Annotated in this window: 53 protein-coding genes and 1 pseudogene (1 of these 54 only partly in view); 25 read left to right on the top strand and 29 right to left on the bottom strand. The window is 68.3% G+C overall.

Annotation, left to right across the window (positions count from 1 at the left end; genetic code table 11):
- On the bottom strand, positions 1–550 hold the 5' portion of the coding sequence (locus V5A19_RS07315; RefSeq protein WP_332318442.1) for an ABC transporter ATP-binding protein. It extends 251 nt beyond the left edge of the window; 550 of the gene's 801 nt are visible here — the first part of the coding sequence; it begins with the start codon at positions 548–550; its stop codon lies off the left edge, out of view.
- Entirely contained in the window at positions 550–1,668 is a 1,119-nt protein-coding gene (locus V5A19_RS07310; protein WP_332318443.1) for an MlaE family ABC transporter permease, read from the bottom strand. The genes V5A19_RS07315 and V5A19_RS07310 overlap by 1 nt, the downstream gene beginning before the upstream one ends.
- Positions 1,669–1,859: 191 nt before the next feature.
- On the opposite strand from V5A19_RS07310, the gene V5A19_RS07305 reads away from it, so the two are divergent.
- The 5 genes from V5A19_RS07305 to V5A19_RS07285 all read left to right on the top strand — a co-directional run bounded on the left by V5A19_RS07305 (position 1,860) and on the right by V5A19_RS07285 (position 6,452).
- A complete protein-coding gene (locus V5A19_RS07305; protein WP_332318444.1) occupies positions 1,860–2,561 on the top strand; it encodes a polysaccharide deacetylase family protein in 702 nt (233 codons plus the stop codon).
- A gap of 25 nt (positions 2,562–2,586) precedes the next feature.
- Positions 2,587–3,351, top strand: coding sequence for a TMEM164-related integral membrane acyltransferase (locus tag V5A19_RS07300; protein WP_332318445.1), 765 nt, complete (start codon positions 2,587–2,589; stop codon positions 3,349–3,351).
- A gap of 45 nt (positions 3,352–3,396) precedes the next feature.
- Entirely contained in the window at positions 3,397–3,531 is a 135-nt protein-coding gene (locus V5A19_RS07295; RefSeq protein WP_332318446.1) for a hypothetical protein, read from the top strand.
- A gap of 146 nt (positions 3,532–3,677) precedes the next feature.
- Complete coding sequence (locus V5A19_RS07290) at positions 3,678–5,825, top strand: VTT domain-containing protein (RefSeq protein WP_332318447.1); 2,148 nt, start codon at positions 3,678–3,680, stop codon at positions 5,823–5,825.
- 24 nt (positions 5,826–5,849) lie between these two features.
- Positions 5,850–6,452 (top strand): endonuclease/exonuclease/phosphatase family protein, encoded by a 603-nt coding sequence (locus V5A19_RS07285; RefSeq protein WP_332327749.1) that lies wholly within the window; start codon positions 5,850–5,852, stop codon positions 6,450–6,452.
- 314 nt (positions 6,453–6,766) lie between these two features.
- Here V5A19_RS07285 and nhaC read toward each other — a convergent pair whose 3' ends face one another.
- On the bottom strand, positions 6,767–8,311 hold the full coding sequence (gene nhaC / locus V5A19_RS07280; RefSeq protein ID WP_332318448.1) for a Na+/H+ antiporter NhaC: 1,545 nt from the start codon (positions 8,309–8,311) through the stop codon (positions 6,767–6,769).
- Between the two features lie 182 nt (positions 8,312–8,493).
- Here nhaC and V5A19_RS07275 point away from each other — a divergent pair, with 182 nt between their 5' ends.
- From V5A19_RS07275 to V5A19_RS07265, 3 genes are all read left to right on the top strand, one after another.
- Positions 8,494–9,612 (top strand): efflux RND transporter periplasmic adaptor subunit, encoded by a 1,119-nt coding sequence (locus V5A19_RS07275; RefSeq protein WP_332318449.1) that lies wholly within the window; start codon positions 8,494–8,496, stop codon positions 9,610–9,612.
- Between the two features lie 9 nt (positions 9,613–9,621).
- Entirely contained in the window at positions 9,622–12,678 is a 3,057-nt protein-coding gene (locus tag V5A19_RS07270) for an efflux RND transporter permease subunit (protein WP_332318450.1), read from the top strand.
- Between the two features lie 93 nt (positions 12,679–12,771).
- Positions 12,772–13,311: a THUMP domain-containing protein gene (locus tag V5A19_RS07265; RefSeq protein ID WP_332318451.1), complete on the top strand. Its 540-nt coding sequence runs from the start codon at positions 12,772–12,774 to the stop codon at positions 13,309–13,311.
- Between the two features lie 23 nt (positions 13,312–13,334).
- Here V5A19_RS07265 and V5A19_RS07260 read toward each other — a convergent pair whose 3' ends face one another.
- The 3 genes from V5A19_RS07260 to V5A19_RS07250 form a co-directional block, all read right to left on the bottom strand.
- Positions 13,335–13,790: a CBS domain-containing protein gene (locus V5A19_RS07260; RefSeq protein WP_332318452.1), complete on the bottom strand. Its 456-nt coding sequence runs from the start codon at positions 13,788–13,790 to the stop codon at positions 13,335–13,337.
- Positions 13,791–14,034: 244 nt separating this feature from the next.
- Complete coding sequence (locus V5A19_RS07255) at positions 14,035–14,166, bottom strand: hypothetical protein (RefSeq protein ID WP_332318453.1); 132 nt, start codon at positions 14,164–14,166, stop codon at positions 14,035–14,037.
- Positions 14,163–14,336: a hypothetical protein gene (locus tag V5A19_RS07250; protein ID WP_332318454.1), complete on the bottom strand. Its 174-nt coding sequence runs from the start codon at positions 14,334–14,336 to the stop codon at positions 14,163–14,165. Before V5A19_RS07250 ends, V5A19_RS07255 begins: the two co-directional genes overlap by 4 nt.
- 300 nt (positions 14,337–14,636) lie before the next feature.
- On the opposite strand from V5A19_RS07250, the gene V5A19_RS07245 reads away from it, so the two are divergent.
- Both V5A19_RS07245 and V5A19_RS07240 read left to right on the top strand, forming a co-directional pair.
- Positions 14,637–15,278: a response regulator transcription factor gene (locus V5A19_RS07245; protein WP_332318455.1), complete on the top strand. Its 642-nt coding sequence runs from the start codon at positions 14,637–14,639 to the stop codon at positions 15,276–15,278.
- Between the two features lie 83 nt (positions 15,279–15,361).
- Positions 15,362–16,381, top strand: coding sequence for an AIR synthase family protein (locus V5A19_RS07240; protein WP_332318456.1), 1,020 nt, complete (start codon positions 15,362–15,364; stop codon positions 16,379–16,381).
- A 317-nt stretch (positions 16,382–16,698) separates the two neighbouring features.
- On the opposite strand, the gene def is transcribed toward V5A19_RS07240, so the two are convergent.
- The 4 genes from def to V5A19_RS07220 form a co-directional block, all read right to left on the bottom strand.
- Positions 16,699–17,229, bottom strand: a complete 531-nt coding sequence (gene def / locus V5A19_RS07235) for a peptide deformylase (protein ID WP_332318457.1) — start codon at positions 17,227–17,229, stop codon at positions 16,699–16,701.
- A 77-nt stretch (positions 17,230–17,306) separates the two neighbouring features.
- A complete protein-coding gene (locus tag V5A19_RS07230) occupies positions 17,307–17,855 on the bottom strand; it encodes a c-type cytochrome (RefSeq protein ID WP_332318458.1) in 549 nt (182 codons plus the stop codon).
- A 120-nt stretch (positions 17,856–17,975) separates the two neighbouring features.
- A complete protein-coding gene (locus V5A19_RS07225; protein ID WP_332318459.1) occupies positions 17,976–18,323 on the bottom strand; it encodes a c-type cytochrome in 348 nt (115 codons plus the stop codon).
- 88 nt (positions 18,324–18,411) lie between these two features.
- A complete protein-coding gene (locus V5A19_RS07220) occupies positions 18,412–22,683 on the bottom strand; it encodes a DEAD/DEAH box helicase (RefSeq protein WP_332318460.1) in 4,272 nt (1,423 codons plus the stop codon).
- A gap of 237 nt (positions 22,684–22,920) precedes the next feature.
- Here V5A19_RS07220 and V5A19_RS07215 point away from each other — a divergent pair, with 237 nt between their 5' ends.
- Together V5A19_RS07215 and V5A19_RS07210 are read left to right on the top strand one after the other, a co-directional pair.
- Positions 22,921–23,229: a hypothetical protein gene (locus tag V5A19_RS07215; protein ID WP_332327748.1), complete on the top strand. Its 309-nt coding sequence runs from the start codon at positions 22,921–22,923 to the stop codon at positions 23,227–23,229.
- Entirely contained in the window at positions 23,205–23,423 is a 219-nt protein-coding gene (locus V5A19_RS07210; protein WP_332318462.1) for a hypothetical protein, read from the top strand. Before V5A19_RS07215 ends, V5A19_RS07210 begins: the two co-directional genes overlap by 25 nt.
- Before the next feature lie 3 nt (positions 23,424–23,426).
- Here V5A19_RS07210 and V5A19_RS07205 read toward each other — a convergent pair whose 3' ends face one another.
- The 5 genes and pseudogenes from V5A19_RS07205 to V5A19_RS14345 all read right to left on the bottom strand — a co-directional run bounded on the left by V5A19_RS07205 (position 23,427) and on the right by V5A19_RS14345 (position 27,090).
- Positions 23,427–24,080, bottom strand: coding sequence for a hypothetical protein (locus tag V5A19_RS07205; RefSeq protein ID WP_332318463.1), 654 nt, complete (start codon positions 24,078–24,080; stop codon positions 23,427–23,429).
- Complete coding sequence (locus V5A19_RS07200; protein ID WP_332318464.1) at positions 24,077–24,778, bottom strand: SDR family oxidoreductase; 702 nt, start codon at positions 24,776–24,778, stop codon at positions 24,077–24,079. The genes V5A19_RS07205 and V5A19_RS07200 overlap by 4 nt, the downstream gene beginning before the upstream one ends.
- On the bottom strand, positions 24,771–25,487 hold the full coding sequence (locus V5A19_RS07195; RefSeq protein WP_332318465.1) for a hypothetical protein: 717 nt from the start codon (positions 25,485–25,487) through the stop codon (positions 24,771–24,773). The genes V5A19_RS07200 and V5A19_RS07195 overlap by 8 nt, the downstream gene beginning before the upstream one ends.
- A 96-nt stretch (positions 25,488–25,583) precedes the next feature.
- A complete protein-coding gene (locus V5A19_RS07190; RefSeq protein WP_332318466.1) occupies positions 25,584–25,760 on the bottom strand; it encodes a hypothetical protein in 177 nt (58 codons plus the stop codon).
- Positions 25,757–27,090: pseudogene (locus V5A19_RS14345) on the bottom strand (sodium:solute symporter family transporter). The gene V5A19_RS07190 and the pseudogene V5A19_RS14345 overlap by 4 nt, the downstream one beginning before the upstream one ends.
- Before the next feature lie 564 nt (positions 27,091–27,654).
- Between V5A19_RS14345 and V5A19_RS07170 the strand changes: the two are divergent.
- Positions 27,655–27,933: an acyloxyacyl hydrolase gene (locus V5A19_RS07170; RefSeq protein WP_332318470.1), complete on the top strand. Its 279-nt coding sequence runs from the start codon at positions 27,655–27,657 to the stop codon at positions 27,931–27,933.
- Between the two features lie 107 nt (positions 27,934–28,040).
- On the top strand, positions 28,041–28,877 hold the full coding sequence (dsbG, locus tag V5A19_RS07165; RefSeq protein WP_332318471.1) for a thiol:disulfide interchange protein DsbG: 837 nt from the start codon (positions 28,041–28,043) through the stop codon (positions 28,875–28,877).
- Positions 28,878–28,884: 7 nt separating this feature from the next.
- On the opposite strand, the gene V5A19_RS07160 is transcribed toward dsbG, so the two are convergent.
- Positions 28,885–30,591, bottom strand: coding sequence for a potassium channel family protein (locus V5A19_RS07160; protein ID WP_332318472.1), 1,707 nt, complete (start codon positions 30,589–30,591; stop codon positions 28,885–28,887).
- A 12-nt stretch (positions 30,592–30,603) separates the two neighbouring features.
- The gene (locus V5A19_RS07155) at positions 30,604–30,987 is read right to left on the bottom strand and encodes a DUF6394 family protein (protein WP_332318473.1); all 384 of its coding nucleotides are present in this window, start codon (positions 30,985–30,987) and stop codon (positions 30,604–30,606) included.
- A gap of 476 nt (positions 30,988–31,463) precedes the next feature.
- Here V5A19_RS07155 and V5A19_RS07150 point away from each other — a divergent pair, with 476 nt between their 5' ends.
- A complete protein-coding gene (locus V5A19_RS07150) occupies positions 31,464–31,964 on the top strand; it encodes a phosphate-starvation-inducible PsiE family protein (RefSeq protein ID WP_332318474.1) in 501 nt (166 codons plus the stop codon).
- 15 nt (positions 31,965–31,979) lie between these two features.
- Here V5A19_RS07150 and V5A19_RS07145 read toward each other — a convergent pair whose 3' ends face one another.
- Positions 31,980–32,876 carry a pirin family protein gene (locus V5A19_RS07145; protein ID WP_332318475.1) on the bottom strand — a complete coding sequence of 299 codons (897 nt, stop codon included), beginning with the start codon at positions 32,874–32,876 and terminating at the stop codon, positions 31,980–31,982.
- 19 nt (positions 32,877–32,895) lie between these two features.
- Positions 32,896–33,504, bottom strand: a complete 609-nt coding sequence (gene wrbA, locus V5A19_RS07140; protein ID WP_332318476.1) for an NAD(P)H:quinone oxidoreductase — start codon at positions 33,502–33,504, stop codon at positions 32,896–32,898.
- A gap of 94 nt (positions 33,505–33,598) precedes the next feature.
- Between wrbA and V5A19_RS07135 the strand changes: the two genes are divergently transcribed.
- Entirely contained in the window at positions 33,599–34,531 is a 933-nt protein-coding gene (locus V5A19_RS07135; protein ID WP_332318477.1) for a LysR family transcriptional regulator, read from the top strand.
- A gap of 203 nt (positions 34,532–34,734) precedes the next feature.
- On the opposite strand, the gene V5A19_RS07130 is transcribed toward V5A19_RS07135, so the two are convergent.
- Both V5A19_RS07130 and hspQ read right to left on the bottom strand, forming a co-directional pair.
- Positions 34,735–36,573 carry a cation:proton antiporter gene (locus tag V5A19_RS07130; protein ID WP_332318478.1) on the bottom strand — a complete coding sequence of 613 codons (1,839 nt, stop codon included), beginning with the start codon at positions 36,571–36,573 and terminating at the stop codon, positions 34,735–34,737.
- A gap of 93 nt (positions 36,574–36,666) precedes the next feature.
- The gene (gene hspQ, locus V5A19_RS07125; RefSeq protein ID WP_332318479.1) at positions 36,667–36,984 is read right to left on the bottom strand and encodes a heat shock protein HspQ; all 318 of its coding nucleotides are present in this window, start codon (positions 36,982–36,984) and stop codon (positions 36,667–36,669) included.
- A 165-nt stretch (positions 36,985–37,149) separates the two neighbouring features.
- Here hspQ and fnr point away from each other — a divergent pair, with 165 nt between their 5' ends.
- Positions 37,150–37,893, top strand: a complete 744-nt coding sequence (gene fnr / locus V5A19_RS07120) for a fumarate/nitrate reduction transcriptional regulator Fnr (protein WP_332318480.1) — start codon at positions 37,150–37,152, stop codon at positions 37,891–37,893.
- A gap of 100 nt (positions 37,894–37,993) precedes the next feature.
- The gene (locus tag V5A19_RS07115; protein ID WP_332318481.1) at positions 37,994–39,064 is read left to right on the top strand and encodes a DsbA family protein; all 1,071 of its coding nucleotides are present in this window, start codon (positions 37,994–37,996) and stop codon (positions 39,062–39,064) included.
- Positions 39,065–39,144: 80 nt separating this feature from the next.
- Here the strand turns inward: V5A19_RS07115 and V5A19_RS07110 are convergent, their stop codons facing one another.
- The 3 genes from V5A19_RS07110 to V5A19_RS07100 form a co-directional block, all read right to left on the bottom strand.
- Entirely contained in the window at positions 39,145–39,894 is a 750-nt protein-coding gene (locus V5A19_RS07110; RefSeq protein WP_332318482.1) for an SPOR domain-containing protein, read from the bottom strand.
- Positions 39,895–39,898: 4 nt separating this feature from the next.
- A complete protein-coding gene (gene argS / locus V5A19_RS07105; protein WP_332318483.1) occupies positions 39,899–41,644 on the bottom strand; it encodes an arginine--tRNA ligase in 1,746 nt (581 codons plus the stop codon).
- Positions 41,645–41,824: 180 nt separating this feature from the next.
- A complete protein-coding gene (locus V5A19_RS07100) occupies positions 41,825–42,253 on the bottom strand; it encodes a hypothetical protein (RefSeq protein ID WP_332318484.1) in 429 nt (142 codons plus the stop codon).
- Positions 42,254–42,358: 105 nt separating this feature from the next.
- Here V5A19_RS07100 and V5A19_RS07095 point away from each other — a divergent pair, with 105 nt between their 5' ends.
- The 3 genes from V5A19_RS07095 to V5A19_RS07085 all read left to right on the top strand — a co-directional run bounded on the left by V5A19_RS07095 (position 42,359) and on the right by V5A19_RS07085 (position 45,459).
- Positions 42,359–43,339, top strand: coding sequence for a calcium/sodium antiporter (locus V5A19_RS07095; RefSeq protein ID WP_332318485.1), 981 nt, complete (start codon positions 42,359–42,361; stop codon positions 43,337–43,339).
- A gap of 268 nt (positions 43,340–43,607) precedes the next feature.
- Positions 43,608–44,390 (top strand): HAD-IA family hydrolase, encoded by a 783-nt coding sequence (locus V5A19_RS07090; protein WP_332318486.1) that lies wholly within the window; start codon positions 43,608–43,610, stop codon positions 44,388–44,390.
- A 1-nt stretch (position 44,391) separates the two neighbouring features.
- Positions 44,392–45,459 (top strand): hypothetical protein, encoded by a 1,068-nt coding sequence (locus V5A19_RS07085; protein WP_332318487.1) that lies wholly within the window; start codon positions 44,392–44,394, stop codon positions 45,457–45,459.
- Between the two features lie 113 nt (positions 45,460–45,572).
- Here the strand turns inward: V5A19_RS07085 and V5A19_RS07080 are convergent, their stop codons facing one another.
- Entirely contained in the window at positions 45,573–46,628 is a 1,056-nt protein-coding gene (locus V5A19_RS07080; RefSeq protein WP_332318488.1) for an NADP(H)-dependent aldo-keto reductase, read from the bottom strand.
- 325 nt (positions 46,629–46,953) lie between these two features.
- Here V5A19_RS07080 and V5A19_RS07075 point away from each other — a divergent pair, with 325 nt between their 5' ends.
- Positions 46,954–47,313: a DUF3579 domain-containing protein gene (locus V5A19_RS07075; RefSeq protein ID WP_332327747.1), complete on the top strand. Its 360-nt coding sequence runs from the start codon at positions 46,954–46,956 to the stop codon at positions 47,311–47,313.
- A gap of 22 nt (positions 47,314–47,335) precedes the next feature.
- Here the strand turns inward: V5A19_RS07075 and V5A19_RS07070 are convergent, their stop codons facing one another.
- Entirely contained in the window at positions 47,336–47,611 is a 276-nt protein-coding gene (locus V5A19_RS07070; RefSeq protein WP_332318490.1) for a cupin domain-containing protein, read from the bottom strand.
- Positions 47,612–48,128: 517 nt separating this feature from the next.
- Here V5A19_RS07070 and hisC point away from each other — a divergent pair.
- Positions 48,129–49,196 carry a histidinol-phosphate transaminase gene (gene hisC / locus V5A19_RS07065; protein ID WP_332318491.1) on the top strand — a complete coding sequence of 356 codons (1,068 nt, stop codon included), beginning with the start codon at positions 48,129–48,131 and terminating at the stop codon, positions 49,194–49,196.
- A gap of 14 nt (positions 49,197–49,210) precedes the next feature.
- Here the strand turns inward: hisC and V5A19_RS07060 are convergent, their stop codons facing one another.
- Positions 49,211–50,707 carry an FMN-binding glutamate synthase family protein gene (locus tag V5A19_RS07060; protein WP_332318492.1) on the bottom strand — a complete coding sequence of 499 codons (1,497 nt, stop codon included), beginning with the start codon at positions 50,705–50,707 and terminating at the stop codon, positions 49,211–49,213.
- A 177-nt stretch (positions 50,708–50,884) separates the two neighbouring features.
- Here V5A19_RS07060 and V5A19_RS07055 point away from each other — a divergent pair, with 177 nt between their 5' ends.
- Complete coding sequence (locus V5A19_RS07055; protein WP_332318493.1) at positions 50,885–51,394, top strand: outer membrane beta-barrel protein; 510 nt, start codon at positions 50,885–50,887, stop codon at positions 51,392–51,394.
- Here the strand turns inward: V5A19_RS07055 and V5A19_RS07050 are convergent.
- Complete coding sequence (locus tag V5A19_RS07050) at positions 51,391–52,092, bottom strand: hypothetical protein (protein ID WP_332318494.1); 702 nt, start codon at positions 52,090–52,092, stop codon at positions 51,391–51,393. The two genes, V5A19_RS07055 and V5A19_RS07050, sit on opposite strands and share 4 nt — an antisense overlap.
- A complete protein-coding gene (locus tag V5A19_RS07045) occupies positions 52,089–52,559 on the bottom strand; it encodes an SCO family protein (RefSeq protein ID WP_332318495.1) in 471 nt (156 codons plus the stop codon). The genes V5A19_RS07050 and V5A19_RS07045 overlap by 4 nt, the downstream gene beginning before the upstream one ends.
- A 72-nt stretch (positions 52,560–52,631) precedes the next feature.
- Here V5A19_RS07045 and V5A19_RS07040 point away from each other — a divergent pair.
- The coding region (locus V5A19_RS07040; RefSeq protein ID WP_332327746.1) for an efflux RND transporter permease subunit at positions 52,632–55,434 on the top strand (2,803 nt) is incomplete at its 3' end.

Raw genomic sequence — 55,434 nt, 5'->3', positions numbered from 1 at the left:
GGGCCGGATCCAGCCCGGCGGTGGGCTCGTCGAGCAGGATCAGGGCGGGATCCAGGATCAGGGCCCGGGCCAGGGCAGCCCGTTTCACCATGCCCTCGGACAGCTCCTGGGGGCGCTTGCGGGCATCCTCCGGCTCGAGCTGGACGCTCTCCAGCCGGAGCCAGGTCAGCTCTCGGATCAGATCCTCTTCCAGGGCCTCTCCGAATCGGGCCATCTCCCGCAAGGGGAAGGCCACGTTGTCGAAGACGGTGAAGGCGCTGAACAGGGCCCCGGTCTGGAACAGGATGCCCCATTCCTTGCGCAGGCGCTGGTATTCGTCAGGGGTCGCTCGGTGGATGTCCACGCCGCGCACCCGGACCCGCCCCTCGGGGGCGGGGAGCATGCCCAGGATCTGGTGCAGCAGCAGCGACTTGCCGCTGCCGCTGGCCCCAACCACCCCCAAAAGCTCCCCGGTATAGGCCGTCAGATTGAGGTGGCGGTGAATCCAACGGTCCCCCATTCGGGTCCCCAGGTCCTCCACCTGGATCATGGTGGCCGGCTCGCTCGTCATCAAAGCAGGCCCTGGCCCACGAAAAAGGCCCCCAGGGAGGCATCCAGGATGAGCACCGAGGCGAGGCTGACCACCACCGAAGCGGTGGTCATGCGGCTCAGGCTGTCGGTGTTGGGCTCGCTGTGGAGGCCGAAGAAGGTGGCCACCAGGCCGATGATGGCCCCGTTGGTCAGGCCCTTGAGGAGCGCGATCCAGCTGTTCACCAGCGGGACGTCGTGGGGCAGGCGCTCCAGGAACCGGCCCGGGGCCACCCCCAGAGTGGGCTCGGCGATGACGATGCCGCCCAATATGGCGAAGAAGCTGCCCAGCACCACCAGCAGGGGAACGGTTACCGACAGGGCGGCGACCCGCGGCAGGGCCAGCCGCAGCACCGGGGAGATGCCCAGGGTGCGCAGGGCCAGCATCTCGCGGGTGATGTGCATGGCCCCGATCTCGGCGGTGATGGCGGAGCCGGTGCGGCCGGCGACGATGATGGCCGTGACCCAGGGGGCGATCTCGCGCAGGACGGCGGTGCCGAAGACCCCCACGATGGCGGAATTGGCGCCGTACTGGCTGATGGCTAGGCCGATCTGGTAGGCCATCACCAGCCCCACCAGGAAGTTGACCAGCGCCACCAGGGGCATCGCCCGGAAGCCGGCTTTGTAAACGGTGGCGCTCAGCTCCGTCCCGGGGAGGGCTCGGGGCCGCCCCAGGGCGTAGAGCCCGGCGAGGAGAACCTGCCCGGTGTGGACGACGAGCTCGGCCAGGATCCCCAGGACGTAGGCGATCCGGCCGCCCAGGCGGTCCAGCGCGTGGAGGGGGTGGCCGGCTTGGCGGGGGCGGCTCGACGGCGATCGGCTTAGGCGCTGGAAGATGCTGCGCTGATAGGTATGGAGACGGACCTCGGGGGGAAACCGCCGCCCCCAGGCGCGCCAGATTTCCAGGGCGCCGACGCTGTCCATGCGGTCGATGCCGCGCAAATCCCAGATCACGGACTCCGAAGCTACCAGGGCCGCCAGCTGGCTGCGGGCCTGGGAGCGGTGCTCGGGCGTGGCCAGCAGATCCCACTGGCCGCTGACCTCGACCCGGACATGGCCGTCTTCGGTCTGCTGCTGGACAGTGGGCGGCGATGGCGCCATGAAGGTCCGAGCCTCCTGGACGAGGGATGCCTTGGGGGGTGATACCCCACTCGCCGAAGCGAGCGAATGGGGTCCAGCATAAGGGACGGTGGTAGCGGGGCAAAACCGGCCAACCAGTCGGGATCCGCTTTGAGGCCGGCGCAGCGGTACCAGGGTCTCCGCAGAGGGTCAGTGCCCAGGGAGCATAAGACATGCGCAGGCTTTTGCTCGCGTTGGCCGTCCTGATACCCGTCGTCGTGGTCCTGGCCTACCTGGCCGCGCCGCGGCTGTTGGTTGGACCCTTGGCCTGGTTGGCCCCCGAGGTCACCTTCTATGAGCCCACCGACCGGCCGGTGGTGGCCTTAACCATCGACGATGGCCCCCAACCCGGGACCACCCCGGCCCTGCTGGATGTGCTCGACCGCTATGGGGCCCGGGCCACTTTCTTCCTGATCGGATCCCGGGCCGCCGAGCATCCGCATTTGTTGCGGCGTATGAGCGCGGCGGGCCACGAGCTGGCCAGCCACGATTTCCGGGACCGATTAAGCGCCGGGGTGGGACGCCGTTCCTTGGAACAGGATCTGGCCCGGACCCGCTCCGTGCTCGCTGCCCATGGCGACGCCGGCTGGTTCCGCCCCGGCGGCGGGGTGGTCACCGGCAAGGTGGTGGGGGCGGCCCAGGCCCAGGGGCACGATGTCGCCTTGGGCGATGTCTTCCCTCTGGATGTCAGTCTGCCCTGGCCGCGGTTCCATGCCTGGTACGTGCTAGCCAACGCCCGCCCGGGGTCGATCATCGTTCTCCACGATCGGCCCGACCTGGTGGAGCCCCCGGCGCGCAAGCTGGCCCGCATCCTGCCGGAGCTGACCCGGCGCTTCCGGGTGGTGACCCTCTCCCGGCTGGTGGCTGAGGAATGAGGGCAGAGCGTCTTGCCGGTGACGGATGCCTGGCCCAGAGTGGCGGGTAGCTCCCAGTCACCAGGTTGCCATGGCCTCCGGCGGCAGCTTTTCCCTCTTCGGCATCAGTCACTTCGCGGCGCTAGCCGTGGTGGGGGTGGTGGTCCTCGCCGCAGCCATGGGGCGTCGCAACCTGCTGGCCCAGGCGCCGCCGGCGTTGCGCTGGCCGCTGGGGGCGCTGGTGCTCGCTCAGTTCGCTGCCTGGTACGCCGTGTACCGGATTCCCCAGGGCTTCAGCCCTGCCCGGGACCTGCCCCTCCAGTTATGCGACATCAATCAGCTGCTCCTGGTCGCCTACCTGTGGCGGCCCCGAGCGGGATTGTTCGATCTGCTCTATTACTGGGTCCTTTCGGCCTCCTCCCTGGCCCTGCTCCTGCCCGACCTGGAGCAGGATTTTCCCTCGGTGGCCTATGCGTCCCTGTTCGGATCCCACGGGCTCACCCTGGCGATCTTGGTGCACTTAGCCTTCGGCCGGGGGCGGGGGCCCGTCCCCGCCAGTGCCGGGCGGGCGTGGGCCTGGCTGCTTGGCTACGGGATCGTCCTGGTGCCGGTTGACCTGCTCCTGGGCGCCAACTATCTGTATCTGTTGGAGCTGCCGGCTCTGCCGGGCCCACTGGCCGCCTTGGTGCCACCGGCGCCGTGGCACTGGCTCCTGGTGGCGGCATTCATGTACCTGCTGTTCCGGGGCATGCAAGCCATTGCCCCACCGGCTCCCTTGGACCCGGACCCCGATGAAAAACGCCAGGCTTAGGCCGGGGCATCACCTGACCCACCCCGGTGGCTGGAGCCCCATGACTTGTCTGTATCGACAACGCCGGAATGGCTCATGCTACCCATAACCGATGGCATCCAGATCGAGCCCTGGCTGGCCCTGTTGGTGCCCGTTCTGGTAATAGGCGCCCTGTACCTAGTGAGTCGCCTGGACCGCTGATTCGTCCTTCCCAACGGGCTCCCGGCGCCATCTGTCCTGGAGTCGGGCCGGAAGGACGCTAATGTGCTGCGAGGAGGGTATGGCATCCCAAAGGATACACCGGTGTCCCGAGGGGACAGGCCCGCTTTTGGGATCGGGGAGCGGTTGTGGCTGATACCCCTCTCCTGCGCCCGGGCGATACCTGCTGGCGCCTGGCCCGGGCCGATCGGGTGGCCCTCCTGGTGGACGGCAGCCGTTACTACCCGGCGGTGGGCCGGGCACTGAGCCGGGCGGAGCGCGCCGTTTGGATCCTGGCCTGGGACCTTGATCGGCGCATGCGGTTGTTCCGCGACGGCCCTCGCCCGGAAAATCTCCCCGAGCAGCTGGGCCCGTTCCTGGACGGCCTGTGTCGGCGGCGGCGTGGTCTGCATGTGCATGTCCTGCTCTGGGACTACGCCATGATCTACGCCCTTGAGCGCGAGCCCTTTCCCGTGCTCAACCTGGGCTGGCGCAGTCACCCGCGGGTCCACTTCCGCATGGACAATCAGCACCCGGTGGGGGCCTCCCACCACCAAAAGGTTGTGGTGGTAGACGATGCGGTGGCCTTCGCCGGCGGTTTCGACCTGAGCAAGTGGCGTTGGGACGGGCCCGAGCACGCCCCCGGGGACCCCCGCCGCCGGGGCCCGGATGGGCATGCCTACCAGCCCTTCCACGACGCCGCCATGGCGGTGGACGGTGAGGCCGCCGCTGCCCTGGGGGAGCTGGCCCGGCAACGCTGGGCGGCAGGCGGTGCCGGGCCGGCCGATCCCCCGCTGGCGCCGTCTGCCGATCCCTGGCCGACGGAGCTGGTCCCCGACCTGCGCGATGTCGAGGTGGGCATCGCCCGCACCCGGCCCGCCTACGGCGAGTGGCAGGAGGTGCGGGAGGTGGCGCGCCTCTACCTGGCAGCCATCGCCGCCGCCCGGCATTGGCTCTATCTGGAAAACCAGTACCTCACCAGCAACGCCGTGGGTTCTGCTCTGGCCGAGCGTTTGGCGGAGGACCACGGGCCCGAGGTGGTCATCGTTCTGCCTCTGCGCAAGGACGGCTGGCTGGAGGCCAACACCATGGATGTCCTGCGCAGCCGGCTGCTGCGGCGCCTGCGCGCCGCCGACCGCTACGGCCGGTTGCGGGTCTGCTACCCCTATGTCCCCGGCCTGGGGGACAGCTGGGTCAGTGTCCACGCAAAGGTGCTGATCATGGATGACGAGCTGCTACGGGTGGGCTCGGCCAATACCAGCAACCGGTCCATGGGTCTGGATACCGAGTGCGACCTGGCTGTCGAGGCCCGCGGCAGGGAGCGGATCCGGAAGGGGGTTGCGGCCTTCCGTAACGGGCTGCTGGCGGAGCACCTGGGGAAAGAGACGGAGGACGTGACGGCGGCGCTACAACGACAGGGCTCGCTGGTGGCGGCGGTGGACGCCCTGAGCTCGTCCAGCGGCCGCAGCGTGTTGCCGCTGGACGGAACCGTGTCCTCCCAGGTGGACCGGCTGGTGCCGGGCTCCGCCGTGATCGACCCCGAGGGCCCGGTGGACCCGGAGGTCATGCTGCGCGATCAGGTCCCCAGGGAGGCCCGCATTGCCGGCCGCCGCTGGACGCTGCGCTTCGCGGGGCTGGTGGCGATGCTGGCTCTTCTCGCCGCGGGGTGGCAATGGACGCCGCTGGATCCGTGGCTCGAGGCGGAGGAGCTGGCGCGGTGGATCCAAGGGGTTCGGGGCAGCCCCTGGTCCTTTCCGGTGGTGGCGGCCCTGTTCGTTGTGGCCACTTTGCTGGCGGTACCGGTGACCGTGCTGATCGTGGCTACTTCCCTGACCTTCGGGCCCGGGCAGGGCTTTGCATATGCCTATGGGGCCACCCTGATAGCCCTGTCGGCAGCCTACGTCGCTGGGGCGCTGCTCGGCCGGCGGGCCGTGCGCAACCTGGCGGGGACACGCCTGAACCGGGTCAGCCAGTGGCTGGCCCGCCGCGGCTTGCCCGCCATCGCCGTGGTGCGCATCGTACCCGTGGCCCCGTTCACGATCATCAACCTGGTGGCGGGGGCGGTCCGTCTGCCTTTCCGGGTCTTTTTCACCGGGTCGGCGCTGGGGCTTATCCCGGGAACACTGGCCATCGCGGTATTCGCCGACAGCCTGCTGGCGGTGGTGCTCCGGCCGGACTGGGAGAACCTGGCCATCTTGGGCGGCGTGAGTGCGGCCATGGTTACCGGGGCCCTCCTGCTGCGCCGGTGGCTCCGGGTCCGTCTGCCCGGGAAAGGGGGCCGGTCCGATGCCGGCTGACCCTGTTTCGGTATCGCTGCGGGTGTGGTGGCACTCCAGGAGGTGGATGCCAGCCCGCTGGGCCGGGGAACCTTCCAAATGGACTACCTCGCCGAGGCCACCGGCTACACTGCTATCCCCGGCACCACCATTTACGCCGGCTCCGGCGGCGACTGCGATTTCGGCAATGTCCTGCTATCCGCCTATCCGGTGACCGCCGTCCGGCACATCGACCTCAGCATCGACGGTTACGAGCCACGCGGTGCCATCGATGCCGACGTTCGGGTAGCCGGTGGGCTCCTGCGTGTGGTGGCTACCCACCTGGGACTGCGGCACCGCGAACGCGCCGCCCAGGTCCGGCGCCTTCTTGGAGCCCTGGAAGAAGCCTACCCCCGGCCCCTGGTTTTGTTGGGGGATATCAACGAGTGGTGGCCTTGGAGCCGCAGTTTGCGCCGGCTCCGGGAGCGCTTCGGTCCGAGTCCGGCGCCACCCGCGTTTCCGGCTGCCAGCCCGGTGCTAGCGCTGGACCGCATCTGGGCCCGGCCGCGCGGTGTCCTTCGCAAGATATGGGCGGTGCGGAGCCCCGCCACTCGCCCTGCTTCCGATCATTTGCCCGTTATGGGGTGCCTGGACCTGCCTGGGGGCTAGTGGCCCGCCTCAGAAGTGCGTAGGGATTCTGCGAGCCGGGATAGCGGGCGCCGCAAGGAAGCGCGACGCCGTCGGGCTGCCTGCCCGTCCAGGAGCGCCGACGCCGCGCCGCCCGCTATCCCGGCTCGCCCGAAGGGAGCCTCTGAGTCCGCCCAGCGCCGCAAGCGCCTCCTCGACGTGGGTTATCCATCCCGCCCCTGAGCTCCTTCCTTACTGGGGCTACCGGCACCACCCATAGAGGTTCAGGGGCGGAACGCCTTGCTCTGGACCGGCTCAGAACGCCCAGAACCCCTACGCACTTCTGGGGCGGGCCACTAGGAGGTGGCCCCGGCCTGCCGATAGGCATCGAAGGACCGCCCAAGACGTTCGGGTTCGAGCTCGGCGGCATTAACCAGTTCGCCGTCTACCATTACGGGCTCGCGGTCGGCCCGCCAGCGGCGGCGCTCTTCGGCGTCGGCCACGGGCATGAACCGGCCGGCGGCGGCGTAGAGAAGCCCGATCAGCGGCGACAGCCAGCAGGCGATGGCGAATGGGGCGTAGACCAGGGTGGGGATGCCGAGGGCCCCGGCGGTGAAGGCACCCCCCGCGCTCCACGGCACCAGCGGGTTGATCAGGGTGCCGCCTTCCTCCACCGAGCGCGACAGGTTGAGGGTGGACAGGCCCTGGCCGCGGAAGGCGGGGGCGAACATGCGGCCGGGCAGGGCAATGGCCAGGTAGGGGTCGCCGGTGATCAGGTTGGTGCTCACAGCCCCGCCGGTGCTGGCCGATACCAACGATAAGGGGCCTCGCACCCGGGCCATGACCGCGTGCAGGATGACCTCTAGACAGCGGGTCTGTTCCACGATGCCGCCGAAGGCCAGGGCGATAAGCACCAGTGAGATGGTCCACATCATGGACTGGATGCCGCCGTTGGACAGCAAGTCGTCCACCGCCTCGATCCCCGTGCGGCTTTCGAAGCCGTTCTGCATGGCCTCGAACACCTGATGGAGGGAGGCGTCCTGGGCCACCATGGCCGTTGCGGCGCCCGCCACCACGCCCAGGAACAGGGTCGGCAGGGCGGGGTAGCGGCGCACCGCCAGCACCACCACCAGCACCGCCGGCAATAGAAGCCACGGGCTGAGAGCGAACTGGCCCTCCAGCCCGGCGAGGATGGTGGCCACCCGCTCGCCGTGGAGCTCGGTGCCGGCGTGGCGCCATCCCAGCACCCAGAAGGCTGCCCCCGCCACTGCGATGGCCGGGATGGCGGTGGCCATCATGTTGCGGATGTGGCTGAACAGATGGGTGGAGGTGACCGCCGGCGCCAGGTTGGTGGTGTCCGACAGCGGCGACATCTTGTCGCCGAAGAAGGCCCCGGAGACAATGGCGCCGCCGGTGAGTCCCATGGGAATGCCCAGGCCGTCGCCGACACCGACCAGGGCCAGGCCCACCGTGCCCACGGTGCCCCAGGAGGTGCCGATGGCCACCGACACCACGGCCGTCAGGGCCATGGCCGCCAGCAGGAAATACTGCGGGGTGATCCAGGTCAGCCCGTAATGGATCATCAAGGGTACCGTCCCGGCCAGGATCCAGGTACCGATGATCATGCCCACGGTCATGAGGATGGCCACCGAGGGCAGGCCGATGTGGACGACGTGGAAAAGCCCCGTTTCCATCTGCCGCCAACGGTAGCCGATGGCCCAACCCACCGCCGCGGTGAAGGCAATGCCCAGGGCCAACGGGATATGGGGGGCGAAGTTGTCCGCCCCGAAGTAGGCGATCTGGAACAGGATCAGGGCCATGGTGACGGCGATGGGCAGGATGGCCAGGGGCAGGCTGGGCTTGGGCAGGTCTTTTGCCGGGGCCTCGCTGGATGCGGGCATGGGCATGCTTCCTAGGCTGCCGGGTCGAAGGGTCAGGACCCCGGTGATTATACCGATCAAGCAGTGACTTCAAGGCCGCGGCCCGGGTTTTTAGTTGACGCGACTGACCCTTTTGGTCACCCTTCTTCCCCTTCCTGACCAATCGGTCAGCCCCGCGATCCCCTGCAGAGGAAACGCGATCCATGATCAAGCGCATGGTCCTGATGCTTCTGGCCCTCGCCGTCATCATCGGCGGCCTGTTCGGCTGGAAGTACTACCAAGGCATGCTCAAGATGCAGCAGATGGCTGCCCGTGAGCAGCCGGCTACCGCGGTAACCACCACCGTCGCCGAGGGCAAGACCTGGCAGCCCACGCTGAAGGCCGTGGGGGGTCTGCGGGCGGTGGATACGGTTGCGGTAAGTCCCGCGATCGCCGGGCGGGTTATGCAGATCCGCTTCCAGTCAGGCCAGAGGGTAAGTGCCGGTAAACTGCTAGTGGCGCTCAATACCGCCACGGAGCAGGCAGAGGTGGACCGCTTGCAGGCCCAGCGGGACCTGGCCGAGAGCCGCCTCCAGCGTCGCCGACGCCTGCTTCGCCAGGACCAGACCTCGCAGGAAGCGGTGGATGAGGCCGCTGCCGAGGTCGAGAGCCTCAAGGCCCAGCTGCGGCGGGAGCGAAGCCTGATCGAGAAGAAGCGGATCCGTGCCCCCTTTGACGGCGTGCTGGGCATCCGTCAGGTGGATCAGGGCCAGTACGTTTCCCCCGGCGATCGGTTGGTCACCCTCCAGAACCTGGACCCCTTGTATGTGGATTTCGATCTGCCCCAGGAACGGCTCGCCCAGGTGAGCGAGGGCACGACCGTGACCCTGGCGGTGGACAGCCATCCCGACCGCAGCTTCGAAGGCACGATCAGCGCCATCGATCCCCAGGTCGCCCAGGAGACCCGGAACTTCGCTGTGCGGGCGACCGTGCCCAACGACCACGGCCTGCTACGGCCGGGCATGTTCGCCCAGACCGCCGTGCGCCTTCCCGAGCGCCGAGACGTGGTGACGCTGCCGAAGACGGCCATCACCAGTAATCCCTACGGCGACTCCATTTTCGTGGTGGAGGAGCCGGAAGGCAAAGGTGCCCTCACCGTCACCAAGCGCTTCGTCACCACCGGCGATCGGCGGGGCGATCAGGTGGCCGTGACTGAGGGGCTGGCGGCCGGCGAGACCGTGGTGACCTCGGGCCAGCTCAAGCTCAGCGAGGGCGCCCGCATTGAGGCGAACAACGAGGTCCAGCCGGCCAATGACCCCGATCCTCGGCCGGTCAACAAGTAGGCGCCGGCCATGAACGTCACCGATATCTTCGTCCGCCGGCCGGTGCTGGCCTCCGTCATCAGCCTGCTGATCCTGCTGCTGGGGGTGCGTTCCTTCCAGCTGCTCAATCTGCGCGAGTATCCCGAGACCACCAACGCCGTGGTCTCCGTGCGTACGGCCTACCCGGGGGCGGACGCCGAGCTCATCAAGGGCTTCATCACTTCCCCCTTGGAGGAAGCCATCGCCACCGCCGACGGCATCGATTACCTGGATTCCACTTCCATCCAGGGCACCAGCCTCATCCAGGCCCACATCGAGCTCGACTACGATCCCTATCAGGCCCTGACCCAGATATCGTCCAAGGTGGACCAGGTCCGTTCGGATCTCCCGGAGTCGGCGGAGGAGCCCATCTTGAACGTGGAGGTGGGGGAGACCACCGCCACCATGTACATCAACTTCCACAGTGAGGATCTGGCTCCCAACCAAATCACCGACTACCTCAACCGGGTGGTGCAGTCGGAGCTGAATACCGTGACCGGGGTTCAGGAGGCCCAGGTGCTGGGCGGGCGGCCCTTCGCCCTGCGCGCCTGGCTCAAACCGGACAAGATGGCCGCGGTGGGCGTGACCCCGGCCCAGGTCCGCCGGGTTCTCGCCGCCAACAACCACGTCGCCGGAGTGGGGCGCACCAAAGGCAGCGAAGTGACTGTCCGGCTCAAGGCAGAAACCGATGTCAGCTCGGTGGAGGGGTTCCGGGGACTGGTAATCAGGCGCAGTGAGGCGGGCACCATCCGCCTTCGCGACATCGCTGACGTCGAGCTCGGTGCCGAAACCTATGCCAGCTCGGTGATTTTTAAGGGCAAGCCGGGGACCTTTATCGGTATCGATGTTACGCCCAACGCCAATCCCCTGGAGGTGGTGCCGCGGGTCCGCGACACCCTTGCGGATCTGGAGCCCCAGTATCCCGCCAGCCTGAAGCATACGGTAGTCTACGACGCCACGGACTTCATCGAGGAATCCATCACCGAGGTCCAGAAGACCCTCCTCGAGGCTTTCCTCATTGTGGTGGTGGTGATCTTTTTGTTCCTGGGCTCGCTGCGGGCGGTGTCCATACCCGTGGTGGCGGTGCCCCTGTCGCTTATCGGCGCCGCCTTCCTGATGTGGACGCTGGGCTACTCCATCAACATCCTTACCCTGCTGGCCATGGTGCTTGCCATCGGCCTGGTGGTGGACGACGCCATCATCGTGGTGGAGAACATACACCGCCACATCGAGGAGGGCCAAACGCCCTTCGATGCTTCCCTGTACGGGGCGCGCGAGCTTGCTGGGCCCATCGTGGCCATGAGCCTGACCCTGGTGGCGGTATTTGCCCCCATCGGCTTCGTGGGCGGGGTCACCGGGACCTTGTTCGCCCAGTTCGCCTATTCCCTGGCCGGGGCGGTGGTGATCTCCGGCATCGTGGCGCTGACCCTGTCGCCCATGATGGCCTCGCGCATGCTCAAGGCCGGTGCGGGGGGCGGGCGGCTGGAGCATTTTCTGGATCGGGTCTTCAACCAACTTCGCTGGGCCTACGAGGGCCTACTCCACCGCACCCTGAACTACACGCCGGTGGGCGTGGTGTTCGCCGTGGTGGTCCTGGCCGCCAGCTACTTCCTGTTCGCCGGCTCCCAGAGCGAGCTGGCACCCAAGGAAGACGAGGGCACCCTGTTCGCCATGACCACGGGCGCCCCCTCCGCGACGCTGGACCAGACCCGCAAGTTCACGGACATGTACAACCCCATCTTCGCCTCTTTCGAGGAGGCGGAGGTCTACTTCAACGCCAACGGCATTAGTCCCCAGGGGGCAGCCCTGCCCAACAGCGCCTTCTCCATCATGCGGCTGAAGCCATGGAGCGAGCGCGAGCGTACCGCCATGGCCATCAAGCCGGAGCTGCAAGCCAAGCTGAGCCGGGTTCCGGGTGTCGATCCGGCGGTTTTCGTGCCCCCACCCCTGCCGGGCTCCGGCAGCGGCCTGCCGGTACAGTTCGTGCTCGGTACGACCGACGAGCCCGAGGCCCTCCACGAGGTTTCCCAGCGCATGCTGGAGGCGGTGGCGGGGTCCCCGCTGTTCATGTTCGGCGACACCAACCTCAAATACGACCTGCCCCAGGCGCGCATCCGGGTGGATCGGGACAAGGTCGCCGACCTGGGCCTCACCATGCGCGATGTCGGCACCGAGCTGGGGGCCATGCTCGGCGGCGGCCGCGTCAACTGGTTCAGCATGCAGGGCCGCTCCTACGAGGTGATCCCCCAGGTGCAGCGCCGGGATCGGCTCAACCCGGGCCAGCTCGAGGATTACCACATCCGGACGCCTTCCGGGGACATGGTGCCTCTGGCCACGGTGGCTTCGGTGGAGCGGACGGTGCAGCCCCAAAAGCTCAAGCGCTTCAACCAGCTCAACAGTGCTACCATCTCGGCGGTGCCGGCACCGGGTGTGTCCATGGGGCAGGCCCTGGGCTTTTTGAACGATCAGGCCGAGGGCATCCTTCCGGACGGCTATCGGGTGGATTATAAGGGCCCGTCGCGCAAGTTCGTGGAGGAGGGCGGCCAGATGGTGACCACCTTCTTCCTGGCCCTGATCCTGATCTTCCTCATGCTAGCCGCCCTCTACGAGAGCTGGCGCGATCCGGTGGTGATGCTGGTATCGGTGCCCATGTCCGTTGCCGGGGCCCTGGCCTTCCTGTTTTTGGGCTTTGCCACCATCAACATCTATACCCAAATCGGGCTGGTGACCCTCATCGGCATCATCAGCAAGCACGGCATCCTGATCGTTGCCTTCGCCAACCAGCTCCAAGCCCGGGGCTACAGCAAGCGTCAGGCCATCGAGGAAGCCAGCGGCATCCGCCTGCGGCCCATCCTGATGACCACCGCGGCCCTGGTTTTCGCCATGGTGCCGCTGATCGTGGCCACCGGAGCCGGTGCCGAGAGCCGGTACGCCCTGGGGCTCGTGGTCGCCACCGGGTTGACCATCGGCACCCTGTTCACCCTATTCGTGGTACCTACCCTGTATCTGGTGATCGGCAAGGACTATGGCCACGCCGCGACCGCCTAGCGGGATCCCCGGTTCCCTGCCGGGGAAAGGCCGGGTAAAAAGGAATGGAGGGCCCCTTAGGGCCCTCCTTTTTTATCCGGCCGGAGGTGACCCTTGCGGGACTGGAATGTGGTGGCGAGGGTAGGGGACCGGGCGTACCAGGAAGCCCACCGGGCCGTGGGCGAGCTGGCCCCGGTGGCCTGGACGGACTATTTCAATGGCCTCGTCATGCGGGTCCCCGAGGTACGGGCGTTCGCCGAGGATCTGCTGGTTCTCTGGGAGGCCGACCCCAACCTGAGCCGGGTCCTTGGGCGCGTGACACCGCTGGAGCGGTTGTTCCATTTCCAGTCGCCGGCCGAGCTGGAGGCCCGGGCCAAGGGGGCGGTGACACCCTGGCTGGAGACCCTGGCGGGCACCCGCTTCTACGTGCGCATGCACCGGCGGGGGTTCAAGGCGCGGATTGCCAGCCCGGAGGTTGAGCGCCTGCTGGACCGCTGGATCCAGGAGCGTGTGGCGGAAGGGGGGCCTTCGGCCGAGGTGGATTTCGCCGATCCCGATTGGATCGTGGACCTGGAAACGGTGGCCCAGCGCGGCTGGGTGGCCTGTTGGGGGCGGATCGAACGGGCCCGTTATCCCTTCCTCAACCTCGATTGAAAGGGGCGCAGCCCGAGGGAGGGTCAATCGCTGCGGCGTTCCGTTTCCCGCTCCTGCTCCCTGGTTACCACCTTCACCAGGTCGTTGAGGTGCTCCGTGAATACCTCCAGCAGGTCGTCCACGGTTACGATTCCCTGAAGGATGTCCTCGCCATTGACCACTGGCAGGCGGCGGACCCCACGGCTCCGCATGCGCACCAGGGTCTCCCAGAGGTCATCGCCCGCGTGTGCCAGGGCGGGGTCGGCGCTCATGACGTCGCCCACGGTCACTTCGTTCAGGCCAACATCTTGGGCCAGAACCTCCAGTACCAGGTCGCGGTCGGTGACGATGCCCACCGGTTTCCGTTTGGCTTCAGAGATTTCCTCGACAACCACCAGATCGCCCACGTGGTGGTCCCGCATGAGCTTGGCCGCCTCCCGGATGGAGTGGCTGCGGTCGGTAATGACGACTTCGCGGTTGCAATATTCGCCGATGGCCATGGGGGTGCCGCCTCTATGCTGGCAGGAAGGAGCGACAGGACACTAGCCGCCGCGATGCCGAATCCATCCAGGCACGGTACCACCGAAACTCCCTCCGGGTGGCGAAGGCGGCGGCGAGGGACCAGAGGATCGGAGCCTCTCAGGGGGAAATTCCTGCGGGGCTTTGAGCCCCCAGGCCGGTTCCCCTGGCGTAGGCCCCTTGGCCCCCAGGGGGCGGCTAGGCGCAAGCAGCACGCCGTCAGGGTTAGGTAGTCGTTTCCGGGGGTGCCTTGGCCCGCCGGATCCGGAACTGGAACCGGTCCATGGGGAGGTTCCGGGTGACCTCCAGGTTGATGCTGTAGCCCTGGACGGAATGGATGATCAGGGCCCCAGTCACCTCATCGGCTCGGGGGTGCGGCCCTTGAGGGCGAAGTCGCCGTAGACGCGCGAATGGCCCCAGGAATCCGCCTCCTCGTCCAGTCGGAAGCTAACCATCCCGATCAGCTGGTTGCCCTCCATGAGATAGCCCAGGTTGCGATTTTCCGAATTGCTTATACGGGATGCCATGATCGTTCCCTCATCTGGAGTCTTGGAAAGCAGGGCCGGTTGCCGGGCGATTAACCCGGGCCCGATGGATCATTTTTAGGCCACGACTTTCCCCTGGCCAATAAGGAGGATAGCCTAGGCGTGTAAGGTAGATTCCTGATGGGAATCGCCGGGAAAGGAGCCAGGGAGTGCCTAAGGGCCATTGGGTGGGCCTTTCAGTCCGGCGGGGGGCTTTAGGACCCGGCCGGGTCCGGGCCTGGAGTTTCCCCTCGTTGCCGGTCCCCGGTTGCGTGAAGCGGGGAAAGAACTTCGGGAGGTGGTATGGCTGGGGCGAAGGAATCGGCAGCCACCGTGTACGTCGTCGACGACGATCCAGGTGTTTTGGAATCGGTCCGCTGGCTGCTGGAGTCGGTGGATCTTTCGGTCCGTACCTTCGAGGACCCGCACGCGTTTCTGGCCGCTTTCGACGACCACAAGCCCGCCTGCCTGCTGCTGGACATCCGCATGCCGGGAATGAGTGGCCTCGACCTGCAGGATTGGCTGCAGGAGGTGGGGGCAACGGTGCCCGTGGTGTTCCTGACCGCTCATGGCGATGTTCCCCTGGCGGTGCGGGCCATGAAATCGGGGGCCCTGGAGTTCATCGAGAAGCCCTATAACGCCCATCAGCTTATCGAGACGGTCCAGCACGCCATCGATATCCATCGCCAGCAGCAGGTCGCCGGGGCCTGGCGGGACCGGCTGCGGCGCCGGATGGAACGGCTCACGCCTCGGGAGTGGGAAGTGGCCCGGCTCGTGGTGGACGGGCTTTCCAGCAAGGCCATCGCGGCCAAGCTGGGTCTGTCGCCAAAGACGGTGGAGGTCCACCGCGGCCGGGTCATGACCAAGATGGGGGCCAAGTCGTCCCCGGAGCTGGTGCAGATGATCTACGAGGCCGGAAGCGACGTCCTGAACGGGAGCTCCTAGGACCGGCAGGAGCGGTTGCCGCGCCGGTCGCCTCCGCCTGGGAGCGGGTAGGCTTCCCCGTTGGCCCTACGCAGGAGCTGACCATGAGCGAATCCCTCCCCGTGGGTAAGCTCCCTTACCAGCTCATGGCCTCCCTGCTCGCTCGTGCCCCGTGCGAAGATCCTCGCGTCCTGGTTGGCCCGGGCCCAGGCATGGACTGCGGGGTTGTGGATACCGGAGGCGACCGGTTGCTGGTCTTCAAGTCCGACCCCATCACTTTCGTCGCCGACGACGTCGGCGAGTACCTGGTTCGGATCAACACCAACGATATCGCCACCACGGCTGCGGAGCCCAGTTGGCTACTGCTGACCCTACTGCTTCCGGAGGGAGGAACCCCGCCAGAACGGGCCCAGGCCATCAACGACCCGATCTTCGAGGCCTGCCGGAAGGCCGGAATCGCTGTCATCGGGGGGCATACCGAGGTCACCCATGGGCTGGACCGGCCCATCGCCGTGGGCGCCTTGGTGGGCGAGGTTTCCCGGGACCGGTTGGTAACCCCGAGGGGCGCCATGCCGGGAGACCGCATCCTGCTTACCAAGGGGGTGCCCATCGAGGGCACGGCCATTCTTGCCGGGGAGCTCGGCGACCGACTAACCGGGGTGCTGTCGGGGGAGGAGCTTGCCCGCGCCCGGGATTTCCCGACCGACCCCGGCATCGACGTCCTGGAAGACGCTCGGGTCGCTACCGGTGCCGGTCGGGTAACCGCCATGCATGACCCTACGGAGGGCGGCCTGGCGACCGCCCTTTGGGAGCTGGCCGAGGCGAGCGGCCGGTCTCTGGAAGTAGACACGGAGCGGGTCCCGGTGCCTGATTTGGCCCGGCGCGTGTGCCGGTACTTCGGGCTGGCCCCCCTAGCCACCATCGCCTCCGGTGCCCTACTGCTTACCTCCCCCGCTTCGGAGGCGGAAGGAATAGGTCAGGCCCTGGCGGAGGCTGGCATCCCTTGCAGCGACCTCGGTGAAGTAAAGGCCGATCCCACAGCCGTGAGTCGGGCCGGGGAAGCCGGCGGCGGGCCGTTGGATCGGCCCGATCGGGACGAGATTGGCAAGGTCTATGAGGGGTAGACGGTGTTGCGGCGAAGGTCGGGAGCGGTGGCAGGACAGACGGGCTAACCGCTGGCCCGGTGCTGGTGGGAACCCGGACCTGGCTATCCAGAACAGGCTGGCGCTCGTGTCGAACTCCTTCAGGGGCACTCGCGCTTCTACCTGTAAGGCCGGCCCGATGGTTACCGGTCTCATTGGGCCGGATGGGACCGGCGGCGTTGCGGCTGGGGTTGGTTGCCTTATGCCACCCCCTGGTTCCGTCCGCCCGATCACGGATCGTGCGCCCATCTCTGCGGGAGAATTCCCGGCGACAGGTGGGCTTTTCAAGGGGGTTTAGGCTAAAGCTCCTGGCTGCGTTGTTCGGCCAGTTCCTCGGTAAAGCCGAATCGACTCAGGTCCGGCATGCGCATGGGGTAGAGGACGCCGTCGATGTGGTCGCATTCGTGCTGGACCACCCGTGCGTGGAAGTCGGTAACCTCCCGGTCAAGGGGCTCGCCCTCGGGGGTGAAGCCGGTGTAGCGCAGCCGGGGGTAGCGGGGGACCACTCCGCCTAGGCCGGGAAGGCTGAGGCAGCCTTCCCAGTCCTCGGCCCGGGCCTCCGAGAGGGGGTGGAGGTTGGGATTGACCAGGGCGGTGGGCGGGATCGGTTCGGCTTGGGGGTAACGCGGGTTAGCGCTCACGGCAAACACCACCACGCGGAGGCCGATCCCGATCTGGGGCGCTGCCAGGCCCACGCCCTGATTGGCCGCCATGGTCTCCCACAGATCGCCCACGAGCTTGTGCAGCTCAGGGGTGTCCAGATCGGCGACCGGCTCCGCCGGAGCCAGCAGGCGCGGATCACCCATCCGAAGCACCGTGCGAACGGTCATGCCACCCTATCTCCCTGGTCGCTAATGGGCCTAGAAGCGACGCGCTCGGTGGCTTCTTAGACCCGGTGGAAGTGGAATTAATCCCCCATACCGGCGATCCAGCCGGCTATGGCGTCGAGCTGGTCCGGCTTGTCGGCGGCCTGGGGCTGAGCCGGCATGGGCGTGCCCCCGGTGACATCGCTCCAGTTGCCCGAGGCGCCGTCTTCAACCGCCATTTTCATGCGCTCGGCGATCTTAGCCTTGTCACCGTTGTACCGTTGGGCCACCGCCTGGTAAGAGGGTCCCACCAGTTGGGTGGTTGCGGTATGGCAAGCCGTGCAGCCAAGATCTTGGGCGGCCTTCTTGCCATTGTCGGATGCGGCCACCGTGGTCGGCTCGGAGGGTTCCGACTCCGGTTCGGGTTCGGATTCGGCCACCTGCCCATTGTCGCCGGAAGCCGCCGGCTCCTCGTCCCCCTCGGCCTTGGCCGTCGTTTTCTCCGGCTGGTTGGCCGAGGTGGATTCCTCGGCGGGAGCGGCCTTCTTTTCCGGAGCCTGTTGGGAAGCCTGCTCGCCACTGTCGCAGGCAACGAGCCCCAAAAGGGCCAAGGGGAGGGTTAGCAATAGGGCCTTGTGAGCGACGTTCATACGGATCTCCTGAGGCAAGGGGGTATGGGTGGGTAAATAGGGGGTGGTCCCTTAACTATTACGACATATTCGGTTCTTCCCGCAACAAGCCTGCCCGGGCGGAGATCTTAGGGATCGGGGCTAGTCGGCCATGGCGGCGATCCAGGCGGCGATGGTCTCCAGCTTGTCGGTCTTGCCTGCGGCCTGGGGCTGGGGCGGCATGGGTGTGCCGCCGGTGGTGGCGCTCCAGGTCCCCGAGGCGCCGTTCTCTACCGCCATTTTAATGCGCTCGAGAATGCTGCCCTGGTCGGCGCCGTATTTTTCGGAGACGGCTTGGTAGGAGGGACCCACCAGCTTGGTTTGGGCGGCGTGGCAAGCGGTGCAGCCCAAATCCTGAGCCGCGGCCTTGCCGTCGCCGGCGCCGGCGGCCGAGGCGCTGAGTAGGGCGGCACCGAGACCGATGGCCCCGATCGCGACGGCTTTGCGCATGGCTCTCCCCCTGTCCCTAGATTGGAAGCATGCAGAGGGTCCTTTCTACGGGAACACCTCAGAGGGTGCAATCCCTTATCCGAGAACCCTACAGGCCGCCGGACCCGGACCGGGCGACGGCTTCCTGCGGTACGCCGTCACGGAAGGGGATACGTGCCCCTGCCCGGGCCGCTACCCGCTCACCCGGGGTCAGGATGCCGACCAGGTTGAGGGGGTCGGTGGCGGCCACCTGCACCGTCCGGCCCTCCTCGCCGTGCCGGCGCTGGTCGCGCAGAGCGGAAACGGCCTGGGGCAGGGCGAACTGCTCGCCCCAGAAACCGGCCACGAAGCGCCCGCCGCGCACCTCACCCCGGTCCTCCAGGCGGTGATAGACCGCCAGAAGCTCGCGCCAGGGCGGCAGCCAGGCCGGCTCGCGGGCCAGTAGGGTGCGAAAGACCACGCCGTAGCGCTCGAGCAGGGTCCAGGCGGCGGCTTCCACGGCGGCCGGGTCCCGCTTTTCCCCTGCAATCGGTGGCGGCGCCAAGGGAGCCCAGCGCCCGGCCTCCTCAACCTGCCGCGTCGGGTTGCCGGTTATCCGGCGGCGCCGACCCCGTCGCCCGGATTGGTGGTTGTCGGTGGGGGCAAGCAGGGCGCGCAGGCCAGCGAAGCTGTCGCTGGTGGCCCGGCCCCAGGCCACCAGCTCCCCTAGGGCCCCCTCTACTTCGGTGCGCAGCATGCCGGCGCAGCTCACTAGCTCGTCGAAGAACTGGGCGCCGCGCTCCTCTAAGCATGCCCCCACCTTGGCCGCCTTGCCGGACAGTGCCTCGTTACTCCCCTGAAATCCTGCTGCCAGGGCCTTCCAGTCGGGCAGGTTCTTGCGCTGCAGCAGGGCCACCGGCGTGGTGCGTATGGCCCCGGCCCGCCGGGCCCGGCCGTGGGCCGCGGCGGGCGGGGTCAGGCGGGCCCAAACCACCCGCCCGGACAGGCAAAGTTGATCCAGCCATTGGGGATCGTAGCCCGGTAGCCGGGCTGGCAGGATCTCCGACTCCCATGTCGCCGCCGGGGCTTCGAAGCCCTCCAGCTGCTCGATCAACGCCAGCAGTGCCTCGGGCCCTTCGGGGGCGGTCTCGTCATCGGTCTTGGTCAGTCCCTGCCACTCGATCAGAAAGCGGATGTAGTCGGCCGGTTCCGCCGGCTCGATGGCCTGGCGCAGGCGGTCGAGGGTGTTCTTGTGGATACGGGCCAGCAGGCGACGCTCGCACCATTGCTCGTTGGCCGCTTCGGGTGTGAAACGGCCACGGAAGACGCTTCCCTCGGTCTCCAGGGCGGTCAGGGCTGCCTCTACCGCATGGGTGGCAACGCCCAGGGCCTGCGCCTGGGCCGCGGCGGTGGTGGGCCCCAGGCCCTCCAGCCGGCCGCGCACCAGCTCGCGCAGGGCGCTGTCCCGGTACCAGCCCTTTGCCTCATCCGGATGCGTCCATCCCGCCGGCGCCAGCGGCGCCTCCGGGTGCACCGCGCGTAGCTGGGGCAGGCGCTCCACCGCCAGCCAAAGGGTCTGGCCGTCCGCCGGAGTCAGGGTGCCGGCCCGCCCTTCCTCTTGCAGGGCGCGGAGCCAGCCCTCCCAGCCCGAAGCCGTTCCCTCCTCGGCGGTAACCGTGCCCAGCACGGCCAGGGCGTCGTGGAGCTCGTCGCGGTCGCGCACCTCGGGCCAAGCCTCCTCCTGGACCCGGGTGATGGCCTCGGCATCCAGCTGGCCCAGCTCGGCGGCATCGGCGGGGGCCAGGAAGCGCCGTGCCTGGACCATGCGGGTGCGGCGCTCCTCCGCTGGGGCGTCGTCCAGGAAGGCGTAGGGCCGGGCATTCAATATCTCGTGGGCAAGGGGGCTGGGCTCGGTAAGGTCCGCGGTCACCAGACGGATGGTCCCCGTCCGCAGCCCGCCCAGGACCCGCTGAAGCCCATCCAGGTCCATGGCATCGCCAAGGCAGTCGTGGAGGGTCTGGTTCACCAGCGGGTGGTCAGGAACCTCGCGGTCGCCGCCGAGGTTCTCGACGCAGGCGATCTGGTCGGGGAACACCGCCGCCATGAGGTCCTCGGCCTCCATGCGCTGGAGCTGGGGCGGGGTGCGACCGCCGTTGCGGAAGCGCCGGATGGCAAGGGCGGTGTTGGCGTTCCATCGCCAGCGGGTGGGAAACAGCGGCGCCCCGAGCAGGGCCTGGACCAGCACCTCGCGCACGGTCTCCGGCGACAGGTAGCGGGCCACCTCCTCCAGCGGGAAGCTGTGGGCCGTGGCCAGGGACAGGATGACGGTGTCCTCCAGGGCCGCCGCCTGCAGCTCGAAATTGAACTTGCGACAGAAGCGCTTGCGCAGGGCCAGACCCCAGGCCTTGTTGACCCGGCTGCCGAAGGGTGAGTGCACCAGCAGCTGCATGCCGCCGGACTCGTCGAAGAAGCGCTCGAAAATCACGGTGTCCAGGGTGGGCAGGGCGCCCAGGGCGTTACGAGCGGCGGCAAGGTAGGTCACTGCCTGCTCCGCGGCGGCGCGGGGGACGCCATCGGTTTCGGTGAGCCAGGCGATGGCCGGCTCCAGGGCGGTGCCCTGGGGGCCAATCCGTTCTTCCACCCCGCGGCGAAGCTCGGAGACGTAGCCGGTGAGCTCCTCCGACCGGCCCGGGGCGTCGCCGAACCAGAAAGGCAGCGACGGCGGCTGGCCGGCGGCGTCCTCCACTCGGACCCGGCCGGCCTGAACGCGCAGGAAGCGGTAGGAGTGATTGCCGAGCTGGAAGATGTCGCCGCCCACTGCCTCCAGTGCAAAGTCCTCGTTCACCGAGCCGATGACCTGGCCCTCCGGCTCCAGCACTACATCGAAATCGCCCTGATCGGGGATGGTGCCGGCGCAGGTCATGGCGGTTAGGCGGGTGCCGCGGCGGGGCCGGAGGATGCCGTTGATCGGGTCGTGATGGACCATGGCGCCGCGCCGGCCGCGGCCGGTGGCGAAGCCCTCGGTTAGCATGGCCGCGGTGGCGTCGAAGTCGGCCCGGGTCAGGGCGCGGTAAGCGTAGGCCCCGCGCGCCAGCTCGAACAGGGCATCCGTGGACCACTCACCGGCGGCGGCTACCTCGGCGGCGATCTGCTGGGCCAGGACTTCCAAAGGCGCCTCGGGAAGCTCCAGGCGATCCAGTTCGCCGTCGCGGGCGGCGCGGACCAGGGCCAGGCACTCCACCAGGTCGTCGCGGGATATCGGAAACAGCCGGCCCTTGGGCACGGCGTCAACATGGTGGCCGGAGCGACCCACCCGCTGCAGGAAATTGGCGATGGTGCGGGTGGAGCCGAGCTGGATTACTAGCTCCACCTCGCCGATGTCGATGCCCAGCTCCAGCGAGGCCGTGGCCACCAATACCCGGATCTCGCCGTGCTTGAGCGCCCGCTCGGCCTCCAGGCGGCGCTGCCGGGAGAGGCTGCCGTGGTGGGCCATGACCTGGTCCTCGCCCAGGCGCTCGCCCACGTGGCGGGCCACGCGCTCGGTCATGCGCCGGGTGTTGGCGAACACCAGGGTGGTGCGATGCGCGCCGGCCAGGGTCTGGAGGCGGTTATAGACTTCTTCCCACACCTCGTTGGCCATCACCGCCTCGAGGGGAGAGTCGGGGACCTCCACGGCCAGGTCGGCGGTGCGGAAATGGCCGGCGTCGATGATGCGGCAGTCCGGCTCCGCAAAGCCGTCCACATGGCGGCTGCCCACCAGGAAGCGGGCTACCTCATGGATGGGCTTCTGGGTGGCGGACAGGCCGATCCGGGTCAAGGGTCGATCGGTGAGGGTCTCCAGGCGCTCCAGGGAAAGGGCCAAGTGGCTGCCACGCTTGGAGGCGGCGAGGGCGTGGATCTCGTCGACGATGGCCGTGCGCGTCGAGCCCAGCATGGCCCGCCCCGACTCCGAAGTCAGCATGATGTAGAGGGATTCGGGGGTGGTGACCAGGACATGGGGCGGGCGTTTGCGCATGGCGTCGCGCTGCGACCGGGGCGTATCGCCGGTGCGGACCAGGGTACGGATGCCTGCCTCGCTAGCGCCACGGCGTTCCAGCTCGCCCTCGATGGCGGCCAGAGGCACCTCTAGATTCTTCTGGATGTCGTTGGACAGGGCCTTCAGCGGCGAGACGTAGACCACCTGCACGGCATCCGGCAACGGCCCGTCCTGGGCCCGCTGGACCAGGTAATCGATGACCGCGAGGAAGGCGGCCAGGGTCTTGCCGGAGCCAGTGGGGGCGGCGATGAGGGTGTGGCGGCCCCCGGCGATGGACGGCCAGGCCTCGGCCTGGACCCCGGTAGGGGCGCCAAGGGAGGCCTCGAACCAGTTGCGGACAGCGGGATGGAAGGTTTCCAGGGGCATGCGGCGTCAGTTCGGTTGGCGGCGGAGGCCCATCTTAGGACCTTGGAGGGTATTGGGGCGAGGGCGTTCGCAAGACCCCGCCTGCCCAAAGCCCGCTGCCTCTTGGGAATTCCCGACACAGCTGCGCGCTAGGGCCCGCCATTTCGCCCTACATGGGATGGGACCACAGGCGTTGCCGCCCGATCGCTCTCGGGGCCAATATAGCAGTGGCACCCACCATCCCAAGGGAGTCCGTTCATGCCACGGATCCTGTCTCTAACGCTGTTTGGCCGGTTGCGGGGCGGGCCCGCCTTGGCTCCGGCCAGTCCGGAGCTTCGCAGGGGCGCCGAAGCCCCGGCCGAGGTGTCCGGCGGACAGCGCCTGTGGCATATCCGCGAGTCCGACGCCATGCGCTCGAGCAACTGGGCGACGGTCTTGCTGGATACCTATGAGGGCTTCAAGCGGCTCGATTGCCGGCCGCACATGGCCCTGGACTCTCGGGGCAAGGCGGTGCGCCTGCTTGCCCGCGATCGGGGGTGGGGGTGCCCTTCGAGGCCGTGGGCCTGAGCCAAGAGGTCCGCAACAAGCTGGATCGGCTGCAAAAGCTCCCCCGGGTGCGCCTCCAGGCCTGCAACCTCGCACTCCGGCGTCAAGGTAGGGCGGACAAGCCGCTATTGCCGGGGATTGAGAAGGTAACCAATGACTTCATCGCTATGGCGGGTTACGGCGCCCAGAGCTACACCCGGATTCCCGTGGACTGAATGCTACAGGCAGGACAGCCGGCGCGCCTCGGTATTGGCGTGCGCCACATTGCCGGAGCTCAGATCCACCTCCCAGATCGCTTCCGCTCGGCCAACCCCGTCGAAAGAGTAGACCAGCATCAGCCGCTCGACGTCGTCGGCCCCAACGAACAGCCGCCATTCCTCCACCTGCAGGCTGTACCCGGAGCTGAAGAATTGGTCGAAGTTGGCGCGGAAGGGGGCGGTGGGGTACTTGCAATCCGGCGAGAAATCCGCCCCGTCCAGAAGCGCCACCGCCCGGCCGGTGCGGGACATGGGGCCCAGCTGCACCGACCTCTGGGCCAGGGCCTCAGGCTTCTCACCGGAGCCCATCGCCATCACCGTTACCCGGTAGAGTCCGGGCGGCAAAGGAAAGGCTTGGTCATACAGCGCATCCGAGGCGAAGTTGCCATCGGCTACTGCCATGGGCCCGCTCCAGTTCCGGTAGCCGCTTTGCGGATGGTGGACCATCAAACGCAGGCGGGTGTCTTCGCCCAGCTCGGTCCGGCCCATGAAGCGGGCGCCGCCGTCACCGGTGCGCTCGCATTCCAGGCCGCGGATGGGCCCGTCCTCGGCCGCATTGGCTGGCCCGGCGAGAATCGCCGCCAGCGCCGCTATCAGAATGGTTCCCGTTCTCATTGAATCACCTCCAGACATTGGCCGGGGCGGATCGGCGGCCGCGGCCCGAGCAGGCCGAGCACCGCCTCGGCGACCCGCTCGGGTGGTACGCCCTGACGCCGGCCGGACACCGTTTCCTGCATGTCGGTGGCCACCCGCCCCGGGCAGACGGCAAAGACCTCCATCCCGGAGCCCTCCAGCTCCCCGGCTAGCGCCTCGGTAAAGCCGTTGACCGCGGACTTGGTGGCGGAATAGGCCGCCAGACCCGGGATCCCGGTCCGACCCGCGCCCGAGGAGATGTTGATCACCGTCCCCGAGCCCTGCTCGCGCATGGTCGGCAAAGCCGCTCGGGTGCCGTGGAGCACGCCCCCGACGTTCACCGTTACCGCCGCATCGATCGCCGCCGGGGGCATGTCGGCGAAATCCCCCGCCCAGGCCACGCCGGCATTATTGACCAGGACGTCGATGCGCCCGAAGCGCTCCAGGGCCAAGCTCACGAAGGCCTCCACGGCGTCGTAGTGGGCCACGTCCACGGCTCGATGGATGAGCTCGCCGTAGGGGGCCAGCTCCTCGGCGGCCGCCGCCAGCCGTTCGGTGGTCTTCGAGCCCAGAACCACCCGCGCGCCGGCCTCCAGGGCCCGCCGCGCGGTGGCAAAGCCGATGCCGCGCGAGGCCCCGGTTATCAGGATCACGCGGCCCGTCAGGTCCGGTTCAGCCATGCTTCGCTCCTGTGACCGCGGCCACCGCCGGGCTGAGCTCGAAGCCCGGGCCGGTGGCGTCCGAGAGGGTGTCCCCGGTCTGGCCGGTTAGCCGCGCCCAGTACGAGAGGTGGGCGGGGGATCCCGGTGGCCAAGCCCGGACGAAGGCCCGCCGGAACGCCTGGTCGTCGTAGGGGATGGCCACCGCGTCCCCATACAGGGGGCCGCAGCGGCCGCCGTATAGGCTCGGAACGGCCGTGGGCGGCCACGTGGCGATGCGGGTGAGCAGGCCCTCGCGCCGCTCACGGAAGTTTGGCATGCCGGCGGCGCCATTGTTGATCACCATGCCGGTCCCGTCCGGGCTGGGCAGGGCCATGGCCACGGGTCGGCAGGTGTGGCTGGAAGCCAGCACCGTCACCCCCGTCCGGTACAGCTCGCGGGCCATGTGCTCGCGGTGGGCGGGATGGGCCATGCGCTCGGCGGCCAGGTCCCACCCGGCAAGCGAGCGGGTGTCGCCGTGGACGATGCCCACGCGCCGTCCCCCCACCTCGGCCACCATATGTCGGGGCAGCTGGCCCAGCTCCCGCCGCCATCGGGGGAATTGCTCGGCCGTGACCGCCAGCTGCGCCATGATCCGATTGGAGCGGGCCACGGTGCCGGTATCCACCCATTCGGGGTAGGCGCAGCCGCACCCCGCCGCCGGGTCGGGATTGGCCAGCTCCGCCTCCACATTGCCCTGGGTGAGGGTATGGGCCGCAACCCCCTCCTGGACGGCGGCGAAGCGTTCGGGGTCGGTGTCGAGCCAATGGCAGTCGCCATTGAAGACCTAGGCGGGCGCCACCGGCTCGCGGGCGGCCAGGGCTCGCACCGCCGTCAGGGCTTCGAGATTGCCGTAAAGGCCGCCCACCACATAGAGCACCTCCGCCGCCAGCTCGGGCGGGCGGCGGAGGTGCTCCGGGCGGTAACGGTAGTGGAGGGGACAGTACCGGCCGGGATCGGTCATGGCGACGCCCTCGGCGCCCGGCGCCGGGCAAGGGCCAGCGGTGCCAGGTAGCCAAGCGTGCACAGGGCCAGCCCGTACACGTTGGCCCCGAGCAGGGCGGCGTAGTCGCCGTCGCCGATGGCCAGGGCCCCGGGCAGCCCATCGCCCGCCAGGGTAACCCCCACGGCCACGCCGGGCCAGAAGCTCAGATGGAAGGCCGCGGGGGCGTAGCCGGTCAGCCGGTGGAGCAGGAAAACCGGTGCCAGACCCATCATCATGGTGCCGCTCAGGGTGGTGGCCTTGAGGATCTCGGTTCACACCAGTATGGGCAGATTGCCGGCCAGGGCGAAAGCGATCATGAGGATCATGGCGGTGCGCACCGAGGGCCGCTGCCGGGGCCGCTGGACCAAACCCGCGAGGTCCTGGGCGCCTAGCCGGGTCAGGGCGGCCAGGGCGGAATCCAGGGTGGAGCCCGCCGACGTGATCATGATGGCGGTGACCACGAACAAGGCCGCCGTGCCCAGCGCCCCCGCCACGGTGCCGGGGGTGTTGGTGCCGGTTTCCAGACCGCTTAGGCGGGCGTGCACACCCACCAGGCTGACGCCAGAATGGCGACGAAGCCCAGGAGCCCGGCCACAACGAAGGCCCGCAGCATGGTGCGCTCGTCGGTGAGGAAGCCACGGTCGGTGAGCACGGGGTCGTGGAAGGGGTAGGACAATACCTGCAGCAGGGCCACCAGCAGCAGGTCGGCGCCGCCGGCCAGGCCGAACCCCCCAGCGGTGGCCAGAGCCGCCGGGCCGTGGCCGGGGATGATCAGGAACAGCACCCAGCCCAGCAGCAGGGCGAACAGCACCGCTTGGATGCCGTCGGTGAGGATGGCGCCACGCAGGCCGCCTTTGAGGCAGTAGGCCAGCGTGAGCCCGGTGAAGGCCAGGGCGGCGCCGATGTAGGCGGGGCTCCCCGGGGCGCCGAAGTAGGCGCCCACCACGGCGGTATTGCTCCAGACCTCGTTGTACAGCCGGATGAGGATGGCCAGGGCGAAGCCCGCCGCGGCGGCCCGGCCGTAGCGGGCGACCAGGAAGGGCACCAGCCCCGTGGCGCCCTCCCGGGTGGGCAGCCGGTAGATCACCCAACCGGCGACAGGGATGGCCAGCCAGTAGCAGGCGTAGGCCAGGCCGCCCATGAAGCCGTGGGCCGCACCCAGGTTGGCGGCATTGGTCACCGACTTGGCGAAGATCCAGCTGATGAAGATGGAGCCGGTAAGCGCCCAGGGCGAGACTGCCCGTCCCGTCCGATCGCGCCCGCTGAAGAAGGCCCCGGCGGTGACCGCCCGCGGCGCCACCGCCACCATCACCAAGCCGTAAAGGCCGAGGAAGGCCCAGAACAGTATGCCTGTGGATGGGTCCAACGCGACCTCGCTTCCCGGACAAGGCCGACAGGGTGTCGCGATCCGGAAATCGAGGCAAGCAGTTGGCCTCCGGGTACCGGTAAACGCTTCCCCGGGTTTTTCCAAAGCACGGATTCGGGGCGGTCGGGGGGCGCGCAGCTGGGCCAGGGAGGGGGTTCCATTAGAAAGCGACGGCCGTTTAGGGTTGGGTCGATACCCCACACCCACAAGGCACGGTCAAATTGGGTCGTTCAGCACGAGCAAGCGTTGGAGCCCTTTGTGGCTGGCTGATGGTGGCTGTCACCGTTTCCTTCGATGCCTCGGCCTCGCGAGGAATGGCTATTGAGGCGGGGCAGAGTGGTCCCGACAATATCGAGGTGTATCGCCTGACCCTGAACCGGGACCTCCGTAGGGATAACTGGTACCTTAAGGGTGGGTGGCGGCTCCGCATGGCCTGGGAATTCTCCGCCGGCCGTTTGCGGTCCGTCGACTCCCAGGCCGAGGGCAAGACCGGGGAGGTGGACTCGGTTGCCGGACGGCTTCTATTCCATTTCTTTGCCCCCCGCGCGGCGATCCCTGGTCTTCGAGGTGGGCAGCGGGCCCGTTTACCTGAGCAAGGCAATAGTGGGTGTGCACAACCTCGGTAACAAAGTGCAATTCCGCTCCCACATCGGCTGGGGCTTTCTTTGGGGGCCAAACGACCGGTTCGCCCTAATCTATCGCTATTCTCACACCTCCAACGCCGGGCTTGGCCATCCCAATCCCGGCCTTAATGTCCAAACCCTGCATATGGAACGCCGCTTCTGAACGGAACCGAGCCCCTACGGCCCGGTCCCTGGACGTAGGCGCGGCCTTTCGAGGGCCATCGGGGTTTGTTTGGACCGGCACTGATGCCGCCGCAAACGAGGAAGCCAATGACGCGAAACCGTCTCCTTCGACCCTGCCTTACCACGTTGGCCCTGCTGGTGGGCCTGATCGGCCTGCCCGCAGGGGCCCCGGCCGCTTCGGGCGACGATCCGGAGCTGCCGCCGGCGGTCCAGGCCCTGACCACTAAGGGCCTGCAAGTGGTCGAGCGCTTCGAGGCGCCCGGTGGTCTGACCGGCTTCACCGCCCGTGCCGGTGGCCGCGAGGTGGTCGTCTACGCCACCCCTGACGGCGAGCACGTGCTGCTGGGGACCCTTCTGGACGAGCGGGGGAATAATCTAACGAAAAAGCACCTGGCTGAGCACATGCCCTCACGGGGTATGGGCGAGGCCTGGGCCCGGCTCGAGGAGGCCCAGTGGATTGCCACCGGCGCCAAGGATCCCGAGCGGGTGGTGTACATGTTCACCGATCCCTTCTGCCCCTACTGCCACGCCATCTGGAAGGCCAGCCGGCCCTACTATGAGGAGGGCCTGCAGATACGCCACGTTCTGGTGGGGGTGATCCGCCCCAACTCCAAGGCCAAGGCGGCGGCTATGCTTCAGGCCGACGACCCCGCCGCCGCCTTCCGCGCCCATCAGCAGGCCTACGGTGACGGCGGCGGCAAGCAGGTCAGCGGCGAGGCCAGCGACCCCGCCCTGGCCACCGTCGAGGCCAACAATCGGCTCATGCGCGACCTGGGCATCGGCGGCACGCCGGCAGTGATCTACAAGAACGGCGACGGCGAGGTGAAGCTGGCCAACGGCATGCCTAAGCTGTCCAAGCTCGCCGACATCTACCGTCTGCCCGAGAAGACGGTGGACGACCCCTCCCTGGATCGTTTCCGCTAGGCGGCGGTCAGGCCTGGGCCCCGCGGCCTCGCCGGGCCAGCCACTCCCAGAGCCAGCCTTCGGGGCGGTCATCGCCCGTTGTGACGTAGCTCAGGGCGCCATGATCGCAGGCGGTCCAGGCCATGTGGTGGGCGGCGCCACTCCGGCCGCAGAACAGGATCCGGTCGGCCGGCTGAAGAGCCATGTCCATGGCAGGCAGCAAGTGATAGGCCCCCTCTCGGTGGACCAGCAGCGGCAGCGCCGGCACCCACTCGTTCCGATCGCGGGGGTCGGTGAGCAGATCACCGAGCTGGAACGGGTGCCCGGCCTGCAGGTAATCGATAATGGCCGGGGCCGACTTGACGCCAAGGGGCAGGCTCCAGGTGTGCGGCAGTTCGTCGCCCACTAAGGCGGTGATGCGGCTGACCAGGACGTTGGCCCAAGCATCGTCCTGGGACAGGGTCAGCTGCAGGAACCGCTCCATCAGGGGCGTGGTTATCAGTCCCAGGACCTCCCTGGTTAGGACCGTGCCGGCGTCCAGCACCAGATCCAAGTCGGCGGCCTCGAAGATGGCTTGATTCCGACCCAGGCTCTGACGGGCCACGGTAAACAGGTTGGGATTGAGCTCACGGGCAGTGAGGATTATGGACAGGTTATTGGGGTCGCTGTCCGTGCCCGCGAGGATACCCACTGCATCCTCGATGCCCGCTTCCTGAAGTGTCTCCGCCTCGGTGCCGCGGCCCACAACGGTGCCCTCAGGGGCCCCCGTGCCCTCCGGCTCCGCCTCCACCACCACCGTGTCTACACCTTCCTCCGCCAACCGCTCGCGCATGGCCTTGCCGAAGCGGCCGTAGCCGCACAGGATCCACTTGCCCCGCGGCGGTACCAAGGGCCGGGCTACGGGCTGGTGCTCGATGCCCGTTAGCCAGGCGTAGATCAGGTACATTCCCGGCGAGCGCACGGCCATGGCGAAGCGCTCGGCAAAGGTGTCGAAGGGATTGATGATGTGCTCGGTGCCGAAGGAGGCCATATTGGCCTCCGTATCCCGGTGGCGCGCTCGGCAGATAAGGGGAACCTGCGGCGCTAAAAGCTTGCTGGCGACGGCGATGGAAAGATTGGCCTCGTCGGTACGGCTGACCGCGATGACCCCGGCGCAGTCGGGGTGATTCAGGCCGGCGTCGATCAGGACCTGGGGGTCGTCGGCGTCGGCGTTGAGCCCGGGAACCTCCATGGTAAGCCCCTCCACCTTGAGGGCCTCGATGCGCTCCGCGTCGCTGTCCACTACCACCGGGCGAATCCCCTCGTCGGCCAGGGCCCTTACCACCAGACTGCCGTTCTCGCCGTAGCCGCAGACGATGTAGAAAGGCTCACTTAGGCGCCGCACGCTTCGCCTGAAACGCGAGAGATCCACCACCCGCCGGAAAGCCGGGTCCTGGAGGATGGAAAGCAACATTCCGATGGCGTAGAGCCAGGCGAAGACCAGGCCGTAGATGGCGAACATCATCCACAGCCTCTGGGCCCCGGTGAACGGGTGGGGGATTTCGCCGAAGCCGATGGTGGGCGCGGTGTAGGTGACCACGTAGAAGGCGTGAAAGAAATCCATCCGCCAGGGCTCGCCGTCTGCGGTTTCCCCCGGGATCAGCACCAGGCCCAACATGGCAACGGCATAGGCGCTGATCAGGGTCACCAGCGGTGCCCGCATGCGGCGGAGCAGGAGAAAGATCACCTCCGGCATACAGTCTCCCTGTTAGCGGCGGCCCATGATGGTCTCGGCCACCAGCAGCACCACCGAGACCACGTTCGCCAGCAGGGCTCCCCCGGACAGGGAAACGATGGCCGCCATGGTGTGGGTCGTCAGGCCCGTGTCGGTGACGTATGCCACGGTTCCCCAGACCAGCACCGCGATGATCAGCTGAACATCGGCTACCAGGCTGGTGGCCAGCAAAAGAGCGCCGATCTGGGTGCGCTCGCCGAGCTTCATGACTGTGGCGATCAGGCTCACTACTAAAGCGCCGTAAAGCTCGTAGACATTGTGGTGGTCCGGGTTCGCGACCTCGCCGTAGAAGAAGCCGAAGTTGACGGTCATCGCCAAAACGATGACGAAAGCGAAGATGGTCTTTTCCAGGTTCATGGGCCCCTCGATTGATCGCCGGCCGGATAGTCCCACCCATCCTAGGTCAGGGACGGGATCAGCCATAGCCCTTCCGGAGCCGGTCGATGGTTCGGCGGCAGAAGGCCCGAATCAGGAAACGATCGAAGGCCACCACGTCCTGGGACGCCGTTCCCGAGAGACCGCTTCAGCGGGTGGGCGGCGCGCCTCGCTGCCTTCCTTGGCCGATCCCGGCCAAGGCTTGAAAGATCCCGGTACGGGCCCAAGCTTTCCCGATGCGTGGCAAGCGTAGCGCAAAAGGCCCCCTGATTACCCAAAAGGCTCAGCCAGGCTGGCCGGTGTCTGTTGTGGGAGCCCGGCTTCGCCGGGCGAGGTTTTGGATGGGCCGAGCCGGAGGCGAACGGCTCGCCCAATGAATTGGGCTCTTACAGTAAAAATTGGATGCGGCTAGAGACGGCTGAGCCTTTTGGGTAATCAGGAAAGGCCGAGGAGGCGCTATGGGCTGGCAGCGGACCTGGCAGGAGCTTCGCAGCAACTGGCGCTTGATGACCCTCTACGAGCGCTTCGAGCAGGTGGTGGCGGTGGTCCTGGTGGTGGCCATCGCCGCCGTGGTGTTGGTGGCCCTGTGGAACCTCATGAGCCATATCCTCCGGCTGGTTGTCAGCGCCAACCTGAACCCGCAGAACCACAAGCTCTTCCTGCGGGTGTTCAGCGGCAACATGACCCTGCTGATCGCCATGGAGTTCAAGCATTCCATCCTGCGCTGGGCGGTGCGCGAGGAAAGCATCATCCAGGTGAAGACGGTGCTGGTGATCGCGATCCTCGCCCTCGCCCGGAAATTCATCATCCTCGATACCGAGGTGGTTTCCGCGCCTCATCTGTTCGGGCTGTCGGTGGCCGTGCTGGCCCTGGGCGGGGTTTACTGGCTGATGCGGGAGCGCGACGACCACCTGCCGGCCAGCGACAAAAAGGCCCGCCGTGGGGCGGGCCGGTATTGACGGCGGTGCGGGCGCTCAGCCCGGGCGGGGGATTTCCCCCATGCGGCCATCCCGGAAGTCCTGGAAGGCCTGGTCGATCTCCTCGCGGTTGGTCATGACGAAGGGGCCGTAGCGGGCCACCGGCTCGCCCAGCGGGCGGCCGGCGACCAGCAGCAGGTCGGCCGGTTGGTCGGTCCCGGCCGGCGCGCCCAGGCGCACCGGCTCGCCCTCGCCCAGCAAGCCCAGCTCGCCGTCGGCCAGCGCATTGTCCCCCACGCTGACCGTCCCCGAGCCGGCCAGGGGATAGACGAAGCCCTGGTAGGCGGCGGGCACCTCCACCGTCACCTCGTGGCCCGGCTCGATGGTCAGGTGCAGGTAGAGGATGGGGATGCGGGTCTCGATCACCGCCGATGCCCCCAGCGCCTCGCCGGCGATCACCCGCGCCCGGCCCCAGTCGCCGGTCACCTCCGGGATGCGCTCGGCCGGGGTGTCCTGGTAGCGGGGCTGCACCCACTTGTCGGTGGCGGGCAGGTTCACCCACAGCTGGATGCCGTGCACCCGGCCGCCGTCCCGCCGCAGCGTTTCCTCCGGCATCTCCGAATGGACCACGCCGGCCCCGGCGGTCATCCACTGGACGTCGCCCGGATTCAGCTGGCCCGAAAAGCCGAAGGAATCGCGGTGCTCGAAGCGGCCGTCGAGCATGTAGGTGACCGTCTCGAAGCCGCGGTGCGGGTGGTCCGGGGCCCCCTGGGCCTGGCCCGGCGCCCAGTCCTTGGGGCCCATCTCGTCCAGCAGCAAAAACGGATCCACCATCTGCAGGCCGTGGCCGGGGAAGGGACGGCGGACCGGGAAGCCCGCCCCTTCCTGGGTGTGGGTCCCGGTCAGCCGCTGTGCCAAGGGGCGTTCGGTGCGTTCGGTGGTGGTCTGGCTCATGGCTGTGTCCTCCTAGAGCTCACCCCTGCTTCAGGCGGCTGGCCACATCGGCCACGTGCCGGCCCTGGAAGCGGGCGATCGCCAGCTCGTTGTCCGACGGCCAGCGGCTGCCGTCGCCCTTGGCCAGGGTCGAGGCGCCGTAGGGACTGCCGCCGCTGATCTCGTCCATGTTGAACAGCTCCTGGCAGGCGTAGGGCACCCCCACGATCACCATGCCCTGGTGCAGCAGGGTGGTGTGGAACGAGGTGAGGGTGGTCTCCTGACCGCCGTGCTGGGTGGCGGTGCTGGTGAACACGCTGCCCGCCTTGCCGATCAGGCTGCCATTGGCCCACAGGCCGCCGGTCTGGTCCAGGAAGGTGCGCATCTGCCCGGCCATGTTGCCGAAGCGGGTAGGCGTGCCGAACACGATGGCATCAAACTCGGCCAGCTCGTCCACGCTGGCCACCGGCGCCGCCTGGTCCAGCTTGACCCCGATCTCCCGCGCCTGCGCCTCGGGGATGGTCTCCGGCACCCGCTTGACCGTGGCCTGGGTGTCGGCGTGCTCGCCGGCGCCTTCGGCCACGGCGTTCGCCATCGTCTCCATATGGCCGTACATGCTGTAGTACAGCACCAAAACCCGGGTCGTCATGGTCGGTCTCCTCGGTGTGGTTGGCAGCCCTTTAAGCGTGAGACCCCATCAATCGGATTGACAATCCGGTCTAAACGAAAAACTCTGTTTCCCTATGGAAACGATCAGCCCATCCGAGGGGGACCGGCTGGACGACATGGCCTTGTTCGCGCGGGTGGTGGAGGCTGGCAGCTTCTCGGCGGCGGCGCGCCGTCTGGGCCTGTCCAAGTCGGCGGTGAGCAAGCGCCTGGCGCGGCTGGAGGAGCGCCTGGGGGTGCGCCTGCTGCATCGCACCACCCGCCGCCTGGGCCTGTCCGAGGCCGGCCGCACCCTGTACGAGCACGCCCGCCAGGCGGTGGCCGCCGCCCAGGCCGGGGAGGAGGCGGTGGCCCGTCTGCAGGAGCGTCCGCGCGGGGTGCTGGCGGTCAACGCGCCGGTGTCCTTCGGCGGCCTCCATCTGGCGCCGGTGATCTCGCGCTTCCTGGACCGCTACCCCGAGGTCGGTGTAGACATGACCGTGGACGATCGGGTCCTGGACCTGGTGGAGTCTGGATTCGATGTAGCGGTCCGCATCGCCGAGCTGCCCGATTCCAGTCTCATCGCCCGCCGCCTGGCCCCGGCGCGCCACGCGGTGTGCGCCGCCCCCGCCTACCTGGAGCGCTGGGGCGAGCCGCGCACCCCGGCCGATCTCGCCCACCACAATTGCCTGACCTACGCCTACTCCCGCCAGGGTCCGGAGTGGCCCTTCGACGGCCCCGGCGGCCCGGAGACCGTGCGCGTCGGCGGCGACCTGCGGGTCAACCACGGCGACGGCCTGCGTGCCGCCGCCGTCGCCGGCCTCGGCATCGCCCTTCTGCCCACCTTCATCGTCGGCGACGAGCTGCGCGCCGGCCGCCTTCAGGCCCTGCTGCCCGGCTACCGCACGCGCGAGCTGTCCATCTACGCCGTCTACCCCGAACGCCGCCACCTGCCGGCCAAGGTACGCGCCTTCGTCGACTTCCTGGTGGCGACCTTCGCCGGGCAGCCGTATTGGGACCGGGGGCTTTGACGAGGCCCTAACCGCAGAGACGCAGAGGGCGCGGAGGACGGCAAGAGGAATGGAATCTGCCGCGGGGTGACCCGTGGGCGCGGCGTCCACGCCGCGAGCCGTTGCCTTTCGGAGCCGAAGGCATCGCGGTCCAATCCCCGTCGGCTAAGCACTCCATTCCGGACATGCTCGGTCATCTCGGTGGTGGTGCCGGGACAGGGGGGTCAGGAGGCCGGCTGTTCCTTGGCCTCCGCCTTCTGGCCGTTGCGGTCGGGACGCGCCGGCCGGTAGCACACGATGGTGTCGCCGGTGGCGGGCTCCAGGGGCCTCGAAGGCGACTGGAACACCACCTCGCCGTTCTCCCGCACCATCAGAAGGTTTTCGGCATTGACGGGGCAGTGCTGGACGAAGTCGTCGTAGGTGAACTCGTCGGTGAGGCGGGTGAGCTGGAAGGTCCAGCCCAGGTAGTGGCGCTGCATCATGCGATCAAAAGTGGCCTCCTCGGAGAATGCCACCTGCCCGCGCAGGGTGTGGCTGAAGTCGCGCGTCTCGCTGTCCTCCGCCTCGACGGTGGGAAGCTGGAACACCCGGTCGCGGCCTAGTTCGGGCGCGAAGCGGGTGCATACCAGGGCGTTGTAGGCGTCGTTGTCGGTGGCCGCCAGCAGGTAGCCAATGCCGGACAGGTCCAGGCGCTGCTGGCCGAGCTCGGACAGCAGCTCGCCGGACTGGGTAGTGAGCCCCGCCATGCGCGCCGGGCGCAGTCGGTGCCAGGAGGAATCGGCCACCGTCACCGGGATGTCCAGCTTGTTGAGGATCTTGGCCAGCTCGATGGTCCAGCCCTGGGCGCCGACGATCAGCACCCCGTCCCGGCCCGCCGCCACCAGCCCCAGCCAGCGCGCCAGCGGCCGGATGGTGAAGCCGTGCACCGCCACCGTTACCAGGATCACCCCGAACACCAGCGGCAGCAGCAACCGGGCGTCGGGGTAGCCATGCGCCACCAGGGCCGGGCCCAGGACACCGGCCATGGCGGCGGTGACCACCCCGCGCGGGGCAACGCCGGCCACCAGCAGGCGCTCGCGCCAGGTCATGTAGGCGCCCATGGTGGAAAGCCCCGCCGCCAGCGGCCGCACCACCAGTAGCATGATGCCGACGAAGGCCGCCGTCCGCCAGTCCAGATCCGCCAGCAGGGCCGTTTCCAGATCGGCGGCCAGTACCACGAACAGAATCGAGATCAGAAGCACCACGATGTGCTCCTTGAACCGGCGCAGCTCCAGGCTCGAGGCCAGGCGCAGGTTGCCCATGACCAGGCCCATGACGGTGGTGGCCAGCAGCCCGGCCTCGGCCTGGGCGAGATTGGCCAGGGCGTAGACCAGAAGGATGGCGGCGATGAGGGTGGGGGCCTTGAGGAATTCGGGCACCATACCGCGCTCGAAGGCGCGCCCCAGCAGGTAGCCGCCGCCCCCGCCCAGGGCGGCGGCAACTCCGGCCGCGAGGAGCAGTCCCCCGGCCACCTCCCCCATGGCCGACCCCGGCCCGGAATGGACCAGGTACTCGAAGGTGAGGATTGCCAGCAGCGCCCCCACGGGGTCGTTGATGATGCCCTCCCACTTCAGGAAGGAGCCGGGCCGCGACTGCAGCCGGGCCTGACGCAGCAGGGGCCCGATCACGGTGGGGCCGGTGATCACCAGGATGGCGCCGAGCACGGCGGCCACCGGCCAGGACAGCCCGGCGACCCAGTGCCCGGCGGCGGCGCCCAGGGCCCAGGCCAGGACCACACCCAGGGTGATCAGGCGCAGGATGGCACGGCCGGTATGGCGGACCTCGTGGAAGTGAAGGCTGAAGCCGCCCTCGAACAGGATGACGCCCACCGCCAGGCCCACCATGGGGCGCAGCAGGGTACCGAAATCGTGGCTGGGATCGATCAGGCCGAGCCCCGGCCCTACCGCCAGGCCCGCGGCGGTGAGCAGAACGATGGCAGGGAGGCGGAAGCGCCAGGCCAGCCACTGGGCAATTAGGCCGATGGCCACCACCAGGGTGACGGCCAGCTCCAGATGGTGCTCCATGGGGAATCCCGGCGCGGAAAGGGTCCCCTAGGATTATATCAGGCGGGCCGGGCACGGGCATCAAGGCGGGCCCGGCTTTGGATCAGGGTTGCCCTAGCTGGAGGCCTTGCGGGGCACGTAGCGCCCGCCGTCGAAGGATTGGAAGAACCGGCCCAGCTCCGGGTGCTCCACCTGCTCCCCGCTGCTGTCCGGGTCCAGGTTGCGCTCGGCGACGTAGGTGCGATGGCTGGCGCCATGGGGCAGAACCTGGTACCAGGGCCGGTCCTTGGGGGGCTGACTGGTGGCCATGAGCTGGTACCAGGCGTCGGTTCCCCGGAATTCGGGGTGTACGCCGACAACGACGCCGCGGTAGTCGAAGCGCTTATGGTGGACCACGTCGCCGATTCGGAAGCGGGCGGGGTTCTCGCTCATCGGTGCTCCTGAGGCTAAGGCGCTGAACGGTTAGGGGGCAGGCGGCTGCCCCTTGAATTGGCCGCAAGGATCAAGCAACTATGGGGTTCTGGGATGGCCGCGTTGCGGCCCCAGTCCAACCGGCCCTTTGACCGGCAAATCCGTCCCCGTTTAACGGATTAGACAATGGCCCACCGGAATAGCACTCCGGTCGTTGATTTAGATGCCGTTCGCGCGGTCTGTGAACGGTGCAGCATCCAGGACCTGTGCTTGCCCCAAGGGCTGGAGAAACACGACCTGGAGCGCCTGGATTCCATTATCGAGCGCAAGCGGCCCCTAAAGGCCGGGGAATACGCCTACCGCGCCGGCGATCCCTTCCAGACCCTTTTCGCTGTCCGCTCGGGCGTGGTCAAGACCTACATCCTTGAGGAAGACGGCGAGGAGCACATCACCGGCTTCCATTTCCCCGGCAGCCTGGTGGGCATGGACGCCATCGCCAGCGGGATCCACGCCTGCTTCGCCCGCGCCCTGGATACCACCAGCCTGTGCGAGATCCCGTTCCAGGGCCTGGACGAGCTAGCGGGTAAGCTGCCGGGGCTCCGCCAGCAGCTGTTCCGTCTAATGAGCCAGGAGATCCACAAAGACGAGCAGGACCGCCGCAGCCAGTCGCAAACCGCCGCCGACCCCCGCCTCGCCAGCTTTTTGGCGGAGCTTTCGCAGCGCTTCGCGCGTCTGGGCTACTCCCCCTACGATTTCCGCCTCAAGATCTCCAATCAGGATTTGGCCAGCTACCTGGGCCTGGCCCCGGAGACCGTGAGCCGGCTGTTCCGCCGCTTCCGGGAAAAGGGGCTGGTCACGGTGAAGAACAAGCAGGTCCGCATCCATGACCTCGAGGGGCTGCGCCGGCTGGGCCACCTGGACGGTGACTAGCCCGGCCCTGCCCAGGCCCCGGTTTCATGGTAGTCTGGCCTTGGCTGCAGCCGTAGGTGGTAGGCGGCCTGCGATCACGACATTCCAGTGGGAGAAAATCTTGAAAACGAAGACATGGGTCGGCCGCTTGTTGGCGGCCGCTGCATTTTTTGCTGCCGCGGCGCCGGCAACCGCCTATGACGAGCTAGCCGTCGAGGAGAAGGCCCTTCGGGTCCTTGACACCATCCTGCCGGCAGGCATCGAGACCCGGGATGAAGGCATGAAGGAAGCCCAGGTCGAAGGCTGGGTCAAGGTCTCCTACGAAGCCAAGTCCCGGCGCGGCTGGATGCCGGTGGTAATCTTCGTCCACGAGGATACCGAATATGCCCTGGCCGGGCGACTCTATTCGGTGGCAGTGGGTGCCGAGCCTCGGGAGAAGGCCAAGTCCGTCCTGGAAGAGCGGATCCCTACAAAATTCGAGCGCGAGCTCATCCAGGATCAGGTGACACCGATGGAGGGCCTGCGCGAGTACCTGTTCGAGGTTCGGCTTCCTCAGCGCGGGCCCCAGGCAGTCGGGGTGTATGTGGGCGATAAATTCGGTGTTGTGGGTCAGCTGTTCGGCCCGGGCAATGACAATCTGACCCAGAAGAACAAGCAGAGCTGGCGCGGCTCGCTGGTTTCCTGGGGCGACCTGACCCAGGGTCTGGAGCCGGTCTACGGTGAGGCAGATGCCCCGGTGCGCTTCGCTATGTTCACCGACCCGGATTGCCCCGCTTGCCAGCGGGCCAAGAAGCGCATCGAAAACCTCGTGGCGCAAAACGGTGACCGCCTGGCCGGCTATCTGCTGTGGCTGCCGCTGGACATGCACGACCACGCCAAGCCCAAGAGCAAGGTCCTCGCCTGTGCCCCGGCGGACAGCCAAGCCCGGCTCTTTGATGCCCTCCAGGACACCAAGCCCAACGGAGTCGGGGAGGTCTTTGAGGTCCTCAAGCGCAAAGATGCCGCCGTCCCGGGTGGGGTCCGGAGCTGCATCGATTCCGGCGAGGCCGATCGGCATCTGGAAAGGGTGCAACAGCAAGCCGATCAGGTGGGGCTGAGCTCGGTGCCTACGGTCTACTTCGATGGCAAGGTGTTCCGCGGCTTCCCCGAGGATGCCGTCAAGGAGGCGCTGGAAGCTGCAGGCGGTGGCTGAACCCGAACCGCCGAGCGGTCTGGACACGCCGGGCCTCCAAGGCCCGGCGTTTTGATTTACGGTTCCGGGAGGGGAGGGCCCTATTTCTTCAGGATCATGGCCTCCATGTCTTCGTCTTCTAGACGGGCCTGGACCCTCTCTGCTTCGTCCCGACCCGCGTAAGGGCCGAGGCGGACCCGGTGCCAGACCCCCTTGTCTCCCAGGTCGGCGCGTACCACCCGAGCCTGGAGGCCCTGCATGGCCAGCTGGGCCTTGAGCTTGTCGGCGGCTTCCGCCTCGCGCAAAGCCGAAACCTGCAGCAGGTAACGCCCACTCGCGGCGGGGCGGGGCGGTTCCGTTTCGGAAGGGGACGGCCCGACCGAGGGCGGTTCCCCTTCCGAGGGCGGCTCTTCGTCGCGGGCAGGCCCTGTCTCGGGCGCATCGGCGCTCTCCGGATCGACCTCGGGGACCTCCACCTCCATTTCGGGAAGGAGGGTGTAAAAGCGGTAACCTTCGCCTTCCCCGGAGCTCTGGTCTTGCGGAGAAGGCTGGTCTCCCGGATCGGTTTCCCGTGCTTGCGGCTCGGGGTCCTGGGCTGCCGGGGCCGCTTCCTCCCTGGCATCGGCGGGTCCGGCGGCCGGCTCCGGGGCGCCCCGCTCTCGGCGCTCGCTGGTGATAAAAAGGATCGGCAGCAGGATGGCCAGACCGATGCCAAGCCCACCCGCGAACCAGAGAAACGACTGTAACCGGGCCCGGCGCTTGCCGCGGGAACCGGTGCGTCGGCGCCGCTTCCTGCCGCCGGCTGGGGCGCGTCGGCGGGCGGGCCGGCTATGGCCACGGTTGGCGGGCATGGCGCTACATTCGCTCCGGGGCCGCGACGCCGAGCAGGCCCAGGCCGTTGGCCAGCACCTGGCGCACCGCCTCCACCAGGGCCAGACGGGCCCGCATCAGCTCGGCATCGTCGATCAGGACCCGGTGGCTGTTGTAGAAGGTGTGGAACTCCGAAGCCAGCTCCTGTAGGTATCGCGCCACGCGGTGCGGCTCCCGGCCCCCCGCCGCCATTGCCACCGTCTCCGGATAGCGCTGCAGCTGGCGCAGGAGCCGGGCTTCCTTGGCCTCGGCCAGCAAAGTGGTGTCTGCGCCGGCCAGCTCCTCGGCGCTCGGCTCAGGCCGGTCGGAATCGGCGAGCTTGGCGTGGATGCTGCTGATGCGTACGTGGGCGTAATGGATGTAGTAGACCGGATTGTCTTCGGTCTCCTGCTTGGCCACCTCCAGGTCGAAGTCCATGTGCTGATCGGAGCGGCGCAGCACGTAGATGAAGCGCGCGGCGTCCCGGCCCACCTCGTCCACCAGCTCGCGCAGGGTGACGTACTGGCCGGCGCGGGTGGACATGGCCACCTTCTCGCCGGCCCGAAACAGGTTGGCAAACTGCACTAGCTGGATCTCCAGGCGCTCGGCATCCAGGCCCAGGGCCTGCATGGCACCCTTCACCCGGGCCACATAGCCGTGGTGGTCGGCTCCCCAGATGTCGATCAGGTGATCGAACTCGCGGTGGAACTTGGCCCGGTGGTAGCCGATGTCGTTGGCGAAGTAGGTGGCGGCGCCGTCGGCGCGGATCACCACCCGGTCCTTCTCGTCGCCGAAGGCCGAGCTGCGGAACCAGGTGGCGCCGTTGGCCTCGTACAAGTGGTCGCGCTCCCGCAGCCCGGCCAGGGCCTGGTCCACGGTGCCGGCATCCACCAACGCTTGCTCATGGGCCCAGGTGTCGAAGGCCACGCCGAAGGCATCCAGGTCCGCCCGGATCTCGCCCAGGATGTGGGCCAGGGCCATCTTCCGAACGTCGCCGAAGGTCTCATCACCTATCTGTTCGCGGATTCGGCGTATCAGAAAATCGATGCCCGTTTCCGGATCTTCAGCATCCGTAAGGCCGGAAGGGTTAAACTCCAGTTCGTCGCCGAAGCGCTCCCGCACCTGGGCCGCGATGTCGCGGATGTAATCGCCCTGGTAGCCCTTTTCGGGGAAGGCCTCGTCGGTGCCCAGGACCTGCTGGCGGTAGCGGCTCATGACGCTGGCGGCCAGGATGGCCATCTGGCGGCCGGCGTCGTTGACGTAATACTCGCAGTCCACCTCGTAGCCGGCGGCACGCATGACCCGGGCCAGGGCGTCACCGTAGGCGGCGCCGCGACCGTGGCCCACGTGGAGGGGGCCGGTGGGATTGGCGGAGACGAACTCGATCTGTACCCGCTCGCCGGCCCCGGTGTCGCCGCGGCCGAAGCGTTCCCCGGCGCGCAGCACCTCCGGCACCACCGCCTGGAAGACCCATTCGGCCAGGTGGAAGTTGATGAAGCCGGGGCCGGCTACCTCCACCGCGGCCACCTCGGGGGCGTAGGGCAGGGCGGCCACCAGGGCCTCGGCCACCTCCCGCGGCGGCTTGCCGGCGGCTTTGGCCAAGCGCATGGCGAGGTTGCAGGCGAAATCGCCGTGGCCTTCCTCGCGCGGGCGCTCCACCTGGATCTGCGCCGTGGTGTCGGCAGGGATGACACCGCGGTCTCGGACGTTCTGAAGGGCACTCTCAAGCAGCTCGGCCAATCGGGCTTGCAAGGGGGTCTCCGTGGCTTCCAGGCCCGGCCGGGGGGTCGGGCGGGCGGGTCGGCTTAAAGGCAGCATGAAAGGATACCCGAAATGCGGGTACCTGCTAAAGCAAACCGATCGCCGGCAAGGGCTGCTTGGGCCGGGTCAGGGGCAAGGACGGTCGGCCCTCTGGTATGCTTTTGGGCCGGCTTATTTGGCCGGGGGCCGCTGGCCCTTGTGCATGAGGGCACGGGCACGCCCGTTGGCGGGCCACACCGTGTCCAGGTTGTCGGCCACGGTGAAGGCGTAGACGCGCTCCGCGCCGGTGGGTCCCACATAGCGCCGCACTGCCCGGTAACCGCTGCTACCCGGAGCGGGGTCCACGGACCATCCGGTATCGGTCCAGCCCGGTTGCGGCTCCACCTTGTCCAGAACGGTGCCCACATTGCGGCCGCCAAAGCGGAAGGGGTCGGCGGGTGCCGCTTGCACGGCCTCGATGGCGGCGCCCCGCGGTATCTCTGGACCTTGTTGGGGCGTTGGGGAGAAGCCTACAAACTGCTGCAGGGTTATCAGCAGGATCACGGCTACGACCAGAAGCCCCAGGGGCAGCAGCCAGTTCGTGGTAACGGCCTTCGCCATGGCAGCCTCGTCGAATAGGGTAGAAGGGTTCCGTCCCAGAAGGGCGCAAGGGTTTTGGCACGGGACACTTAACCTACCAGCCCACCCCCGAAAAGGGAGAATGCCTTGGATATCCTGTTTGACGTCGGCCTGGCGGTGGTCGGCCTCCTGTTGCTGGTTTGGGGGGCCGAAGGCTTCGTGCGCGGCGCCGCAGGCCTGGCCCGTAACCTGGGGGTATCCATCCTGGTGGTGGGCCTGACGGTGGTGTCACTGGGCACCAGCGCCCCCGAGCTGCTGGTCAACCTGTCCGCCCAGTACCAGGGTGCGCCCGCCATGGCCTTCGGTAATGTGGTGGGCAGCAACATCGCCAATATCGGCCTGGTCCTGGGCATCTCGGCGCTGCTATTGCCGCTTGGAGTGCATTCCCAGGTGCTGCGCCGGGAGTTTCCCCTGCTGCTGGGGGCCACCCTGGTCTTGTTCCTGATGGTTATCGACGGCGGCCTGGGGCTGGTCGACGGCGTGCTCCTGAGCCTGGGGCTGGTCGCCTATGCCGTGTGGACCGTGCGCATTGCCCCCGCCGGGGCGGATGATCCCTACCTGGCGGAGGCTTCCGAAGAGGTGCCGGAGGACCTTACGGCCCTTCGGGCCGCTGTCTGGCTGGGCATCGGGCTGGTCGCTTTGATCGTGGGCAGCCGGGTGTTCGTGGGCTCGGCCGCCGAACTGGCGGTCGCCATCGGGGTCTCCGACCTGGTCATCGGTTTGACCCTGGTGGCCTTCGGCACCAGCCTCCCGGAGCTGGCCGCCAGCCTGGCCGCCGTGGTCAAGCGCGAGGACGATCTGGTGGTGGGCAATGTGGTGGGCTCGTGCCTGCTCAACATCCTCCTGGTGCTGGGGATACCGACCCTGTTCGGCGGCCTGCCCGCCGGTGCCGAAGCCATCTGGCGCGACCTGCCGGTTCTGTTGGGGCTGACCCTACTCCTGGGGCCCATCTTCCTGAACCAGGCACGCGGCACCTACCGCATCAATCGTATCGAAGGCGGCCTGCTGGTGGTCGTCTACGGGGTTTACATCGCCTGGGTATTCGACAAGCTGCCCGGGCTTAGTTAAACCGGAAATTGCACCCAATCGCCTATCCCATTGAGGTTTTTCCTATTTTCAAGGTTTTGGAAGGAATTCCCGGGGTGTTGAAGCGTCCGAAGGGTGTACTACCCGGCCCGGCGCTGGCCTGCTATCGGCATCTTCGACTGATCGGCCCCGCAAACGTAGTTGGGCTACGCGTTTGGGCCGATCAGCCGAATCTGCTCGCTGCGCAGCACAGCGACGGACCGGGTTTGGGTGCAATTTCCGGTTTGATAGATAAGGAGGCATTCCGGCCATGAGCCACCTTCAGGCCGTCATCTTCGATGTTGACGGAACCCTCGCCGAGACCGAGCGCGACGCCCATCGGACCGGCTTCAACGTGGCCTTCGAGGAGGCCGGTCTGGCGGACCGGTGGAGCCCCGAGCTCTACGGCAAGCTGCTGGCGGTTCCGGGGGGCAAGGAGCGCATCCGCCACTACTGGACCCAGTACAAGGGGGAGCCCGAGCCCGACTGGGAATGGGTCAAGGGCCTGCACGAGCGCAAGGCGGAGGTCTACACCGAGCGCATCCGGTCCGGCCTAGTGCCACCCCGCCCGGGCATCCTGCGCCTGCTGCGCGAGTCCCGGGACAAGGGGGTGCGCCTGGCCATCGCCACCACCACCACGCGCGCCCCTTTGATGGAGCTGCTGCGCCACACGCTGGATCCCGAGGCCCCCCAATGGTTCGAGGTCATCGTGGCCGGCGACGAGGTGGCCGAGAAAAAGCCCTCGCCCGATGCCTACGACCAGGCCCTGGCCGACTTGGACCTGCCGCCGGAGGACTGTTTGGCCCTGGAGGACTCCCGCCCCGGGGTGGAAGCCGCGCTGGCCGCCGGCGTGCCTGTGGTGGTGACCACCAGCGAGTACACCGCCAGCCAGCAGTTCCCCGGTGTCCTGGCGGTGTTCGACAGCCTGGGCGAGCCCGACCATCAGCCGGCTCGGGTGATCTGCGGCGAAGTGGATCTGCCGGATCACGGCGCCGTGGACCTGATCACCCTGTCCCGGCTGCACCGGGCCGGGGTCGCGACGGAGACGGGCTGATATGAGCGATGCCTCCGGCGACATGCCCGCCACCGATCCGCGGGCCTTCCTGCGCGATGCCGAACCTCAGCGCCGGTTGGACTATCTGGTGGGCCGGGCCTCTATGGCGCCGTCGCCCTACAACACCCAGCCCTGGCGCTTCCGGTCCCGGGATGCCGAGGTGGTGGACCTGCAGTGGGATCCCGATCGCCGGCTGGATCAAGCCGATCCCAACGGGCGCCTGCTGTTCGTGGCGCTGGGGGCGGCCCTGGAAAACTTCATGATCGCTGCCGGGGATCTCGGCTACCAGCCGGAGGTGGTTCCTTTTCCGGAGGGCGAACAGGGGCCCACGGCGGTGCGAATCAGCCTGGGCGAGCCCGGTACCCTGCCCGAACCGGATCCCCGGGTGGACCTCCAGGCGCGGCGGCGCACTGCCCACGGTCGGCTCAGCGGGCCGGTGGAGCCGGCGGTGCGGGATGCCCTGGATCACCTGGATCTGGGCGAAGCGGAGCTGTCCTGGGCGGAGAACGTGTGGAAGGACGCCCTGGCCGGCCACGCCGCCGTCACAGCCTCACGGCGGTGGCGGGAGCACGCTTTCCGGCGGGAATTCCTGGCCTGGCTGCGCAAGGACCACGCCGAGCTCGAGGAGCGCCGTGACGGCATGGCCATGACGCGCTTTCGACGCTTTCCCGGCTGGCTGGCCAAGGTGGGTCGGCGAGCCATGCTCTACCTGCCGGTCCTGTTCGACCCCGAGCGCAAGACCGGCCGCCGCATCCGGCAGGCCCCGGCGCTCGTGGTGCTGGCCACCCCCGCAGGCAACGGCCGCCCCCAGTGGCTGGCAGTCGGGCGCGTCTACCAGCGGATCGGCCTGGAGCTGGCCCACGCCGGCCACGCCATGGGCCCGGAGGCGGTACTGACCGCTACCGAATCCGCGCGGGCGGAAACTGCCAACATCCTCCGCCGGAAAGAGCCCCAGCTGGTCGCGCGCATCGGCCGGGCCCGCCCCCATCCGGGCACCCCCAGGCGGCGCCTCCACCGCGTGCTCAATCCCCCGGCGCCCACCTTCCCGCTGTATCCCCATCCGGACTGAATGCGTGGGGGCCGATCAGCGGCGGGCCGCCACCGTTCGGGGGGCTTCTTGAGCCAGTAGGAGCGTTCACCGACCTATCGAGGCTCCCAGTGGTCGCGGTCATTGACCGCCCCTTACAAGGCCGGGTTGGTGAAGCGGCGGTGGACCTCGTCGATCTTGGCCAGCAGGTCGTCGTCCAGGGTCACCTCCAGGCTGTCCAGGTTGCTGTCCAGCTGCTCCAGGCTGGTGGCGCCTATGATGGTGCTCGCGGTGAAGGGCTGGTGGCGGCAGAAGGCCAGGGCCATCGGCGCCGGATCCAGGCCCGCCTCGTGGGCGAGGTTGACGTAGGCCCGGCTGGCGGGCTCCACCCCGGGCTTGGCGTAGCGGTTGCCGAATTCGGGATAGAGGCTCAGCCGGGCCCCATCGGGGGCGGCGCCGTCGAGGTACTTGCCGGTGAGGTGGCCGAAGGCCAGGGGCGAGTAAACTAGCAGCGGCACCTCCTCGCGGTAGGCGATCTCGTCCAGGCCGTCCTCGAAGGCACGGTTGAGCAGGTTGTAGGCGTTCTGGATGGACACCACCCGCGGCAGGTCGTGTTCGGCGGCCAGTCGCACGAACTCCATGACCCCCCAGGGAGTCTCGTTAGACAAACCGATGTAGCGGACCTTCCCGGCCTCCACCAGGTCGGCCAGGACCTCCAGCTGCTCGTGGATGGGGTTGGCGTCCCAGTCGCGGTCCGGGTCGAAGCGGGCCTCGCCGAACTTGGGCACGTTCCGGTCGGGCCAGTGAATCTGGTACAGGTCCAGGTAGTCGGTCTGGAGCCGCTTGAGACTGCCTTCCACCGCCCGCTCGATATTGGAGCGGTCCAGCTGCGGCAGCTCCCCGGCGTCGCCGCGCATCCAGGGCAGCATCCGCGAGCGCCCGGTTACCTTGCTGGCGAGGACGAATTCGTCGCGGCGGCCGGGGTTAGCGCCGACCCAGCTGCCGATGTAGCTCTCGGTGCGGGTGTGGGTCTCGGCCTTGGGCGGCACCGGATATAGCTCGGCGGTATCGATAAAGTTAACGCCGCGTTCCAGCGCCCGCTCGATCTGGGCGTGGGCGTCCGCCTCGCTGTTCTGGTCGCCGAAAGTCATAGTGCCCAGACAGATCTCGGAGACTTTCAGCTCGCTGTTGCCTAGGCGGTTATAACGCATGGGGCTCGCTCCTAGGGTGTTTCGGTCAGGGTTGCGCGTTCGGGCGGGGGCGGAAGTTTTACCGCTTCGGGGCGGTGCGGACAAGGCGATGGGGACGGCCCATCCGGCCCTTTCCGGTCTGCCGGCCGGGGACACCGTCGGCGCCTGAGCCCCGGTGGCCGCTCCCCGGAGCGGGGACAGAGGGCGCGGCGGCGATTGAATGCGCCGACAGGGTTGTGGGATCATCCCAGTCAGCTTAACCGACCCGAGCTTCCCCCAAATCCCGACGGGCTTTACCGCTCGGCGGCCCCTAGCCACCGCCGACCGAACAGGATAAATGCTGGCCATGAGCGAGCACGAGGGCACCCACGCGGATGAGCCCCCGCCGAGCTGCATGATTATCGTCGAGGGCGTTACCCAGAAAGGCCGCAAGTTTCGGCCGAGCGACTGGGTGGAGCGCTTTGCCGGTAATGCCGCCACCTTTGGCGCCGACAACCGTCTGCATTACTCGTCCTACATCAAGCCCACCGTCTACAATGGGGTCAAGGGCCTGCTGGTCGATCCCCTTCTCCGCGAGACCCGCCCCGAGCTCTTTCGGCAGCTGGTCAGCTTCGCCCGCGAGAACCACCTGCGGGTCCCCGAGACCTGCGGCGTCCCCGAGTTCGAAGACCACATGGCCGAGGCCGAAGGCGAGCGGGACAGTTGACCCCCCTCGTCGGCACCGTGCCTCAATCGCCCAGCCGGAAGTGCTTGCGCACCCCTTCGTGGATGTCCCACACGCAGTTTATGCCCGCCGGGAAGGTCACCAGGTCACCAGCCCCGAAGGTAACCGGCCCGCCCTCCTCCGGCTCCACCGTGACCCGGCCCGCCACCACGTAGCAAACCTCCTTCTCAGCGTAGGTCCAGGGGAAGCGGGACGCCTCTTTCTCCCAAACCGGCCAGTCAAAGACGCCCATCGCCTCCAGTTCTTCCTCGGAGGGTTGCTGTACCTGAATCTCCGCCATGGGCTCCTCCTTTAAACGGGTCCTGTGGGTAAACGGGTCCTGTGGGGTCGCCCGCCCGTGACGCCAAAGTTTGGCGGCGGCCCCGGTGGCCATTCCCGGGCCCGCATTATGGGTGGCAGTGTGCGGGCTGGGGCAACTTGCGGCCGGATTGCCGCCGCGCGGATGGTCCAACCCTATCACCACTTCGTTGCCGCGGTCGGTCAGGCCCATCCCTTAGGGCCCCGCCTCCGCCATAGCCCCGGCATGGGGGTAGCCCGTCGCGTGGCAGGAATGGGCACGCTCCGCCGCAGGGCTTGAAGCGCTCGGGCGCCATGCGGATGATAGGCTTGCGGTTATGGGCCCTGCCCTGGAGGTTCGGCCCTCCTCGGAAGCGCGGCGGCTGAAAGCAGCAGGAAAGGGGGCGGCCGCAACGGCCGCAGGACGAGTGCCACCAGGGAATCCCCCCGGTCGGGGCGACGCTATTCTGACCGCTGCGGCCGCCCAAGGCCAATCGGGAGACGAAAGGAGCGGACAAGACATGGGCGTGGGCGAATGGGTACGCCCCGAGATCGGGGCCATGGCCGGGTATCAGCCGGGGGAGCAGCCCCTCCCCGGGCAACGGGTGATCAAGCTTAACACCAACGAGAACCCCCATCCGGTGCCCAGCGAGGTCCTCGAGGCCGTCCGCGAGGCGGTCACCGCCGAGACCCTGCGCCGCTACCCCGTCCCTGACGCCCGGCCGGCGCGCGAGGCCGCCGCCCGGGCCTACGGTCTCGACCCCGAGCAGGTGGTGGTGGGCAATGGCTCCGATGACCTGCTTACCATGGTGTTGCGCACCTTCGTCGGCTCCGGGGCCGACGTGGTGGCGCCGGCGCCTACCTATTCCCTCTACGATACCCTGACCGCCATCCAGGGCGGCACCTACCGCGAGGTACCCTGGGGCGTCGGCGGCTCACTGCTGATCCGGGCCATCGTCAACGCCGACCCCGCCCTGGTGTTCGTCACCCGGCCCAATGCCCCCTTGGGCTTCGCCTGCGGGCTGGACCAGGTGGCTGGCCTGTGCCGGGCAGTGGACGCCCCGGTGGTCCTGGACGAGGCCTACGGCGATTTCGCCGCCGACAGCGCCCTGCCCCTGCTCGATGACCATCCCAACCTGATTGTCACCCGCAGCTTCTCCAAGGGCTTCTCCCTGGCCGGCCTGCGCCTGGGGCTGGGCTTCGCCCGGCCCGAGGTGGCCGAGCAGCTGGACAAGGTGCGCGACTCCTACAACGTCGACGCCCTGGCCCAGGCCGGTGCCGCCGCGGCCCTGGACCACCTGGACGCCTTCCGCCCCAACACCGAGGCCATCCAGCGCGAGCGCGGCCGCCTTACCGCGGCGCTTCGCGAGCGAGGCTTCGGCGTGGCCGAAAGCCAGGCCAACTTCGTCTTCGCCCGCGCCCCCGACGGCGACGGCCGCCCCTGGTACGAGGCCCTGAAGGCGCGCGGCATCCTGGTGCGCCACTTCCCTGAGCCCGAGGAGCTGGCCGAGGGGCTGCGCATCTCGGTGGGCACGGCCGAGGACAACGAGGCCCTGCTGTGGGCGTTGGACGAGATTGCCGGGAAATAGGACCGGTTGGATGCCTACTCCACCCCCTCCCCCCGCAGCGCCGCGAAGCTCGCCGACCGCCCCGGGCCGTTGACTAGGCGCACGTGCTTGGGCTTGAGCTGGCGGGGATCGTCGACGCCGCAGGAATGGGCGATGATGCCCACCTCGCGGGTAATGTGGCGGTGGTAGTTGGCCACCCGGACCTTCTTATCGGCGGGGTCGAGCCCTTTCTGCAGGCGGGGGTTGTGGGTGGTGACGCCGGTGGGGCAGGTATCGGCGTTGCACCGCAGGGACTGGATGCAGCCCAGGGCGAACATGAAGCCGCGCGCCGAGGTGACGAAGTCGGCGCCCACCGCCAGGCCCCAGGCCACCGATTCCGGGGTCACCATCTTGCCCGAGACGATCACCCGAATGCGCTCGCGCAGGCCGTGGTCCTCCAGCTTGCGGATGAGATGGGGCAGGCCCTCGAAGCGCGACATGCCCATGTAGTCCATGAGGCTCATGGGAGCGGCGCCGGAGCCGCCCTCGGCGCCGTCGATGGTGATGAAGTCGGGAGCGGCCTCCTCGCCGCGGCGGTGGATCTCGGCGGCCAGGCTGTCCAGCCAGTCCGGATCGCCCATGACCATCTTGAAGCCGGTAGGCTTGCCGGTGACATCGCGGATCCGGTTCACCTGATCCAGGAGGTCGGAAGCACTGTTGATGTCGGGATGGCGGTTGGGGCTCACCGAATCGGTGTATTCCGGGATGCCCCGGATGCGGGCCACCTCCGGGGTGACCTTGGCGGCCGGGAGGATGCCGCCCTTGCCGGGCTTGGCGCCCTGGGCGAGCTTGATCTCCACCATGCGCACCCGGTCGTGACCGGCCACCTCACGCAGCTTGGCCTCGTCCAGATTGCCTTCGGTGTCGCGCACGCCGTACTTGGCGGTGCCGATCTGGAACACCAGATCGCCGCCGCCTTCCAGGTGCTGGGGCGCCAGGCCGCCCTCGCCGGTGTTGAGCCAGCACCCCGCCATGGCCGCGCCGTGGGCCAGGGCGCGCACGGCGGGATCGGAAATGGCGCCGTAGCTCATCCCCGAGACGTGGAAGAAGCCGCTGGTGGTGTAGGGCTCGGCGCAGCCGGGGCCGATGGTCACCGGCGCCGCCTGGCTGACGTCCGTGGCCAGGGAGGGGAAGGGGCAGTTGTTGAAGGCAATGGTCCCCACCGCGCGGACGTCCTTGGTTGATCCGAAGGCGGCGGTGTTGTCCTCGTCCTTGGCCGAGCTGTAGACCCAGCTGCGCTCGGCCCGGTTGAAGGGCTGCTCCTCGCGGTCCATGGCGAACAGGTACTGCCGCAAGAACTTGCCCAGGTACTCGAGCAGATACCGGAAGTGGCCGATGACCGGATAGTTGCGGATGATCGCGCTGCGGTGTTGGGTGATATCCCGGATGAAGACCCCGATCAGGGCCAGCACTCCCAGCCCCACCATGAAGACGAACAGGGCGGACATTACTTCGATGGCCTGGATAAGGATCATGTCGGCGTGAGCGGACATGGCGCGCGCTTCCTCTGTCGGGCTTGGGTTGGCGGCAAATCGCTGGGGGTGGGATGCCCCCGGCCCGGCAAGCATGGCACTATAAAGGGCCGGCCTGAAAACGGCACTCTACTCCAGGGGGGTTATACGCCGGAGACGGTTGCCTTGGAGTCAATCAACCAGCAAAGGGGGGTTACCATGCGTATCCGTTCCGCTTTTGGCGCCCTGACCGTTTTAGTGCCCGCGATGCTCAACGGGCCGGCCCTGGCCGCCGAGAAGCCCGTTTATCTCGGCGGCGGTGTCGCCGTCCAGTCCATTCCCGGCGGCGAGGACGGCACGGCGGCGGTTTTCCGCGGCGGTGCCAAGCTCGACGAGGTTCTGCCCGGATTGGGGATGGAGGGTGAGCTGACGCGCAGTCTGGTGGATCCGGAAGCCGGCGGTGGGCGCGACGTCACCTTTACCAGCTTTGCCGGGTACGGCGTCTATACCGCGCCGCTGCCCGATCGGCGGGTGGCCCTGCGCGGGCGTCTGGGCCTGGCCCTGGTGGATGAGGACCCCGAGGGCCGGAGCAGCGACAGCGACCTGGAGGTCAGCTGGGGCCTGGGCGGCAAGCTCCGGATCACCAGCACGGTGTCGGCCTTCGTGGACTATACCCGCCTTTCGGCCAGCCTGGATCACCTGACCCTCGGGGCGCTGGCCCGCTTCTAGCCGGTCCGGCTGGGCTCGGCCCGGTTCCGGCGCCCGCCGCCTCCTGCGACGGTGGCGGGGGCTTGACCGGCTGCGTCGCCCCGCTCGTCCGCGGGCCCGCCGGCAAAGGCCCGGATGGTCCAGTAGGCCGCAACGGCCACGCCCAGCCCCCACAGGGTCAGCCCCAGCAGCAGCTGCTGGTCCAAGAGGTAGCTATTGCACAACCGCACCGGGGCCTCCCGGTAGACCCACCCCATCACCACCAGCATGGACACCCCGTTGGCCCACAGCAGGCCCCGCGCCAGCGGCGGCAGGCGCGGCCAGCTGCGCGCCAGCGGCAGGCCTATCAGCGCCGGCACGGACAGGTACTTGCCGGCCTCCCAGGCCGGCTCCAGCAGGGCCCGGTCCAGGCTCACTGGCAGCATCCAGAAGGCCAGGACGAACACCGCTACCACTACCCCGGTGGCGCCGAAACGGTTGAAGCCAGCCGCCTCCCCGGCCCGCACCGGGCCCAGGCCCCGCCCCAGCCACCACCCGGCCACTGCCAGCAGGCCGATCTGGGCCACCATGTGGCCGGCCAGGGTGGCCTCCAGGGCGGCGCGCACCGGCGGCAGGGCCAGGACGGCCCACAGGCCGAAACCGGCGGCGAGCCAGCGTTTGTCGATGGCCGACAGGCCCTGCCGGCCGGCCGCCGGCTTTGCCGGGTTGGGGGCCCTCACAGCCGCGCTTCCACCACCCGCACCACCTCCTCCGGCTTGGTGTCGTCCACGATGGCCACCACCCGTCCATTGCGGTCGATGAGGTAGAACGCAGCGTTGTGGCGAAAGCCCCCGTTGCCGTCGGGCAGCACCACCACCCCCAGCTTGTCCCGGACCCGATCCAGCCCGCTCCGGGGCCGGGCCACCCACCAGTGCCCCGGATCGGCGCCGTAGCGGTCGGCGTAGGCGCGCAGCCGCTGCGGGGTGTCGCGGGCCGGATCGAAGCTCAGGCTCAGCAGGCGGACGTCGCGGCCCACCGCCGACTCCGGCAGCTTCCCGCGGATGCGGGCCATGCGCGTGCCCAGCATGGGGCACATGGTCTCGCAGCGGGTGTAGATGAAGGTGGCCACCACCAGCTCGCCCTCGAGCTCGCGGAGCCGGGCACGGGCCCCCGTCTGCAGCTGGAGGCCCGTGTCCGGCACCGCCACGGGGTTGTCGGAAACGGCCAGCCGCCGGGCGGTCTCCGCCGTGAAGGCGCGACCGCCGTCGGTGGCCCGGGCATGATCCGCCGCGTCATCGAGTGGTCGCTGACCAACCGCTTCCTGGTGGTCGTCGCCGCGCTGCTGCTGCTGGGCTGGGGCGTGTTCGCCATGCTGCGTACGCCCCTGGACGCCATCCCGGATCTGTCCGACGTCCAGGTCATCATCAAGACCGAATACCCCGGCCAGGCGCCGCAGGTGGTGGAGGACCAGGTCACCTACCCGCTGACCACCACCATGCTGTCGGTGCCCAAGACCAAGGCCGTGCGCGGCTATTCCTTCTTCGGCGACAGCTACATCAACGTCGTCTTCGAGGACGGCACCGACATGTACTGGGCCCGCTCGCGGGTGCTGGAGTACCTCAACGAGGCCGCCTCCGAGCTGCCCGAGGGCGTCCAGCCCTCGCTCGGGCCCGACGCCACCTCGGTGGGCTGGGTCTACCAGTACGCCCTCGTGGACCGCACCGGCGAGCGCTCCCTGGCCGACCTGCGCGCCCTCCAGGACTGGTTCCTGGCCTACGAGCTGCAAACGGTGGAAGGCGTGGCTGAGGTGGCCGCCGTGGGCGGCATGGTGCGCCAGTACCAGGTGGTGGCCGATCCCGAGAAGCTGCTCGCCTACGACATCCCGCTGTCCAAGGTGAAATCGGCGCTCAAGCGCGGCAACCAGGAGGCCGGCGGCTCGGTGATCGAGATGGCCGAGGCCGAGTACATGGTGCCCGCCACCGGCTACGCCCAGTCATTGGGAGACCTGCGGGCCATCCCCCTGGGGGTGAGCGACGACGGCACCCCGGTGCACATCCGCGACGTCGCCGAGGTGCGCTTCGGCCCCGAGCTGCGCCGCGGCGTGGCCGAGCTCAATGGCAACGGCGAGGTGGCCGGCGGCATCATCGTCATGCGCCACGGCAGCAACGCCCTGGCCACCATCAACCGGGTCAAGGAGCGCCTGGCCCAGCTCAAGGAGGGGCTGCCCGAGGGCGTGGAGATCGTGCCCACCTACGACCGCTCCGGACTCATCCTCGACGCCGTCGATACCCTCCGGGACCGGCTAATCGAGGAGCTGCTGATCGTCGCCGCGGTGGCGCTGATCTTCCTGTTCCACCTGCGCTCCACGCTGGTGGCGGTGGTGGCGCTGCCGCTGGGGATCCTGGGCAGCTTCGTGATCATGTACTACCAGGGCATCAACGCCAACATCATGTCCCTGGGCGGCATCGCCCTGGCCATCGGCACCATGGTCGACGGCGCCATGGTCATGATCGAGAACGCCCACAAGCAGCTGGAGCGCGACCCCGAGGCCGAGCGCTGGGAGGTGGTCCGCCGCGCCGCCGTGGAGGTGGGCCCGGCGCTTTTCTTTAGCTTGCTAATTATTACCCTTTCGTTCGTCCCGGTGTTCGCCCTGGAGGCGCAGGAGGGGCGGCTGTTCGCGCCCCTGGCGTTCACCAAGACCTACGCCATGGCCGTGGCCGCGGGCCTGTCCATCACCCTGGTGCCGGTGCTCATGGGCTACTTCATCCGCGGCCGCATCCGGGCCGAGTCCGCCAACCCGGTGAACCGCCTGGTGGCGGCTATCTACCGCCCGGTGCTGGCCGCCGCCCTGGGCTGGCCCAAGACCACCATCGTCCTGCTGGTGGCGGTGCTGGCCTCCACCGCCTACCCCTACAGCAAGCTGGGCACCGAGTTCATGCCGCCGCTGTGGGAGGGCGACCTGCTGTACATGCCCACCACCGATCCCGGCATCTCCATCGGCAAGGCGCGCCAGCTGCTGCAGCAGACCGACAAGATCATCCAGTCCTTCCCCGAGGTGGAGCGCACCTTCGGCAAGGTGGGCCGGGCCGATACCGCCACCGACCCGGCGCCGCTGACCATGATCGAGACCACCATCACCCTCAAGCCCCGGTCCGAGTGGCGCGAGGGCATGACCGTGGACAAGCTCAAGGACGAGCTCAACGCCGCCATCGACTTCCCGGGCCTGTCCGATGCCTGGACCATGCCCATCAAGACGCGCATCGATATGCTCGCCACCGGCATCAAGACCCCGGTGGGCATCAAGGTGGCCGGTCCCGACCTGGCGGGCATCCAGAAGCTCGCCGGGAAGATCGAGGAGGTGCTGAGCGAGGTCCCGGGCACCGCCTCGGCCTACGCCGAGCGCAGCGCCTCGGGGCGCTACGTCATCGTCGAGCCCGATCGCGAGCTGGCCGCCCGCTACGGCCTCAACGTGGCCGATATCCAGGAGGTGGTGCAGACCGCGGTGGGCGGCATGGAGGTCACCGAGAGCGTCGAGGGCCGCGAGCGCTACCCCATCAACCTGCGCTACCCGCGCGAATACCGCGACCGCCTGGAGGAGCTGCGCCAGGTGCGCGTGGCCACGCCCACCGGCGCCCAGGTGCCGCTGACCCAGGTGGCCGATATCCGGGTGGAGTCCGGGCCGCCCATGATCAAGAGCGACAACGCCCGCCTCAACGGCTACGTGTTCATCGACCTGGAGAACGTGAACATCGGCACCTACGTGGAGCGGGCCAAGCGGGCCGTGGCCGAGCAGGTCGACATCCCGCCCGGCTACAGCCTGTCCTGGTCCGGGCAGTACGAGTACATGCAGCGGGCCATGGCCAAGCTGCAGCTGCTGGTGCCGCTGACCCTGGTGATCATCGCCCTGGCCGGGGTGGCGGTGGAGATCGGGGTGGTGATGCTGGTTTACCTGGACCAGGCGGTGCAGCGCTACCGCGAGAAGAGCTGGCTGGAAGAGGCCGGCGGCCTCCAGGCCGCCATCACCGACGGCGCCCTGCGCCGCATCCGGCCCATCGCCATGACCGTGCTGGCCACCACGCTGG

The sequence above is a fragment of the Thiohalorhabdus sp. genome, from assembly GCF_036628635.1.
Taxonomy (GTDB): domain Bacteria; phylum Pseudomonadota; class Gammaproteobacteria; order Thiohalorhabdales; family Thiohalorhabdaceae; genus Thiohalorhabdus.
Note: the sequence above shows the minus strand (reverse complement) of the source record. Positions and strands in the feature narration are given on the sequence as shown.

Excerpts from the sequence above, each read along its gene's own strand:
- V5A19_RS07100 (WP_332318484.1), bottom strand. The coding sequence starts at position 42,253 with ATGGCGAAGGCCGTTACCACGAACTGGCTGCTGCCCCTGGGGCTTCTG.
- V5A19_RS07225 (WP_332318459.1), bottom strand. The coding sequence starts at position 18,323 with ATGCGCAAAGCCGTCGCGATCGGGGCCATCGGTCTCGGTGCCGCCCTA.
- V5A19_RS07075 (WP_332327747.1), top strand. The coding sequence starts at position 46,954 with ATGAGCGAGCACGAGGGCACCCACGCGGATGAGCCCCCGCCGAGCTGC.
- hisC (WP_332318491.1), top strand. The coding sequence starts at position 48,129 with ATGGGCGTGGGCGAATGGGTACGCCCCGAGATCGGGGCCATGGCCGGG.
- V5A19_RS07240 (WP_332318456.1), top strand. The coding sequence starts at position 15,362 with ATGAGCGAATCCCTCCCCGTGGGTAAGCTCCCTTACCAGCTCATGGCC.
- hspQ (WP_332318479.1), bottom strand. The coding sequence starts at position 36,984 with ATGAGCGAGAACCCCGCCCGCTTCCGAATCGGCGACGTGGTCCACCAT.
- V5A19_RS07070 (WP_332318490.1), bottom strand. The coding sequence starts at position 47,611 with ATGGCGGAGATTCAGGTACAGCAACCCTCCGAGGAAGAACTGGAGGCG.
- V5A19_RS07090 (WP_332318486.1), top strand. The coding sequence starts at position 43,608 with ATGAGCCACCTTCAGGCCGTCATCTTCGATGTTGACGGAACCCTCGCC.
- wrbA (WP_332318476.1), bottom strand. The coding sequence starts at position 33,504 with ATGACGACCCGGGTTTTGGTGCTGTACTACAGCATGTACGGCCATATG.
- V5A19_RS07205 (WP_332318463.1), bottom strand. The coding sequence starts at position 24,080 with ATGAGAACGGGAACCATTCTGATAGCGGCGCTGGCGGCGATTCTCGCC.
- dsbG (WP_332318471.1), top strand. The coding sequence starts at position 28,041 with ATGACGCGAAACCGTCTCCTTCGACCCTGCCTTACCACGTTGGCCCTG.
- V5A19_RS07110 (WP_332318482.1), bottom strand. The coding sequence starts at position 39,894 with ATGCCCGCCAACCGTGGCCATAGCCGGCCCGCCCGCCGACGCGCCCCA.
- V5A19_RS07085 (WP_332318487.1), top strand. The coding sequence starts at position 44,392 with ATGAGCGATGCCTCCGGCGACATGCCCGCCACCGATCCGCGGGCCTTC.
- fnr (WP_332318480.1), top strand. The coding sequence starts at position 37,150 with ATGGCCCACCGGAATAGCACTCCGGTCGTTGATTTAGATGCCGTTCGC.
- V5A19_RS07160 (WP_332318472.1), bottom strand. The coding sequence starts at position 30,591 with ATGCCGGAGGTGATCTTTCTCCTGCTCCGCCGCATGCGGGCACCGCTG.
- V5A19_RS07300 (WP_332318445.1), top strand. The coding sequence starts at position 2,587 with ATGCCTGGCCCAGAGTGGCGGGTAGCTCCCAGTCACCAGGTTGCCATG.
- V5A19_RS07145 (WP_332318475.1), bottom strand. The coding sequence starts at position 32,876 with ATGAGCCAGACCACCACCGAACGCACCGAACGCCCCTTGGCACAGCGG.
- V5A19_RS07260 (WP_332318452.1), bottom strand. The coding sequence starts at position 13,790 with ATGGCCATCGGCGAATATTGCAACCGCGAAGTCGTCATTACCGACCGC.
- V5A19_RS07220 (WP_332318460.1), bottom strand. The coding sequence starts at position 22,683 with ATGCCCCTGGAAACCTTCCATCCCGCTGTCCGCAACTGGTTCGAGGCC.
- V5A19_RS07060 (WP_332318492.1), bottom strand. The coding sequence starts at position 50,707 with ATGTCCGCTCACGCCGACATGATCCTTATCCAGGCCATCGAAGTAATG.
- V5A19_RS07310 (WP_332318443.1), bottom strand. The coding sequence starts at position 1,668 with ATGGCGCCATCGCCGCCCACTGTCCAGCAGCAGACCGAAGACGGCCAT.
- def (WP_332318457.1), bottom strand. The coding sequence starts at position 17,229 with ATGACCGTTCGCACGGTGCTTCGGATGGGTGATCCGCGCCTGCTGGCT.
- V5A19_RS07305 (WP_332318444.1), top strand. The coding sequence starts at position 1,860 with ATGCGCAGGCTTTTGCTCGCGTTGGCCGTCCTGATACCCGTCGTCGTG.
- V5A19_RS07130 (WP_332318478.1), bottom strand. The coding sequence starts at position 36,573 with ATGGAGCACCATCTGGAGCTGGCCGTCACCCTGGTGGTGGCCATCGGC.
- V5A19_RS07250 (WP_332318454.1), bottom strand. The coding sequence starts at position 14,336 with ATGGCATCCCGTATAAGCAATTCGGAAAATCGCAACCTGGGCTATCTC.
- V5A19_RS07055 (WP_332318493.1), top strand. The coding sequence starts at position 50,885 with ATGCGTATCCGTTCCGCTTTTGGCGCCCTGACCGTTTTAGTGCCCGCG.
- V5A19_RS07080 (WP_332318488.1), bottom strand. The coding sequence starts at position 46,628 with ATGCGTTATAACCGCCTAGGCAACAGCGAGCTGAAAGTCTCCGAGATC.
- V5A19_RS07245 (WP_332318455.1), top strand. The coding sequence starts at position 14,637 with ATGGCTGGGGCGAAGGAATCGGCAGCCACCGTGTACGTCGTCGACGAC.
- V5A19_RS07270 (WP_332318450.1), top strand. The coding sequence starts at position 9,622 with ATGAACGTCACCGATATCTTCGTCCGCCGGCCGGTGCTGGCCTCCGTC.
- V5A19_RS07155 (WP_332318473.1), bottom strand. The coding sequence starts at position 30,987 with ATGAACCTGGAAAAGACCATCTTCGCTTTCGTCATCGTTTTGGCGATG.
- V5A19_RS07150 (WP_332318474.1), top strand. The coding sequence starts at position 31,464 with ATGGGCTGGCAGCGGACCTGGCAGGAGCTTCGCAGCAACTGGCGCTTG.
- V5A19_RS07190 (WP_332318466.1), bottom strand. The coding sequence starts at position 25,760 with ATGACCGATCCCGGCCGGTACTGTCCCCTCCACTACCGTTACCGCCCG.
- V5A19_RS07230 (WP_332318458.1), bottom strand. The coding sequence starts at position 17,855 with ATGAACGTCGCTCACAAGGCCCTATTGCTAACCCTCCCCTTGGCCCTT.
- V5A19_RS07215 (WP_332327748.1), top strand. The coding sequence starts at position 22,921 with ATGCCACGGATCCTGTCTCTAACGCTGTTTGGCCGGTTGCGGGGCGGG.
- V5A19_RS07200 (WP_332318464.1), bottom strand. The coding sequence starts at position 24,778 with ATGGCTGAACCGGACCTGACGGGCCGCGTGATCCTGATAACCGGGGCC.
- nhaC (WP_332318448.1), bottom strand. The coding sequence starts at position 8,311 with ATGCCCGCATCCAGCGAGGCCCCGGCAAAAGACCTGCCCAAGCCCAGC.
- V5A19_RS07135 (WP_332318477.1), top strand. The coding sequence starts at position 33,599 with ATGGAAACGATCAGCCCATCCGAGGGGGACCGGCTGGACGACATGGCC.
- V5A19_RS07275 (WP_332318449.1), top strand. The coding sequence starts at position 8,494 with ATGATCAAGCGCATGGTCCTGATGCTTCTGGCCCTCGCCGTCATCATC.